Below are 55,078 nucleotides of genomic sequence, written 5' to 3' on the forward strand. Positions count from 1 at the left end.
GGTGCACCCCGGGCTGTGGGCCGGTGTCGGCCTGGTCCGCGGCGGTGCCGGCACCTCGCTCGTCGGCAGCCACGACGAGGTCGCCGACCTGATCGAGGAGTACAGCGAGGTCGGCATCGACACCTTCGTCCTGTCGGCGTACCCGCACCTGGAGGGTGCCTACTGGTTCGGTGAGGGTGTGCTCCCCGTGCTCGAGGAGCGGGGGCTGTGGGAGGCCCCCGCCGCCCCGTTGGCGCTGACGATCACGTGAGCAGGTCGACGAGCGCATCGCCGTGGGTCAACTGCGGATGATGCCCGGCGCCCGGCACCGAGACCAGCTCCACGTTCGGACGTGACGCCAGCTGCTCGAGCGCGCCCGGGGAGAGCGGGTCGTCGCTTCCCGTGATGATGCGGACCGGTCCGCGGAATCGCCCGAGCGCCTCCCGCAGCTCGGCTCGCCACTGCTCCGATCCCGCCAGCGCGAGCTGCTCGGCCACCCTCGCGGCGCTGCTCCGCCTCAGGTCGCTGACGCTGGACTCGAGAGCGCCCGCGCTCGCGCCTGTGCCGCCCAGCTGGCGCGAGAGCTTCACGGGCTCGGTACGTCGCAGGTAGGTGCGGACGAGCGGCCGCAGCCTGGCCGTGGCGCCCAGGGGGGCCTGGAGGAAGAACGGAGCGACCAGCGTGAGTGACCCCACCTTCGCCGGGAACCGGTCGGCAGCGACGACCGCCGCAGCCGCACCGATGGAGTGACCGATGAGATCGCTCGGCTCCTCGAGCACCGCCGACAGCCACTGCGGCCAGTCCTGGACGCCGCTGCCGTTGCTGAGACCGAGTCCGGGCAGGTCGACGACACGCGCGCCGACGCCCGACGCGACGTCGGCCCAGGTGTCCGCGTTCACCGGCAGGCCCGGAAGGATCACCCGGCGGGATCCCGGTACGCCGAGCTCGAACGTCCGCAGGCCGCCGGCGGAGACGAATCGACGGCCGCCACCCCGGGCGGCGCCGAAGCGATGAGCAGCGAGGTGGTCGGCCCATCGCTCGAGGGACACCAGCACGTCGGGCATCTCGATCCCGTGCCGGTCGGCGAGCTCGATGGCGGACCCGGTCGGGTAGCGGTCCGCGGACAGGAAGGTGAGGGTCTCGGGATCTGCCTTGGTGATCCACTGCGGGAGCCGCTTGATCACACCGACCGGCATCCGCATGCGCGGGACCTTCGCGCCGAGATGACGGCCGACGTGCGTGAGCAGGTCGGCCAGCGGCGGGGTGTCGTCGTCGAGGACCCAGTAGGCCCGGCCAGCTGCTGCCGGGTCGACCGCTGCTGCTGCCATGAAGGCCGCCAGGTAGTCGACGGTGACGACCGGGAGGAACGTCGAGCCGTTCCCGGGCAGTGCGGCAGCCGAGCCGTCCCAGATCTGCTCGATCGTGGTCGCCAGGCCGATGTGCTGGTCGGACTCTCCCGTCGTGCTGTCGCCGATCACGCTGGCGGGATTGACGATGGTCCAGGGGACTCCGCGCTCCCGGGCTCGGGCCTGGAGGATCGCGTCGGACTCCACCTTCGAGGCCTCGTAGGCGCCGAGCTCCTCGTAGACCGCTGTGCGGTGCTCGTCGGACCACGGGATCGCCGACGGGTCCTGCCCACCGACGCGGTAGCCGGACACGTGCACGACCCGTTGCAGCTCGGGGAGGTCGCCGGCGAGGTCGATGAGCTTCTCGACGATGCCGACGTTCGCGCTGCGTGCCTCCTGGGCGGTCATCCCGAACCGGAAGGACCCGGCACAGTTGTGGATCTCGGTCACGTCCGCGAAGGCACCCGGGCCGCCGGTGACGATCTCGTCGGCGTCGAAGTCGACGATCGTCGTACGGATGCGCCGGGTCAGGCCGTGCTCCCGGAGCCACTGCTCCACGCGCGCTCCGGACTCGGCGGTCCGGACCGCCGCGGTGACGTCCGCGCCGGCCGCGGCAAGGGTCAGGACGAGGTGCCGGCCGACCAGGCCCGAGGCCCCGAAGACCAGGGCGTGGCGCGAGCCTCCGCGCGCGGTCATCGCTTCCCTCCGGTGCTCTGGCAGCGCTGGTTGATGAGCTCCGCCACGACGTCGGCGGCGGACACCAGTGGTTGGGTGCTGCGCATGGCGCGCGAGACGATGACCGCCCCCTCGATCGTCGAGACGACGACCGTCGCCAGCGACCGGGCCTCGTCGGCGGCGACGCCGCTGGCCTCGAGGAACATCGCCGTCGGCGCGATCCACGACTCGAACGCGGTCGCGCACGCCTGCCGCAGCCGCTCGTTCTCCGCTCCCATCTCCAAGGTGACCACCGAGACCGGGCACCCCAGCCTGAAGTTGCTGTCGGCGACGATGGTCGTCAGGGCCTCGATCGCGCTGCGTGCGGCCTCGGCCGGGCCACCCGCCGAGGCTGCGGCCTCGGCGATCAGTGCCTCGAACCGCTGGGCCGCGAGCTCGACCGCCGCGACGCCGAGACCCTCCTTGCCCTCGGGGAAGTGGAAGTAGATCGACCCCCGTGGAGCAGCGGCATGCTCGATCACGGCGTTGAGCCCCGTGCCGCTGTAGCCGCTGGTCTGGATGAGCTCGAGCATGGACTCTGCGAGGCGCGTCTTCGTCAGGTCTCCCTTGGATGCCATGGGGCAAGAATAGACCGGTCTACATATTTTGCAACACGACGGAGCCCGAGCGCGGCGTGGCGGGTGCGCTCAGTCGCGCGACGGGGTGTCGGGATCGAGCAGCCACTCGTCGAAGAAGTCCGACAGCTCCTCGCCCGTCGTCTGCTCGATCCAGTCGACGTACTCGCGCCGGTCGGCGCTCCCGTTGGCCTCCCGGGCCGGCCACTCGCGCAGCACCTCGAAGAACTTCTTCTCGCCGATCCGCTCCCGCAGCTCCTGCCACATCAGCGCCGGCCCGTAGTAGATGTTGCCGTCGCCGAACCGGGTCGGGTCGAAGGCACCGGGCGGCCCGGACGCGGCGCGCAGCTCGGACTCGAAGGCCGCCCAGTCGTCGGTCTTGCGCACCATCGTGGTGCCCTCCTGCTCGGCCTCCCACATGCCCTGCAGGTACATCGCCATGCCCTCGTTCATCCACACGTCCGACCAGTCGGCGGGGGTGACCGTGTCGCCGTACCAGTGGTGCGCGGCCTCGTGCACGAGCACCGCTTCCGAGAGGCTGTACGGCGATTCGCCCAGCGTCACCATGGTCTGGGTCTCCATGCCGCTGTCGTTGTCGACGACGAGCACCCCGAAGCTGTCGAACGGGTAGGGCCCGAGCAGCTTCTCCAGCCAGTCGATCGCGTCGGGGGTCTTCGCGGTGTCACCGGGCAGCGGGTCGCCGTCGGCGTCCGCCCAGACCTGGATCGGTATGCCGCTCGCCGAGGTCAGGTCCGTGTGCTGGTAGCGGCCGAACGCCACCGTGACGAGGTACGACGACGCGGGCTCCGCGAGGTGCCAGGTGTTCACGCTCCGCCCACCCTCGGTGGTCGAGGAGGCGAGCACGCCGTTGGCCACGCCGGACATCGGTGCCGGGACGGTGAGGGTGAAGTCGTAGAGGGCCTTGTCGGAGGGCTGGTCGTTGACGGCGTACCAGGTGAACGCGCCGTACGGCTCCTGCAGCGTCCACGTCTCGTGCTCCGGCGTCGTGGTCCAGCCGACGCCCTGGGCGAAGTCCGCCCGCTGGCTCGGGGCGGGGGCCGAGGCCGGCGTGCCGGCGTACTCCAGCACCAGCTCGTACTGCTGGTCGGCCGTGATCGGGTGCGCGACGGTGAGGTCGTTGCCCTCGACGCTCGCCTCGGCCGGGGCGCCGTCGACCGTGGCGGACGAGATCGCCAGCTGCTCGTTGAAGTCGAGCGGGATCCGCGGCGCGTCGCCGGTCGCCCGGAAGGTGAGCGTCTCGCGTGCGGTGAGCCGGTCGCCGTCGGGTGCCCAGGTCAGGTCGAGGCCGTAGTGCAGAGCGTCGACCAGCGGGTTGCCGACCTCCGGGTAGACCGAGTCCGCCCGGGTGTCGCTGCGTGCGATCGCGAGGTCGCCGGCCGCCGCGGTGTTGCTGGGGGAGCTGGTCGGCGCGGCCGACGACCGCCCGGGACCGGCCCCACTGCCGGGGGCCTGGCCTGCGCAGGCGGCGAGCGCGAGGCAGCATGCGGCTGCGGCGACGACACCAGCGCTCCGGGTCATGGACGCATCATGCCGGTCGGTGAAATCTGACAGCGATTCACCTTTCCCGTCACCTCCGCCCCGGACCGTCGTTGGAGCAGTGATCGGGGTCACTGACGTGTGCCCCGGGACCGGGAGGTGAAGTGGTGGACGAAGCACAGGTCGCACGCCCCCAGGGGTGGCAGCGGGTCGGACTGGCCGCGCTCGTCGCGCTGTCCGTGGTCGGGGTCGCGCTCGCGGTGCCCGCTTCGGGTTCGGGTGACGGTACGACGACGCTCGCCTCAGCGGCCGAGCAGCAGAAGTCGGACCTCGGCATCCCGCACGACGACGCGCTGCTCCCGCCGCACAACCACAACGACCCGCGGACCAAGAACGAGGTCGCGCGCGGCCTCGCGGTCGGCGAGGACGTGGTCGACCCGACGACGGCGCGTGAGCGCAGGGCCGCGGCGTCGTACGTCGACACCGAGCGCGCCCTCCCCGACCCGAAGCTGGTCCCGACCGCTGCCTACCCGGCCCGCGCCGCCGTGCCGGCCGACCGGTACGCGATGGCCGGCGGCTGCTACACGCTCAGCGCGGGCGGCGCCTCGTTCGGGCCCTACTACTTCAAGGCCACCCGCCTCGGCGGCTACCTGCTGCACACCCCGACCGGCGAGCTCACCCGCGGCGGCAACGGCGCGGTCGTCGTCGCCGCGAAGCCCAGCCCGCAGGCCGACTGGACCGTCGCCGGCGGCAACGGCTCCTTCACCTTCCAGGTCGACGGCGCCGGCGCCCTCGTCGTCCAGGGCAGCACGCTCACCAGCGGTGCGTCCGGCACCACCTTCCGGGTCGCGCTCGCGGGCGGCTGCCCGGAGTACCCCGAGGCCGACATCAACGTCAGCGGCGAGCCGTTCGGCGGCGCGAAGCCGTACCAGGAAGTGCGCGGGTTCGTCGACGCCCACACCCACGGCATGGCCTTCGAGTTCCTCGGCGGCAAGGTGCACTGCGGCCGCCCGTGGCACGAGTACGGCGCGCCGTACGCCCTCGACGACTGCGCCGACCACAAGATCACCGGCGGCAAGGGCGCGCTGCTCGAGTCCGTGCTCTCCGGCAAGCCGTCCCACGACCCGGTCGGCTGGCCGACGTTCAAGGACTGGCCGGCGCCCGAGTCGCTGACCCACGAGGGCACCTACTACCGCTGGCTGGAGCGGGCCTGGCGCGGCGGCGAGCGGCTGTTCGTCAACCTGCTCGTCGAGAACAACAAGCTCTGCCAGCTGTACCCGCTGAAGAAGAACTCGTGTGACGACATGACCTCGATCCGGCTCCAGGCCAAGGACATGCACACGATGCAGGACTACATCGACGCCCAGTTCGGTGGTCCGGGCAAGGGCTTCTACCGGATCGTGAAGGACCCGTTCGAGGCCCGGCGCGTGATCAACGCCGGCAAGATGGCCGTCATCATGGGCATCGAGACGTCGATCCCGTTCGGCTGCACCTACAAGACCGTGCTCGGCCGCGACTTCCCGGCCTGCACGCCGCAGGAGATCGACGCCAACCTCGACGAGATGCAGGCGCTCGGCGTACGCCAGATGGAGCTGGTCAACAAGTTCGACAACGCCCTCGCCGGCGTCGCCGGCGACGCCGGCGCGATCGGGCCGCTGGTCAACGCCGCGAACTTCCTCGAGACCGGCACCTTCTGGGCGATGGAGCACTGCGAGCCGGCCGACGGAGAGTCCGCCGACAACGCGCAGATCACCATCCCCGACATCACCGCCGGCCAGCAGGACGCGCTCTTCGGGGCGCTCGGCAAGGTGCTCGGCCTGCTCCCGGCGCTGCCGCTCTACCCGCAGCCCGCGCACTGCAACAAGCGCGGCCTGACCGAGCTCGGCGTGCACACCATCGAGGGCCTCGCGAAGCGCAAGATGGTCTTCGACCCCGACCACCTCTCGGTCAAGGCGCGCGCCGCGTCGATGGACGTCATCGAGGACCTGCGGTACGCCGGCGTCATCTCGAGCCACTCGTGGTCGACCCCCGACACCTACCCGCGGATCTACCGGGCCGGTGGGTTCATCACGCCGTACGCCGGCGACTCGACCGGCTTCGTCGCGAAGTGGCGCCGCCACCTCGGCTGGGCCGACTCGCGCTACTACTTCGGCTTCGGCTTCGGTGCCGACATCAACGGCCTCGGCGCGCAGGGCAACCCGCGCGGGGCCGACGTACCCAACCCGGTGCGCTACCCGTTCACCGGCCTGGGCGGCGTGACGATCGACAAGCAGCGCGCCGGCCAGCGGGTCTGGGACATCAACAAGGACGGCGTCGCGCAGTACGGCCTCTACCCGGACTGGGTCGAGGACCTGCGCCAGGTCGCCGACGCGCAGCACCCCGGCGACGGCGCGAAGATCGTCGACGACATGGCCCGCGGCGCCGAGGCGTACCTGCAGATGTGGGAGCGCGCGTACGGCGTGCAGCCGGACTCGTGCCGCAACCCGAACCTGCGGATGTCGCTCGCGAAGGCGAAGAAGCTCGGCAAGCGGATGGTGCGCAAGCACCTGACGACCGACCAGGTGATCGCCGCCGTCGGCCAGCCGTACCTGCGCCTCGACAAGCAGTTCACCTTCTGCGCCAAGGCCAGGAAGGTGAAGAAGAACGGCACGAAGACCAAGAAGATGGTCAAGGTGACCGTCGTGGTGAAGCTCAAGGCCAACGGGACCGTGAAGAAGGTCACCTACCGCCGGTGAGGCAAGTCCCGTGTTGGTGGAGGGGTGAGCGCCGCGAAGTTACCTGCCGGTAGTATCCGCGGTGCTCACTGCGTCCGCGCACGTGGGTAAGGCATGCCTATCACGATCGGGACCGCCCGTCGGCACTAGGCTCGTCGGGCGCACTCCTGTGCGCGCCCCTTGACTCCCTGCCGGATGAGGAGCTGTTGGACACCATGCAGATCGTTGCGATCGTCGTCTCCCTGGCCGTCTCGGTCGTCGCGGTCGCGCTGACCGCGCGCGCCGTACGCGCGATGCTCGGCGTGATCAGGCGCGGCCAGCCCGCGCCCGGGCGCACGGGCAACCCGGTCGGCCGCACGCTGACGATGGTCAAGGAGACCTTCGGCCACACGCGCATGCTGCAGTGGACCTGGGTCGGCATCCTGCACTGGTTCGCGTTCGCCGCGTTCCTGTTCCTGTCGACCGCCGTCGCCGCCGCGTTCCCGCAGCTCTTCGCGCCGGACTGGACGATCCCGATCATCGGCAAGTGGGTCGTCTACGAGTGGGTGGCCGAGACCCTCGGCCTCCTCGGCTCGCTCGCGATCATCCCGCTGATCGTCTACCGGCTCACCCACAAGCCGACGCAGCTCGGCCGCAAGAGCCGCTTCTTCGGCTCCACCATGTGGCAGGCCTACTTCGTCGAGGCGATGGTCCTCCTCGAGAGCTCCGCGATCCTGTTCATCCGCGGCGCGGAGTACAACCTCGGCCAGGCGCACGGCGGCGAGCACGCCGAGCACGCGACCGGCGCGCACTTCCCGATCTCGCAGGCCTTCGGCAACCTCTACCCGACCGGCCACGACTCCATCGGCTCGCTCGAGAACATCATCTACTTCATCGCGATGGTGAAGATCGTCTCCGCGATGGTCTGGCTGATCGTGATCTCCTCGAACCTCACCATGGGTGTGGCCTGGCACCGCTTCACCGCCTGGTTCAACATCTGGTTCAAGCGCGAGGAGAGCGGTCGTACGGCGCTCGGCGCGGTCAAGCCGCTGACCTCCGGCGGCAAGCCGATCACGCTCGACGACGTCGACGACCTCGACGAGGACGCCGTCCTCGGTGTCGGCTCCATCTGGGACTTCTCCTGGAAGGACATCCTCGACTTCACGACCTGCACCGAGTGCGGTCGCTGCCAGTCGCAGTGCCCCGCCTGGAACACCGAGAAGCCGCTCTCGCCCAAGCTGATGATGATGGCGATGCGCGAGCACGCGTACGCCGCCGCCGGTGGCGTCGAGGGTGCCGCCGAGAAGGCGCTGGTCGGCTCCGCCGGCGAGGGGGAGTGGTTCTACAACCCCGAGGGCGGCGACTTCGTCATCGACGAGGACGCCCTGTGGGCCTGCACCAACTGCGGTGCCTGCGTCCAGCAGTGCCCCGTCGACATCGAGCACGTCGACCACTTCGTCGACATGCGCCGCTACCAGGTGCTCGTCGAGTCGAACTTCCCCTCCGAGCTCAACGGTCTCTTCAAGGGCCTGGAGAACAAGGGCAACCCGTGGAACATGTCGCCCACGGTGCGCCTGGACTGGGCCAAGGACCTGCCCTTCGAGGTCAAGGTCGTCGGCGACCAGATCGAGGACCTCGAGTCCGTCGACTGGCTGTTCTGGGTCGGCTGCGCCGGTGCCTACGAGGACCGCGCCAAGAAGACGACCCGCGCTGTCGCGGAGCTGCTCGACCTCGCCGGCGTCTCGTTCGGCGTACTCGGCAACGGCGAGACCTGCACCGGTGACTCCGCACGCCGCGCCGGCAACGAGTTCGTGTTCCAGGGCCTGGCCCAGCAGAACATCGAGACCCTCAACGACGCCAAGGCGAAGAAGGTCGTCTCGACCTGCCCGCACTGCATGAACACCCTCAAGAACGAGTACCGCCAGCTCGGTCTCGAGCTCGAGGTCATCCACCACACCCAGCTGCTCAACCGCCTCGTGCGCGAGGGCAAGCTGACGCCGGTCGCCGAGGGTGCCGGTGCGCACAACCGCAAGATCACCTACCACGACCCGTGCTTCCTCGGTCGCCACAACCAGGTCTACACGCCCCCGCGTGACCTGCTGCAGATCCTCCCCGGCGCCGAGCTCGCGGAGATGGAGCGCTCGGCCGAGCGGTCCTTCTGCTGTGGTGCCGGCGGTGCCCGCATGTGGATGGAGGAGACCATCGGTGAGCGGATCAACCTGAACCGCACCGCCGAGGCGGTCGGCACCGGTGCCGACCAGGTCGCCGTCGGCTGCCCGTTCTGCCGCGTGATGCTCTCCGACGGCCTGACCAAGATGCAGGCCGACGGCGAGGCCCGCGAGGAGGTCGAGGTCCTCGACGTCGCGCAGATGCTGCTCGCCTCGGTCAAGGGCGAGCAGGCCACCAAGCTGCTGCCCGGTGAGGGTGCTCCACTGCAGCCGGTCGCCAAGGCCGCGCCGGCTGCCGCCCCGGCTGCTCCTGCGGAGGCCGCTCCGGCTGCTGCTCCGGTCGAGGCCGAGGTCGAGGCGCCCGCCGCGGCGGCTCCCGCCGCTCCGGCGTCCTCCGGCGGCGGGTTGTTCGACGACCCGGGTTCGATGTTCGACACCCCGGCCCCGGCGGCTCCGGCGGCTCCGGCGGCTCCGGCTGCTCCTGCACCGGCGGAGGGCGGTTCGCTCTTCGACAACCCGGGCTCGCTCTTCGACGCGCCTGCTCCGGCTGCGGCTCCTGCCGCTCCGGTCGAGGAGAAGCCGGCCGCGCCTGCTGCCGGTGGGTCCCTGTTCGACCAGGGTGGCTCGCTGTTCGACACCCCGCCTCCCGCTCCGGCTGCTCCGGCCGCTCCGGCTGCCGAGGCGCCCAAGGCCGAGCCGGCCCCGACCGCGGACCTCGGTTCGGGTGGGTCGCTGTTCGACCTGGCTGCCCCGGTCGAGGCTCCCAAGGCGGAAGCCCCCAAGGTCGAGGAGCCGAAGGCGGAGGCGCCCGCCCCCGCCGCTCCGGCCCCGTCGATCGACCTGGGCGCCGGCGGCTCCCTGTTCGACATCGCCGCCCCGGCTGAGGTCCCCGCCCCGGCTGCCCCGGCGCCGGTCGCGGAGCCCGTTGCCGCCGAGCCGGTCGCTGTCGAGCCGGTCGCTGCCGTTCCCGCGCCCGCTGCGGCCCCGGCGTCGGACGTCGACATCAACGCCATGGGCTCGTTGTTCGACATCGCCGCCCCGGCCGCCCCCGTGGCTCCCGCCGCCCCGGCGCCCGCGCCGGTCGCAGCAGAGCCCGAGGCCGTCGCCGAGCCGGAGCCCGAGGTCCAGCCCGAGCCCGAGCCCGAGCCGGAGCCCGTGGTCGAGGCGACCCCCGCCCCGGCTGAGCCCGCGGCCCCCGCCGCCCCGGCGTCGTACTCCGGCGAGGCCAACCAGCCGCGCACGGACGTCGACATCAACGCTGCGGAGTCCCTCTTCGACCTCTGAGTCGGGGTACATCCTGACTTGTTCCCTCGCTTCCTGACCGTTGCAACCGTCAGGAAGCGAGGGAATCCCCGCCTCAGCGGGTATTCCTGCACCCCACCTCCTTTGGAGGGGTGTGACGGCGGTCACCGGGGCGTCACCATGGGGGCATGACCGAGCTGTCGTACGCCGCCGGCGAGACCACCACGCCCCTGCTCGACGAGACGATCGGCGCCAACCTCGAGCGCACCGTCGCCCAGTGGCCCGACCGCGAGGCGCTGGTCGAGGTCGCGAGCGGGCGCCGGTGGACCTGGCGCGAGTTCGACGAGGCGGTGAACGAGGCCGCCCGCGGGCTGATCGGGCTCGGGATCGCGAAGGGCGACCGGGTCGGGATGTGGGCGCCGAACTGCGCCGAGTGGACGATCACCCAGTTCGCGGCGGCGAAGGCCGGCGCGATCCTGGTCAACGTCAACCCGTCGTACCGCACCCACGAGTTCGCGTACGCCGTCAACCAGTCCGGCCTGCGCCTCCTGTTCGCCGCGACCGGCTTCAAGACCAGCGACTACAAGGGCATGGTCGACCAGGTCACGGCGAGCGGCGAGGTGCCCGGCCTCGAGCAGACGCTGTACGTCGACACCGACGACTGGCAGCGCCTGGTCGACGCCGGCGCGGACCTCCCCGCCGACGCGCTGACCGAGCGCCAGGCCGAGCTGATGCCCGACGACCCGATCAACATCCAGTACACGAGCGGCACCACCGGCTTCCCGAAGGGCGCCACCCTCAGCCACCGCAACATCCTCAACAACGGCTACTTCGTCACCGAGCTGATCGGGTTCAGCGAGCAGGACCGGCTCTGCATCCCGGTGCCCTTCTACCACTGCTTCGGCATGGTGATGGCCAACCTCGGCTGCGTCACCCACGGTGCGACCATGGTGATCCCGGCTCCCGGATTCGATCCGGCCATCACCCTGAAGGCCGTCCAGGACGAGCGCTGCACCGCGGTCTACGGCGTACCGACCATGTTCATCGCCATGCAGAACGCCCCCGACTTCGCGGCCTTCGACCTCGCCACGCTGCGCACCGGGATCATGGCCGGCTCGATCTGCCCGGTCGAGGTGATGAAGCGCTGCATCAACGACATGCACATGGCCGAGGTGTCGATCGCCTACGGCATGACCGAGACCAGCCCGGTGAGCTGCCAGACCCGTGCGGACGACGACCTCGAGCGTCGTACGTCGACCATCGGGCGGGCCGCACCCCACGTCGAGATCCGGATCGTCGACCCGGTCACGGGCGAGACGGTGCCGCGTGGCGAGCCGGGCGAGTTCTGCACCCGTGGCTACTCCGTGATGCTCGGCTACTGGAACGACGACGCCAAGACCGCCGAGGCGATCGACCCGGACGGCTGGATGCACACCGGCGACCTCGCCGTGATGCGCGAGGACGGCTACGCCAACATCGTCGGCCGGATCAAGGACATGGTCATCCGTGGCGGCGAGAACATCTACCCGCGCGAGATCGAGGAGTTCCTCTACAGCCACCCCGACGTCGAGGACGTCCAGGTCGTCGGCGTCCCCGACGAGAAGTACGGCGAGGAGCTGTGTGCCTGGGTCCGCCTCCGCTCCGGCGCCGACCCGCTCGACGCCGACGCGGTCCGTGCCTTCGCGACCGGCAAGCTCGCGCACTACAAGATCCCGCGGTACGTGCTGCTGGTCGACGAGTTCCCGATGACCGTCACCGGCAAGATCCGCAAGGTGGAGATGCGCGAGAAGTCGACCGAGATCCTCGGCCTGGGCTGATCGCCGACCCGGCAGAAACTGGCTCCGAATTCCCGCCGACCCGGCAGAAAGTGGCGCGCCCCGCGCCACTTTCTGCCGGGTCAGCGCGTTTTTGAGGCCAGTTTCTGCCGGGTCAGCGTGACGTCACAGTCGCTTGACAATGACATCATTGTGACGTCACCATGATGTCCATGGACATCACGCCGTACGTCGACAGCCTCCGTCGCGACCTCCTCGCCGCCGCCGACAGTGCGGGGGAGCAGGCACGCGAGGTCGCCGAGCGGCTCGGCTACGCGCTGGACCCCGCGGTCCGGCTCGCGGTGATGGAGGCGATCAGCCAGGCGGCCTCCGAGATCACGGCGGCGATGTCGAGCGGTGGTGTCGACGTCCGGCTCGACGGCCGCGACCTCGACTTCGTCGTGACGCCGGGCGAGCCCGAGTCCGCCCTGCCGCAGCAGGTCACCGGGCCGGTGCCGGCCGAGGTGCCGGTCGAGGACGAGGGCCAGGCGCGGGTCAGCCTGCGGCTGCCCGAGTCGCTCAAGGCTCGCGCCGACGAGGCATCTGCCCGCGCCGGCCAGTCGCTCAACACCTGGCTGGTCAACCTGATCCGCGGCGCCACCCGTGACCGCGCGCTCCACGTCGATGTCGACCTGTCCAGCGTGCCGTTCGGCAACGACTTCCCGTTCGGCTCCCCGTCCGGCGGCAAGCCGGGCGGCAACCGGCGCCTCACCGGCTGGCTCTGACCGAGCCGACCAGACCAAGGAGATCCCATGAACAGCCACGAACCCCTCCGCCAGGTCCTCGAGACCCCGGGCCCGGTCCGGCTCCACGTCGAGAACGGCCGCGGCCGGATCGTCGTGCGGGTCGCCGACCAGACCACGACCGACATCACCCTCACCGGCGCCCGCGCGGCCGAGGTCCGGGTGACCCAGGACGCCCGCCGGATCGGAGTCCACGCGCCGAAGCCGCGCAACGGCATCTTCGGCCGTGCTGACGAGCTCGACATCGAGGTCGTCGTCCCGCTCGACAGCGACCTGGTCGCGCGCAGCGGCAGCGCGAGCATCACCGCCAGCGGCCGGCTGATGACGGCGCGGGTCAAGAGCGGCTCCGGCACGGTCGTCCTCGACCAGGCCCGGACCGTCGTCGTCGACACCGGCTCGGGTGACATCAGCGTCGCGGAGGTCGACGGCGACATCCGGGTCCGTACCGGCTCCGGTGCGGTCGACCTCGGTCGCGTTGCCCGCACGTCCGTCTCGACCGGCTCCGGCGACGTCTGCCTCGGCCAGACGCTCGACACGGCTGTGGTCAAGACCGGCTCCGGCGATCTCGAGGTGGGTGAGAGCAGCGCCGACCTGGTCAGCAAGACCGGGTCCGGCGACGTCGTCGTGCGTACGGCGCGCCGCGGCCGGATCTTCGTCAAGGGCGCCGCGTCCCGGGTGCTCGTCGGGATCCCCGCAGGTACGCCGGTCTGGACGGACGTCACCACCGTGTCCGGCCGGGTCAGCTCCACCCTGCCGCCCGTCGGCCAGCCCGAGCCGGGTGTCGACCACGTCGAGCTGCGAGCCACCACCGTCTCCGGCGACATCTCCCTGGTTCCCGCCTGACGGGACCAAGTGGTTGACCCCGCTCGCACGGCGTCTATCCTTATCGAACAAGCGTTAGATAGGGATGAGGGATGAGCATGAGCGCCGCACAGCGGGTCCTGGTGGTCGGGGGCACCGGCCTGATCGGTTCGACGGTGGCGGCCGAGCTCGCCCGTCGTGGGTACGACGTCGCGGTCGCCGGCCGCAACCGGCCCGAGGAGGGCTCGCCGGCGGCGGCGTTCGCCTGGGTCGAGGGCGACTACACCCAGCCCGGCTGGGCCGACCGCCTCCGGGGCGTCGACGCCATCGTCTTCGCCGCCGCCCAGGACATCCGTCACGTCGGACCGCACGCCTCGGCCGAGACCTGGCAGGACGTGCAGACCGCCAGCCTGCCCGCCTTCTTCGCCGAGGCGCGCGAGGCCGGCGTACGACGGGCCGTGCTCGTCGGCAGCTACTACCACCAGGTGCTGCCGGACCTGGTCGCCACCAACGCCTACGTCCGCGCCCGCGCCGACGCCGAGGCGGGCGTCCTCGCCCTGGCCACGGAGGACTTCGTCGTGTGCGCGGTCAACCCGCCCAATGTCGTCGGCGTCGCGCCCGGCCGCGCGCTGCACGCCTTCGCCAAGATGGTCCGCTGGGCCCGCGGCGGGATGGCCGACCGGGTGCCGGACTGCGCGCCCCACGGCGGCACCAACTACATGTCGGTCCACGCCGTCGCCGCCGCGGTGGCGGGGGCCGTCGAGCACGGCGAGTCCGGCCGCGCGTACCTCATCGGCGACGAGAACCTCAGCTTCCAGGGCTACTTCCAGGCCCTGTTCGACGCCGCCGGAGCCGAGCGCACCGTCGCCGTCTGCGACGAGGACCACGCCTTCCTGCCCGACGACTTCCTGGTCGCCGGCAAGGGCGTGACCCTCGGCTACGAGCCCGACGCGACGGAGCAGGCGCTCCTCGGCTACCACCGTGGCGACATCGCGGACACCCTGCGCACCATGGTGGCTGCCGTCGACGCGCTGCCGCCGCGCCCCTAGTGCTTGCCGTAGAAGACGGCGAGGTACTGCTCGGCGAGCGCGGCCGGATCGGTCGCCTCGCCGGCGCGGTACCAGCGCACCGCGGTCCAGGTCGCGTCGCGCACCAGGCGGTACCGCACGCCCACCGGTACGTCGACCGCGAAGTCGCCGGCGTCGGCGCTCTCCGTCAGCGCCCGCACCCACCCGGCCTCGATCGCCGCGCTCTGCTCGGCCACGAAGTCGAAGCCCGGCTGGCCGACCAGGCGCAGGAACTCGTTCTGGTACGTCAGCACCCACGCCGGCCGCTCGGCGATCAGGCCGAGCGCGTGCCGGACCAGGTCGCCGACCCGCTGCCGAGGCGGCACGTCGGCGCTGACGATCGCTTCGGTCGCCGACGCCAGGTCCGCCAGGAACTCGCGCAGCACCGCCTCGAGCAGCGCGTCCTTGGAGGCGAAGTAGTGGTACAGGCTGCCCGACTGGATCTCGGCCTCGTCCGCGATGTGCCGCACCGTCGTGTCGGCGTACCCGCGCCGCGCGAAGAGGGTCGCGGCGCTGTCGAGGATCGCCTGCCGTCGTACGGCGGGGTCCTCCCGCACCCGCATCCGGCGGGCCGGAGCGGGCTCGGGCGTCACGCCGCGATCCTGCCAGAACCGAGCTGAACCGCACCGACCAGAACCGAACGGAGAGCACATGGACCAGCGCACCAGCATCGTCACCGGGGGAGCCGGCGGCATCGGCGGCGCCATCTCGCGGGCCCTCGCGGCGCGCGGCGACCACGTCGTCCTCAACGACATCGACCCGGACGCCGCCGCGGCCACCGCCACCGCCATCCGCGACAGCGGCGGCAGCTGCACCGTCGTCCCCGGCGACATCACCCGGGACGACGTCGCCACCACGGTTGTCGCCGCGGCCGCCGCGATCCGCGGTGCGATCGACGTCCTGGTCAACAACGTCGGCGACTTCCGCCCGGCCTCGCGCGACTTCGCGCACAGCACGCCCGAGCAGTGGCAGCGGCTCTACGAGGTCAACCTGCGCCACGTCTTCACGATGACGTACGCCGTGCTGCCGCACCTCGTGGCCGGATCCTCCATCGTCAACGTCTCGACGGTGGAGGCCTACCGCGGCATCCCGGCCAGCGCGCCGTACTCCGCCTTCAAGGCCGGCGTCTCCGCGTTCACCAAGAGCATGGCCGTCGAGCTCGGGCCGCGCGGGGTGCGGGTCAACGCGATCGCCCCCGACCTCACCGACACCGCCCAGACCTCGCGCGCGGCGATGCTGCGCGGGCGCGACGAGGCGCTGGTGCCGCTGTGGCTGCCGCTGGGCCGGTTCGCCGAGGCCGAGGACCACGCCGGCGTCGTGGACTTCCTGACCAGCGACGCGTCCCGCTTCGTCACCGGCCACACCGTCCCCGTCGACGGCGGCACCCTCGCCGCGTCCGGCTGGTTCCGTCGCCACGACGGCAAGGGCTGGACGAACATGCCCGACCAGCCCTGAGCCAGCCCTGAGCCGCGCCGGGCGTGACCGTCGCCACAGGTCGCTCGTTACCCGTGAGTACGCCACGGGAGGGACCACCATGAACGACCACGCCCTGCGCCGCCGCCTGGTGGCCGGACTGCTCAGCACCGGCCTCGCGGCCGCCTTCGTGCTGCCGCTCGCCGGAGACGCTGCCGGCGCCGACGCCACCTCGGCCCGCGCCGCCGCCTCGGCCCAGCAGGCCGCGGCGAACGCCCCGGTCGCCCCGGTCGCGCAGAAGCCGAAGAAGTGCAGGAAGAAGCACAGGAAGGCGGGGAAGTGCGGCAAGGGCAAGCAGGCCGCCGCCACGCCGGCCCCGACCGGTGCCGCCACCGGCAGCCCCGGCGCAGGTGCCGGCAGCACCGGCACCGCCCCCGCGGCCACCCCGTGGACCCCGCGCCCGGCGCTCTACGGCGCCAGCGTGACCACCACGGACATCCCGATCACCATGGACGACGGCGTGATCCTCCGCGGCGACCTGCAGCGCCCGGTCGGCGCCGACGGCAAGCCGGTCACCACGCCGTTGCCGGTCATCGTCACGATCACGGCCTACAACAAGACGGTCCTGTCCGCCGGTGCGGGCGCCACCCTCGCCGGCGCGGACCCGGGGTACCTGGTCGCGCGCGGCTACGCCCAGCTGACCGTCGACGCCCGCGGCACGGGCGGCTCCCAGGGCCAGTGGGCCGCGTTCAGCGCCCGCGAGGGCAAGGACGCCGGCGCGGTCGTCGAGTGGGCGGCCTCCCAGCCCTGGAGCAACGGCAAGGTCGGCATGACCGGCGCGTCGTACATGGGCATCTCCCAGCTCTTCGCCGCGGCCCAGAAGCCCAAGGGCCTCAAGGCGATCTTCCCGCAGGTCCCGGCCGCCGACGTCTACCGCGACGTCGTCGCCTCCGGTGGCCAGATCGACGTCGGGTTCATCCCGCTCTGGCTCGGCCTGGTCACCGCGACCGGAGTGATCCCGCCGGCGTACGGCCTCGAGGAGCCGCAGGCCGGGTTCAAGATGGCGCTCGACCACCTGATGGGCGGCCTCGACTTCACCCTGCCGCTCGCCACCCAGGCGCTGCTCGGCGGCGACCCGGCGTACGACGGCCCGTTCTACCGGGAGCGCTCGCCGATCGAGGTCCTCGACAACGTCACCGTCCCGACCTTCCTCGTGGGCGGCGAGTTCGACCTCTTCCAGCGCGGCACCCCGCTCGTCTTCGAGCGACTCCAGCAGCGCGGCATCCCGACCAAGTTCATCCTCGGGCCGTGGGACCACCTGCAGGGCTCGGCCGGCGCCGAGGTCGGCAGGGCCGGCTACGGCTCGCTCGCCGAGCTGCAGCTGCGCTGGTTCGACCAGTACATCAACGGCATGGACGGCCAGCTCGACCAGATCGCGCCGCTGACCTACTACGAGCAGGGCTCCGGCTCGTGGGTGCGCGCGTCGAAGTGGATCGACAGCGACCTGTCCGCGCGCAGCTACCAGCTCTCCGGCGACGCCGCGGTGGGTGGCAAGGCGGGCGTCCTGACCACGGGTACGGCGAGCGCCGGGTCCGCGATCGTCCCGCCGATCCCGGTCACGGGACTGTGCACCCGTTCGGCCAACCAGTGGACCGCCGGGTTGCCGAACGTGCTGCTCAAGGACCTGCCCTGCTTCAAGGACAACAGGCTCAACGACCTCGGCGGGGTCACCTTCGACACCGCGCCGCAGGCGGCTGACGTGCGCTTCCAGGGGCCGCTCAACGCGCGGCTCTACGTCTCGACCCCGACCGGCGACGGGATGCTGTCGGTGGCGGTCGAGGACGTCGCGCCCGACGGCACGGTCACCCGGATCAGCGGCGGCTGGCAGACGATCGCGCACCGCAAGCTGGACGAGAGCCGCTCGCGCTACCTCGACGGCCAGCTGCTCCAGCCGTACCACCCGTTCACCCGGGAGGCGAAGGCGAAACTGCCGGCCGGTGAGATCGCACCGGTGGACGTCGAGATCTTCCCGACCGGTGCGGTGGTCGCGAAGGGCCACCGGCTGCGGATCGCGGTCCAGGCGTTCGACGTACCGCACCTGCTCTCGCCGGTCACCGACCTGCTCGGACAGCTGGTGCCGGTCACCGTGCACACCGGCCCGCAGTACCCGTCGGTGCTGACGATGGCGGTGCGCTGAGCCGCTGCTCGACAGCCAGCTCTACAACCCGCCCGGGCGGCGGGCCAGGGTGCTCCCGAGCGCCGTGGCCGCCGCCCGGACCGCGTTCTGGTGGGCCTCGGGCCGGAACCGGCCGACCGGGCCGGTCACGCTGATCGCCGCCAGCGCGGTCGCGCCGTCGGTGTCGAGCACCGGCGCGGCCACGCACAGCAGGCCCGGGGTCGACTCCTCGCGCTCGAAGGCGAGTCCCGTCTCCAGGGCCCGATCCAGCTGCTGCTCGAGCAGGCCGGGAGCCACCACCGTGTGTGGCGTACGACGGGCGAGCGGCCCGGCCAGCACCGCCGCGCGCACCGACGGCTCGGCGTGCGCGAGCAGCACCTTGCCGATCGCGGTGCAGTGCATCGGCATCCGGCCGCCGGTACGCGAGGGGCTGCGGGCCTGGCGGTGGCCGCCGATCTTGGCGACGTAGACGACCTCGGTGCCGTCGCGGACGCCGAGGTGCACGGTCTCGTGGGTGCGTTCGTAGAGGTCCTGCAGGAAGGGCATCGCCATCTCGAGCAGGGTGCGCTCGGTGGCTGCGCGCATGCCGAGCTCGAAGAGCCCGCCGGCCAGCCGGTAGCCGTGGTCGGTCTTCTCCAGCAGCCGGTGGTGCACCAGGTCGCCGGCGACCCGGTGCACGGTTGCCTTGGGCAGTCCGGTGCGTCGGACCAGCTCGGCGAGGGGGAGCAGCCGGTCCTCGGGGCCGAAGGCGCGCAGCAGGGCGACCGCCTTGCCCAGAACGGTGTCCAGCTCCTCCACCTCCACCTCCACAGCGTATCGGTGAGTGGAACGCTTTCGTGGTGAGCGGCCACCCCGAGGCCCGAGAGTGGGCACCATGACCGAAGCCCTCGACATCGACGCTGCTGTCGGTGCTGCCGCCGAGCGCCTGCACACCGCGCTGGTCGACAACCAGCCCTGCGCCCCGATCCGCGACCTGATCGGCGACCGCGACATCAACCTCGCGTACGCCGTGCAGCAGCAGCTCAACGCCCACCGCCTCGCCGCGGGCGCCACCGTCGTCGGCCGCAAGATCGGCGCGACCTCCGAGGCCGTGCAGAAGCAGCTGGGCGTCGACACCCCCGACCTCGGCGTGCTCTTCGACGACATGGAGTACGACGCCTCCGCGCCCGTCGACATCAGCGGCCTGCTGCAGCCCAAGGTCGAGGGCGAGATCGCCTTCGTCCTCGGCGCCGACCTCGCGGAGGGCGACCTCGACCTCGACCAGGTCGCCGCGGCGGTCGACTATGCCGTCGCCGCGATCGAGGTCTGCGACAGCCGGATCGACAACTGGGACATCAGCTTCGCCGACACCGTCGCCGACAACGCGTCCGCCGGTGGCTACGTGCTCGGCACCGAGCGTCGTACCCTCGACGACTTCTCGCCGAAGGACGCTGCCATGGCGATGACCGTCACCGGCCAGGACGACTCGGTCGGCACCGGCGCCGCCTCGCTCGGCGACCCGCTCATCGCCCTGCAGTGGCTGGCCCGCCAGGCCCGCGACCTCGGCGACCCGCTGCGTGCCGGCCAGGTGGTGCTCTCCGGCGCCCTCGGTCCGATGCGTCCCGCCGCCCCCGGCGCCGACGTCGAGCTCAGCATCGACGGACTTGGCTCCGTCGCCATCAGCTTCAGCAAGAAGGAGTCCTGACATGACCAAGACCAAGGTGGCGATCATCGGGTCCGGCAACATCGGAACCGACCTGATGATCAAGATCCTCACAACCGCGCAGCACGTCGAGATGGGGGCCCTCGTCGGCATCGACCCCGACTCCGACGGCCTCGCCCGCGCCCGCGACCTCGGCGTCGCGACGACCCACGAGGGCGTCGAGGGCCTGCTGGCCCTGCCCGGGTTCGACGACATCGAGATCGTGTTCGACGCGACCTCGGCCAAGGCGCACCTCCACAACGACGCGCTGCTCCGCCCGCTCGGCAAGCGGCTGATCGACCTCACGCCGGCCGCCATCGGCCCGTTCGTGATCCCGGCGGTCAACATCGACGAGCACCTGGACGCGCCGAACCTCAACATGGTCACCTGCGGCGGCCAGGCCACCATCCCGATCGTGGCCGCGATCTCCCGCGTCGTCCCGGTCGAGTACGCCGAGATCGTCGCCTCGATCTCCTCGAAGTCCGCCGGCCCGGGCACCCGCGCCAACATCGACGAGTTCACCGAGACCACCTCCGGCGCGATCGCGCAGGTCGGTGGCGCCAAGCGCGGCAAGGCCGTCATCATCCTCAACCCGGCCGAGCCGCCGCTGATGATGCGCGACACCGTCTTCGCCCTCGTCCACGCGCCCGACCCGGCCGTGCACGACGAGATCCGCGCGAGCGTCGAGAAGATGGTCGCCGACGTGGCGGCGTACGTCCCCGGCTACAAGCTGGTCCAGAAGGTCCAGATCGCCGAGATCCCCGCCGACCAGCCGGTCGAGACCCTGCTCGAGCCCGGCTCCGAGCGGCCCACCCACCAGGTGTCGGTGTTCCTCCAGGTCACCGGTGCCGGCCACTACCTCCCGGCGTACGCCGGCAACCTCGACATCATGACCTCGGCCGGCCTCCAGGTCGCCGAGCGGATCGCTGCTGCCAAGGAGGCCGCACTGTGAGCACCCCCGCCGAGAAGACCAAGATCTTCGTCCAGGACGTCACCCTGCGCGACGGCATGCACGCGATCCGGCACCGGATCTCGCCGGCCGACGTGAAGCGGATCGTCGTCGCCCTCGACGAGGCCGGTGTCGACGCGCTCGAGGTCGCCCACGGCGACGGCCTCGCCGGCGGCTCGGTCAACTACGGCCCCGGCTCGCACACCGACTGGGAGTGGCTCGAGGCCGCCGCGTCGGTGCTCAAGAACGCCCGCCTGACCACCCTGCTGCTGCCGGGCGTCGGCACGGTCCACGAGCTCAAGCGCGCCTACGACCTCGGCGTCCGCTCGGTCCGGATCGCGACCCACTGCACCGAGGCCGACGTCTCCGCCCAGCACATCGCGGCCGCCCGCGAGCTCGGTATGGACGTCTCCGGCTTCCTCATGCTGTCCCACATGGCCGAGCCCGAGCAGCTCGCCCAGCAGGCCAAGCTGATGGAGTCGTACGGCGCCCACTGCGTCTACGTCACCGACTCCGGCGGCCGCCTCACGATGGACGACGTCGCCGCCCGGGTGCAGGCCTACCGCGGCGTGCTCAACGCGGAGACCGAGATCGGCATCCACGCCCACGAGAACCTCTCGCTGTCGGTCGCCAACTCCGTCGTCGCCGTCCAGAACGGCGTCTACCGGGTCGACGCCTCCCTCGCCGGCCACGGCGCGGGCGCGGGCAACTGCCCGATCGAGCCGTTCATCGCGGTTGCCGACCTGATGGGCTTCGAGCACGGCTGCGACGTGTTCAAGCTGCAGGACGCCGCCGACGACATCGTCCGCCCGCTCCAGGACCGCCCGGTCCGGGTCGACCGCGAGACGCTGACCCTCGGCTACGCCGGCGTGTACTCCTCGTTCCTGCGCCACGCCGAGCGTGCCGCCGAGCAGTACGACGTCGACGTCCGCGACATCCTCATGGAGTGCGGTCGCCGTCGTCTCGTCGGTGGCCAGGAGGACATGATCGTCGACATCGCGCTCACCATCGTGGCCGAGCGCGAGGCCGCCCTCGAGGGCGCCGCGGTCTGACATCGCGACGGCGTGGGTCAGCGCAGCGACCGCAACCAGGTCAGCGTGCTGGCCCACGCCTGCGATGCGGGGTCGATCACCGTGAAGTGATCCCCCTCGACCTCGAGCAGGCTCGCCTCGCCACCGGCGGCCCGGGCCGCGTCGACGTACGTCCGCGACTGGGTCACCGGCACGTCCTCGTCGTCGAGCGCGTGGATGCACCAGACCGGTACGTCGAGGGGGACCTGCTCGAGCGGGTCGACCTCTGCGTCGGCCGGTCCCGGCGGGTGGCCGAGGAACCTCTCGACGGCCCCGCCGCCCAGAGCGTCGTCGTGTGCCGCACGCAGGTCGAGGACCCCGGCCTGCGCCACCACGTGGGTGAGCCCGAGGCCCTGGGCGCCGGCCCACGCCGCCAGGTGACCGCCGGCCGAGTGCCCGATCGCGACGCGAGGCCCTTGGCGCGCAGGGCAGGCCCGGATCGCCTCGGCCACGTCGTCGAGCGTCGCCGCCGCCCCCGCACCTCGGCGGTACTCCACCGCCCACACCGCCCAGCCCTCCGCCGCGAGGCTCGGGACCAGTGGCCGGGCGTACTCGATCCCGTACTTCGGCTTCCAGAAGCCGCCGTGGACGACGATCGCGACGCCGCGCGGCTCGGCGGCCGGCAGGGTCAGCTCGGCGAACTGGGCGGGGTCGGCGCCGTACGCGTGGCGGATGGACACCGGGTCAGGATCGCATGGAGACGCCCTCGCGCCAGTAGCCCATGAAGGCGACCTGGCGCCGGTCCAGCCCGAGGTCGTTGACCAGCTTGCGCCGCAGGCCGGTCACCACCCGGGACTCGCCGGCGATCCACGCGTAGAGCCCGGCGTACGGCGCGTCCCCGGTCGGGACCGCGGTCGCCGCCGCCACCTCCTCGCCGGAGGAGGAGTGCACCGGCGTCTCCCACAGGTCGGGGTCGATCTCGTCGTCGGTCACGACGACCGCCTCGGTCGGCGCCGTGCCGGTCAGGTGGTCGAGGACCGCCGCGTGCAGCCGCTCGCCGCGCGGGGTTCCGTTGCGCGGCAGCCAGGTGATGCTGACGCCGGCGGGGCTCGTGACCTCCTGGACGTCGGCGTCGACCGGCACCTCGACGTACGCCGCCCCGGTGGCGTCGGCCGGCAGGTCCCGCAGCACGCCCCGAATCGCGGGTACGGCGGTCTCGTCGCCGACCAGCAGCAGCCGGGTCGCCGTACCGGGGGACCACTCGATGCCCCCGAACTCGTGGCCCTTGCGCGGCGCCAGCGTCACCAGTCGCTGGCCGGGCGCGGCCTGGAGCGCCCAGCGGTTGCCGGCACCGTCGAGCGCATCGTCGCTGTGGGCATCGCCCTCGTGGACGACGATGTCGACGACCAGCCGGGTGTCGACGCCCTCGCCGACCCGGTCGCGGATCGTGTAGGTCCGCAGCGACCCGCGCTCGTCCTCGGGGATCTCCATCCAGGTGGTCCACCAGGACTCGTCGGCGTTCGCGAAGGACGGCAGCGTGCCGGCCGCGTTGGGGAAGATCAGCTTGATCCGCTGGTCGTGCACCGGCCCGTCCGGGCCCAGCTCGGCCAGCGCGGCACCGCCGAGCTCGATCCGCACGAACGACGGCGAGACCCGCTCGGCCCGCACGACCTCCAGCTCGGTGAGGAGCAGGGGCAGCGTGGCGACGTACTCGTTCTGGTCAACGGTCATGAGGTCAGGCTAACCTAACCTGCAGGAATACCCGCTGAGGCGGGGATTCCTGCGCTTCCTGACTGTTGCAATCGTCAGGAAGCGCAAGAACTCGTCAGGAACCTCAGATCCTCGTCCGGTGGAAGTTCTGGAACGAGCGCGACGGCGTCGGGCCGCGCTGGCCCTGGTAGCGCGAACCGTACTTCTCCGAGCCGTAGGGGTGATCGCTCGGCGAGGAGAGCCGGAAGAAGCAGAACTGGCCGATCTTCATGCCCGGGTAGAGCTTGATCGGCAGGGTCGCGACGTTGGCGAGCTCGAGCGTCACGTGCCCGGAGAACCCCGGGTCCACGAAGCCGGCGGTGGCGTGGGTGAGCAGGCCGAGCCGGCCCAGCGACGACTTGCCCTCGACGCGCGCGGCGATGTCGTCGGGCAGCGTGACCACCTCGTACGTCGACCCGAGCACGAACTCGCCGGGGTGCAGGATGAACGGCTCGTCACCCTCCGGCTCCACCACGCGGGTGAGGTCGGACTGGTCGGCGGCCGGGTCGATCGACGGGTACTTGTGGTTGTCGAAGACCCGGAAGAACCGGTCCAGGCGAAAGTCCACCGACGACGGCTGCATCAGCCCCGGGTCGTAGGGTTCCAGGGCGATCCGTCCGGCGTCGATCTCGGCGGTGATGTCGCGGTCGCTGAGCAGCACGCCCCGCACCCTACCGGCCGTGCCCGGTGGTGAGTGGCGGCGATCACGAGCGCAGAATGCTCAGATGACCTTCCGGAAGTACGTCGCCCTCGGCGACTCGTTCACCGAAGGGGTCGGTGACCCCGACCCGGCGCGTCCCAACGGCCTGCGGGGATGGGCGGATCGCACCGCGGAGGCGCTCGCCGTCGCGGCCGCCCGCGAGGGCGTGGACCTCGGGTACGCCAACCTCGCCATCCGCGGCCGCAAGCTCCCCGCGATCATCGACGAGCAGGTTGACGCCGCGATCGCGCTCGGCCCGGACCTGGTCAGCATCCACGGCGGCGGCAACGACGTCCTGCGTCCCAAAGTCGACCTCGACGCCCTCGCCGCGTCGTACGACGAGGCGATCGGCCGACTCACCGCCAGCGGCGCCCACGTCATGATGTTCACGATCGCCGACACCGGCGAGAGCGGCGTGATGCGGGTGATCCGCGGCCGGACCGCGATCTTCAACGAGTGGGCCCGCGAGATCGCCGAGAAGCACGGGGCGACCCTGGTCGACATGTGGCGGATGCGCGGCTGGAAGGTCGCCGAGGTGATGGACGAGGACCGCCTCCACCTCAACGCCGTCGGACACCAGTCGATCGCCATCGCTGCCCTCGACGCCCTCGGCGTCGTCCACGACCTGCAGCCGATCCCGCCCGTCCCGGCGCCCCTCCTGAGTGCCCGCGAGCAGCGCGCCGCCAACCTCGCCTGGGCCCGCACCCACCTCGCCCCGTGGGTCCAGCGGCGGGTCACCGGCCGTTCGTCGGGCGACGGGGTGGAGCCGAAGCGCCGCACCTTCCAGCCCATCGGGTAGCATCCTCATCGCTCCGGTTCGCCGGGGTCTGCGGACGTAGCTCAGTTGGTAGAGCGTCAGCTTCCCAAGCTGAATGTCGCGAGTTCGAACCTCGTCGTCCGCTCCCGATCAGGACCTCAGCCGGTCGTACGACGCCCGCGGAGGAAGTACACCACCGGCAGCACGCCCGCCGAGTTCACGAAGGTCAGCGCGAGCGTCCACCTCCGCTTCGACCCGTTGACCTCGTTCTCCTCGCGGCCCTTCAGGTCGGCGAGCGCGGCCGCCTTGAGCGCGCCGTCGACGGCACTGCCGATCAGGATGACCTTGCGGGTACGCGGGCTGAGGTCCTTCCAGCGCTTCTTGGCCATGTCACTCCTCGGGTCGGGGTTGAATGGGTCCATGGTGCACTCGGAGCCACCGCCGTTCAGGTTCACCCCACGCCCCCGGCGCCGCACGGGCCCGGTCGTCGCGGCCGTGCTCATGGCGACCGGCAGCGCCTGGGCCGGCTACGGACTGGGCCTGACCATCATCGACGCCAACGACGACGCCCCGCCGGCGTACGTCGCGCAGGGCGCTGCCGCGGCCGGCACCCTCGGCGGGCTGCTGATCGCCGTGATCGGGTCCGTCGGCTGGCTGTTCATGATGGACCGGTTCCCCCGCGCCCTCAGCAGCTGGCACGCCGCCGGCCTCCTGCTGCTGTGCTCGGCGCCCGGTGTCGTCGTCGCGACCCGCGAGCTCGGCGCCGGCGGCTGGTACGACGTCGCGGCAGCGGGCCTGGCCGCCACCGGACTGCTCGCCCTCCTCGGCGGCTCGCTGCTGGCCACCCGGCGCAGGGTGCGCTGGCTCGAGGAGCTGCGCCTGATCGCGCAGGGCACGCCGACCGCCGGGATCGTCGTCGACTCGGGGATCGACCCGTACGACTTCGAGGACGCGTCCAACCTCATCACCACGACCACCTTCCGGTTCTTCGGGACCGACGGCACGCCGTACCTCCTGCACCAGCGGGTCACCATCCCCGCCGCCGCCCCGATCGTGGAGGGCCAGCGCACGACCGTCTGGTACGACCCCGCGAACCCGTTCGACGAGCGGCGGATCGTGGTCGCGATGGTGCACGCCCTGCGCTGGAACGTGCCGATCCCGCGCGCGGAGGCCGACGCGCCGGTCGTACCCTCCTGACGTGGACTTCACCGGTTTCCCCGTCGCTGCCCTCGACTTCTACGACGACCTCGAGGTCGACAACACCAAGTCCTTCTGGGATGCCCACAAGGCCGTCTACACCGACAGTGTGAAGGCGCCGATGGTCGCGCTGACCGACGCGCTGGGCCAGGAGTTCGGCGCCGCGAAGGTGTTCCGGCCCTACCGCGACGTGCGGTTCGCGAAGGACAAGACGCCGTACAAGACCCACCAGGGCGCGTTCGTGGGCGTCGGACCGGCGACCGGGTGGTACGTCGAGGTGGCGGCGCCCGGTGTCCGCGTCGGTGGCGGGATCTACGAGGCGTCGGGAGCGCACCTCGCCCGGCTGCGCGAGGCGATGGCCGAGGAGAAGACCGGCAAGGTGCTGCAGCGGATCCTGCGCGACCTCGAGCGCGGCGGCTTCGAGGTGGCGGGGGAGCGGCTCAAGACCGTGCCCCGGGGGTACGACAAGGAGCACCCGCGCATCGACCTGCTCAAGATGAAGACGGTGCTCGGCATGCGCTCCTACGGCTTCGAGCCGTTCGTGCACACCGCCGAGCTGCTCGACCGGGTGCGCGAGGACTGGCGCCGGCTGCGCCCGCTCGTCACCTGGGTCGCCGACGCGATCGCTGAGTAGCGCGGAGCGTCTTACTCAACTTGGCCCGGGGCATTGCTCAACCGGCTCCGGAACCCTTCTGCGCGGCGGTACGACGGACCTAGCGTCCTCGCGTGCCTTCCGTCGTTCGCTCCTTCGCGCTGTCCGTCCTCGCCCTCCTGCTGGTCCCCCTGAGCGCCGTGGTCACGGCCTCGCCGGCCTCGGCGGACACGCCGTTCACGGTGAACAGCGCGCTCGACGGCGTCGACGCCGCCCTGAACGGGACCTGTGCCACGGTTGGCGGCGTGTGCACCCTCCGGGCCGCCCTGCAGGAGGCCGCCTTCGCTGGTGGGACCATCGTGCGCATCACGATCGACCTCCCGGCCGACACCACGATCACCCTCGGCAGCTACGTGTCGATCCCGGCCAACGCGACCGTCGACGGGTGCATCGGTGACGCGACCCGGCCGTGCGTCACGCTGTCCGGCGACTTCGCCGGCGCACCGGTCCGCGTCGCCGGCCAGGGTGCGGCCCTGCGGAACGTGGCGGTCGTCAGCTCGGAGAGCGCATCGGTCGGGATCGCCCTGAGCGGGGCCGACGCCACGCTGTCGCAGGTCTGGGTTGGCATGACGACCCAGGGCGTCGCCCACCCGCTCTCGATCGGCGTGCGGGTGACCGGTGATCGCGCGACGATCGGACACGAGAACGCCGAGTTCCGCACCACGGTCGTGAACTCCGCCACCGGCATCGAGATCGCCGGCGCCGACAACGTCGCCGTGAACGCGACCAACCTCGGCCTCAACGCCGACGGCGCGCCCGGGCAGCAGGATGGTCACGACGTGGCCGGCGGCGCCATCGGCATCCTGGTCGCCGAGAACGGCGCGGACGTGCCCCAGAGCGTCAACATCGGCAACACCCTCACTGCCGGACAGCAGTTGACCCCTGCGTGCGACGGAGTCTGCAACGCGATCGGGCAGATGAGTCAGGCCGGCATCAAGGTGGCCCCGGGCGCCGTGGGCGCGAGCGTGTACGTCAACGGCAGCTACCTGGGCCTCGCCGTCAACGGCACGACCCTCGCTGCCGTGCCCGGAGCGGTCGGGATCGACGCCGGCCCCGGCATCGTGCAGGCCGGGACGAACGGACCCGGCTCGCGCAACGTGATCGCCGGTGGTGCGTACGGCGTCCGGCAGACGGGCCCCGCGGGCTCCGTCTCGATCCAGGAGGCACTGATCGGGACCGACGCCACGGGCACGGTCGCCCTCGCTCCGACCGTGGCCGGCGTCGAGGCCGACGGTGACTACGCGGGTGTGTCCTACAGCCGGGTCGTCGTCGCGCACGACGCGACCGGCGTCGTGCTCGACGGCGACCACGCCACTGTCACGGGCAACGTCCTCGGGCTGCTGGCCGGCGGTGCTCCGGCCCCGATGAAGGCCGCGATCGGGATGACGGGCAACGGCGGCAGCGTCGGGGCCGGGGCGCCCGGGCAGGGCAACGTCATCTGCTCGGCGAACGGCGCGGCGTCCGGTGCGGCGATCGTGGTCGCCGGCGGTGACAACAACACCGTCCGTGGCAACCGGGTCGGCATCGACGAGGCGGGTGCGCCGTGCACCGGTGCGCGGGCCAACCGGGCCGGCATCGTGGTCAAGCGGGTCGGGGCGGACGAGGCGACGGGCAACCAGGTCGGTGGACCGGTCGGGAGCGAGAACACCATCTCCCACAGCCTGGCGAACGCCATCACCATGGCGACGACCGGCAGCAACGACGCCGTGCACAACCTGGGCTCCGGCAACCAGGGCCTGATGCTCGACATCGGCGGGTTCGCCGCCGGCACGCCTGACGACGGCGACGGCGTCGGCAACCCGGACCAGGAGAACGCCGACGTGAGGACGCCGCAGATCCAGGGCGCGACCAGCACCGTGATCAACGGCGGCGGTGGTGGAGCCGGCGACTACGTCTACCTCTACCTGACCGACAGCCCGGCCGGCGGCGCCCCGCACGGGGTCGGCAGCCTCCTCGGCCAGACCCAGGTCTCCGGCAACGGCGACGGACTGTGGACCCTCACGCTCGCGGCCCCGCTCGCTGCGGGGACCCGGATCACGGCGATCGCCCAGAGCCGCCAGCCGAACACGGTCAGCGAGCTCTCCACCGTGGTGGCGGTCACCGCTCCTCCCGGTGGGCCGGGGCCCTCCGCCGGGCTCACCGTCGCGGGCAGTCCGCTGCTCAAGGGCCGGGCCAGGGTCGGCAAGAGGCTCAAGGTCGTCATCCCCGCCTCGACCCCGGCCGGTGCCGTGGTCACTGTGCAGTGGCTCATCGGCAAGCGCGTGATCGCCGGCGCGACCCGGCCGGCGCTCGAGCTGGGCGCACGCTACGTGGGCAAGAAGGTCAGCGCCCGGGTGACCTGGACGCTGCCGGGGTCCGCGCCCGTCGTACGGACCACCGCCCGGGCGAAGGTCAAGCGGTAGCCGCGGGCGATCAGACCCGGCGCAGGAACGCGGCCAGGTTGTCGGTCAGGCGCGCGACCTGCTGCTCGAGGGTCAGCGACTCCGGCATCCGGCCCTGGTCGCTGACCTTCTTGCCACGGACGTAGAGCGAGCACTGCAGGTCCGCACACATGTAGGTGCCGACGGAGTCGCCGTTCTGCCCGGCCTTGCCGGACTTCGGCGCCACCATCAGCACCACCCCACCCGACCCGTGCGGCGTCAGGCACAGCGCACACAGGTTCTTGCGCGGTACGCCGGCACTCCCGTCGGTCGCCCGGAGCACGATGCCGTACGGCGACCCGTCGACCTCCGCGACGACGTACCCCCGCACCCGCGACTGCGGGTCCCGCCAGCCGAGGAAGTCGAGGTGCTCCCAGGGCTGGTCGGGCAGGCCGCGGGGGACCGGCAGCCGCTTCGCCTCGCCCTTCGAGCAGTTCGCGAAGGAGGCACGGATCTGTTGCTCGGTCAGGGGCTCCACGTCGATCCACCCTACGAGCGGGCGCCACCCATTTGTCGGGTCAGGCGGAGGTGAAGCTCGCCATCGTGCGGTCCGGCTCCCAGAACGCCTTCATCGACTTCACCCGTCCGTCGTCGTCGACGACGTACACCATGATCAGGTCGGTCGTCGTGTGCGAGCCGTCCGCGAAGGACGTCTTGATCCGCCCGATGTTGGCGCAGGTGTTGCTGCCCGGGTTGGCGAACGAGTCGTTGATCTGGAACTCGAAGGTGTCGATCGGGGCGATCGCCTTCTCCCAGAACGCCGAGATGCCGGCGTGGCCGTGGTGGCCGTTGCCCTCCGGGTCGAACATCGACGGGCCGACCGGATCCTCGAGCACCGCGTCCTCGGCGTACACCGTCAGCCACTCGGCCAGGTCGCCCTTGGCCACGGCGGAGTAGGACCGCTGCGACGCGGCGCGGGCCGGGTGCGGGTCGTTGGGGGCGTTCCAGACGATCGCGTCGGAGGTGATCATGCGGCCATCGTAGGGCGTTTCTAGAACGTGTTCTACCCCACTGACTGGCCTGATTCCCGTCGCCGTCCGTTCACGGAGCGCTCACCGGGGCCTGTCACCGTGCGAGCATGGCGAAGAAGCAGAAGGCCTGGATCCACGTGGGCATGCCCGGCGCGGGCGACGTCGTCGAGCCCGCCCTCGCCCACCACCACGCGGCGCTCGTCGAGCTCGGCGTCGCCTCGCTCGCCCAGTCGACCGCGGAGAGCTTCCGTGCCGCCGTCGAGATGACCCGCACCCACAAGGACTGGGGCCTCAAGCGCGCCGACGTCGAGGGCCAGTGGACCCGCCTGGTCCGCCGCGCCCGCAAGACCCGCGCCGACCTCGTCTTCAGCCAGCCCCTCCTCGCCGCCGCCACCGACGAGCAGGTCGCCCTCCTCGTCGACGCCCTCGCCGGCTACCAGGTCCACGTCGTGCTCACCACCGGCCTCGACGACGAGACTGCCGCCGTCGCCCGGTGGCAGGCCGCCTGCCGCAAGCCCGAGCGCCTCCACGTCCTCGAGACCGACGGCCTCGAGCCTGCCCAGGTCTGGAAGGCCTTCGGCAAGCTCGTCGGGTTCGGCACGGCGTCCCTCGGCCTCGCCGGCATCCCCACCGCCTCCGCCACGCTCCAGACGCTGCCCGAGGCGTTGCGCGAGGTCGAGCGGCTGGCGCGGCGCAACGCGTCGCTGGAGGTGCGGCTCGAGGAGCTGGACCGGAAGCGGCGCAAGCTCAAGCGGAGGTTGAACAGCGCGGCCTGAACTGCGCTGCGGAACGGTTCAACTACGGAATTCGCTGCCCGGAAGGGCGATTCGCGACAATTTCGGTAGTTGAAACCCAACCGGGAGGCGTCAGTGCGGCGCCCAGGCGTCGTCGTCGGCCGTGCGGCTGGTGACGGCGTCGGGGAGGTGGCCGTCGGCGAGCTGCTGGATCGACACGTCCTCGAAGACCTCGCGCAGGGCGCGGCGGGCGGCGATCCAGACGTGCTGGAGGACCTCGGCGGCGTCGTTGTAGTTGACCGCCTCGGGACGCAGGCCGTAGACGGAGACGAGGGGGCCGTCGACCGCGCGGATGACGTCGGCGACCGAGACGGTGGTGGCCTCGCGGGCCATCCGCCAGCCGCCGGACTGGCCGCGCTGGGACATCACGATGCCGGCGCGGCGCAGGTCGGCGAGGATCGCCTGGAGGAAGCCGTGGGGGATGTCCTGGAGGCGTCCGAGCTCCTCCGCGCTCACGGCCCGCCCGTCGGACCTGCTCGCCATGGCGATCAGGGCCCGCAGTGCGTAGTCGGACTTGGCGGAGACGCGCATGGGGCCAGTCTGTCAGATAGCTCGATCGATTCAGTCGACCTAGGGGTCGACGGGTGTGAGCGATCCCGCTACCCCCGTGCTTGCCCGCAGCTAGCACCCCCCGTATCATAAAGTTACTGGTGAGTAGCAGTGCTCATGACGAGCACCGCGAAGCCACTCCATGAATCCCTGGAAACTGGAAACGGTGGGAACTGTGAGCCACTACAAGAGCAACCTGCGCGACATCGAGTTCAACCTCTTCGAGCTCTTCAACGTGCAGGAGTACCTCGGCACCGGCCTCTACGAGGAGATGGACGCCGACACCGCGCGCGAGATCCTCTCCGAGGTCGAGCGCATCGCGCGTGAGGACCTGGCGGCGTCGTTCGTCGACTCCGACCGGAACCCGCCGGTGTTCGACCCCAAGACGAACACCGCGCCCGTCCCCGCGTCGTTCAAGAAGTCGTACGACACCTGGATGGAGTCCGGCTTCTGGGCGCTGGGCCTGCCGGAGGAGATCGGCGGCACCACCGCGCCGCCGTCGCTGGTGTGGACCACCGGCGAGATGGTGCTCGGCGCGCAGGCGCCGATCTGGATGTACTGCACCGGCCCGTCGATGGGCTCGGTCGTCTTCAAGAACGCCAACGGCGTCGCCCGCGACATCCGCATCGCCGAGATCATGGTCGAGCGCCTGTGGGGTGCCACCATGGTGCTGACCGAGCCCGACGCGGGCTCCGACGTGGGTGCCGGCAAGACCTTCGCCACGCCCAACGAGGACGGCTCCTGGAACATCTCCGGCGTCAAGCGCTTCATCACCAGCGCCGAGTCGGACCTGCAGGAGAACATCATGCACCTCGTCCTCGCTCGCCCGAAGGGCGTCGAGGGCGTGGGTGGCCCGGGCACCAAGGGCCTGAGCCTGTTCCTCGTGCCGAAGTACCACTTCGACCACCAGAGCGGTGAGCTGACCGGCGAGCGCAACGGCGTCTACGTCACCAACGTCGAGCACAAGATGGGCATCAAGGTGTCCAACACCTGCGAGCTCACCTTCGGCGACCCGCAGGTCGGCGGCGGCGAGCCCGCGCAGGGCTGGCTGCTCGGCGAGGTGCACGACGGCATCCGCCAGATGTTCGACGTCATCGAGAACGCCCGCATGATGGTCGGCACCAAGGCCATCGCGACCCTGTCGACCGGCTACCTCAACGCGCTCGACTACGCCAAGGAGCGCGTCCAGGGCTCCGACCTCACCCAGTCCGCCGACAAGGCCGCGCCGCGGGTGACGATCACGCACCACCCCGACGTCCGCCGCTCGCTGATGACCCAGAAGTCGTTCGCCGAGGCGATGCGCTCGCTGGTCGTGTTCACCGCCACGTGGCAGGACAAGGTCCAGATCGCCAAGGCCGCAGGTGAGCGCAACGAGCTCGCCGAGGCCGTCAACGACCTGCTGCTCCCGATCGTCAAGGGCTACGGCTCGGAGCGCTCGTGGGTCCTGCTCGGCACCGAGTCGCTGCAGACCTTCGGTGGTTCGGGCTTCCTGCAGGAGTACCCGATCGAGCAGTACGTCCGCGACGCCAAGATCGACACCCTCTACGAGGGCACGACCGCGATCCAGGGCCAGGACTTCTTCTTCCGCAAGATCGTCAAGGACCAGGGCAAGGCGCTGGGCCACATCGCCGGAGAGATCAAGGCGTTCATCGAGTCGGAGGCCGGCAACGGTCGTCTCAAGAACGAGCGCGAGCTGCTCGCGAACGCGCTCGCCGACGCCGAGGCCATGGTCGGCCTGATGATCAACGACCTCATGTCCGCCCAGGACGAGATCAAGAACATCTACAAGGTCGGCCTCAACACCACGCGCCTGCTGATGGCGCTCGGTGACGTGGTCTGCGCCTGGCTGCTGCTCCGCGGCGCCGAGGTCGCGCTCGCCAAGCTCGACGGCGGCGCCGGCAGCGACCAGGCCTACTACGAGGGCAAGGTCGCTGCGGCCCAGTGGTTCGCGCAGCTCAACCTGCCGCGCCTCTCGGCCGAGCTCAAGATCGCCCAGGCCACCGGCCTGGACGTGATGGACCTCGACGAGGCCGCGTTCTGATCGCACGCTGAGTCACCACGACGGCCGCTCCGGGAAACCGGGGCGGCCGTCGTCGTACGTCGGCCCACGACCGACCGGGGCGGTCGCTTAAGGTCTGCGGGTGCCCCGTACCGCTCCCCGCCTCGCCTGCTGCCTCGCCGTCCTCGCTGCGCTGGTGCTCGCGCTGTGCGGTACGCCGGCCCGCGCCGACGACCGGCAGTACCCCGAGCCGTTCTTCAACGGCAACGTCGGCGACCCGAGCGTGGTCATGGTCGGCAAGCGGATGGTCGTGGTCGCGACCGGGCCGCAGATCAACCGGGCGTACAAGGACCCCGGCCACCCGTGGCGCTACCAGCAGCCGGTGCTCACCCACCGCCCGAAGTGGGCGATCGCGGAGGGCGGCATCTGGGCCGCGGACATCGCCAAGGTCGGCCGGAAGTGGCTGCTCTACTACGCCGTCCCGGTCGCCGGGCTCGGCGACTTCGGTCGCTGCATCGGCGTCGCCGTCGCGAGGAAGGCGCTCGACGCGTTCAAGCCGGTCGGGGGAAGGCCGCTGGTGTGCCCGTCGCGGGCACTGGTGCCGACCGCGCAGGATCCCGTCCTCACGCCGGACCTGCCGACCCGCGGCATCATCGACCCGTCGCTGTACCGCGAGGGCAAGCAGAACTACCTGCTCTACAAGACCGACGGCAAGCCGTCCTCGATCCGGCTGCTGCCGCTGAGCAGGAGCGGCCGGCGGGTGCGCACCGGGCAGGACCCCGCGAACCCGAGCGTCGAGCTGGTCCGCTCCACCGGCGTCATCGAGAACCCCGTCCTGGTGCGGCACGCGGGCCTCTACTACCTCTTCGCGTCCGAGGGCGACTTCGCCCGCTGCTCCTATGCGGAGACCTGGCGCCAGTCCGCGTCGCTGACCGACTGGTCGCTCGCCGTACCCGCCGTCCTGCTCGACAGCACCATCACCCAGGGCCTGTGCGGGCCGGCCGGCGGCGACATCGTCAAGCACCGCGGCCGCACCACGCTCTACTTCCACGGCTGGGTGCGGCTGCACTCGTCGAAGCCGAAGGGCGTGAACTACTGGGCGTGGAACGGCGGCGAGCAGTACGGCCGGCGGGCGATGTACGGCGCGCGGCTGACCTTCCCGGGCGGCGTGCCGACCGTGAAGAAGTACCTTTCGCGCACCGGCGTCCCGCAGCGCGTTCCCACGCCCTACTGAGCTGGATGGCGCGAGCGCGTCGTCGCTTCGCTCCGCCGCACTGCCGCGCGCGCTGTCGGCTTCCGTAGGTGTCGGGTCGATCCGGCGGCCGGCCGGCGGCACGGCGGAAAGCGCCGCCCTCGTCGGCTCCGGTCGCTCCTTCGTCGCTCCCTGCGCCTTCTCGGCCGGCGTTCCCGCCGCTGGCCGCTGGCGGCGCCTGCCGGCGCGAGACCCCACGGCGTCGCGGCGTGGATCGCGCGGCGCGTGTCGGTAGGGTCGGCGACATGAGCGACCGCGAGCTGCTGGCCGGCTACGTCGAGAACTGGTGGAGCGCGGTGGGCGACTTCGTCGCCCTGCTCGAGGAGCTCGGCCCCGACGACTGGAGCACGCCCACCGACCTCGCCGGCTGGGACGTGAAGGCCGTCGCCTCGCACACCGCGCACCTCGAGTCGATCCTCGCCGGCGGACCCGACGAGAGCGCCGACATCGGCGAGCCGGCCCATGTCACCGGCCCGATGGGCCAGTTCACCGAGATCGGCGTGGTCACCCGCCGCGACCGGGAGCCCGCCTCGATCATCGAGGAGATCCGTACGACGACTGCGAGCCGCCGCGCTGCCCTCGACGCCACGCCGCCCGAGGACCCGGCTGCCCCGGCCGACGGAATCTTCGGCCTGATCGGCTGGAACACCCGTACCCTGCTGCGCAACCGGCCGCTCGACGTGTGGATGCACGAGCAGGACATCCGCCGCGCGGTCGGCCGACCCGGCGGCCTCGCCAGCCCGGGCGCCCAGCACACCGCCGACTACCTCGTGGAGGCGTTCGGCTTCATCGTCGGCAAGCGGGTCGCCCCGCCCGCCGGTACGACGGCCGTGCTCGTCGTCGAGGGCAGCGCACCGATCGCCGTGCAGGTGGGCGAGGACGGTCGCGCGCAGCGGCTGGCCGCTGTACCGGACGAGCCGACCGTCACGGTCGCCATGGACCGGGAGAGCTTCATCGTGCTGGCCGGCGGTCGTCGTACCGCTGCGCCGGGGGCCGTGACCGTCTCGGGTGATCAGGAGCTGGGAGAGCGGATCGTCGCCAGCCTCGCCACGATGCCGTAAGGGGATCTCCATGTCTGACTGGAACGTCGCCGACCTGCCCGACCAGACCGGCCGCACCATCGTCGTCACCGGCCCCACCCTCGGCGGGCTCGGCCACCACACGGCCTTGGAGCTGGCGCGCCGCGGCGGCCGGGTGATCCTCGCCGGGCGCAACCCGGCCAAGGTCGAGGAGACCGTCGGTGCGATCCGGGCCGAGGTGCCGAAGGCACAGCTCGAGGCGCTGCACCTCGACCTGGCCAGCCTCGGCTCGGTCCGCTCGGCCGCGGCCGCCGTCGCGCAGGTCGGCCCGATCGACGTACTGGTCAACAACGCCGGCGTGATGGGCACCAAGTACTCCCGCACCGCCGACGGCCTCGAGCTGCAGATGGCGACCAACCACTTCGGCCCGTTCCTGCTGACCGGCCTGCTGCTGCCGCAGCTCGTGCAGAGCGAGGACGGCCGCGTGGTGACCGTGTCCTCGCTGTTCCACACCTTCGCCGGCAAGGCGTCGCTCGGGCCGCCGCGCGAGCAGACCGGGCGGTACAGCACCTGGCGGGTCTACGCGCAGACGAAGCTCGCCAACCTCTACTTCACCGCCGAGCTCGACCGCCGCCTGCGCGCCGCCGACCTCCCGGTCCGGGCCCTCGCCGCCCATCCCGGTTTCGCCGGCACCCACCTGGCCGCCAACGGCCAGTACGGCCGCTCCTCCGGCGGCATCGCCTCGATCCTCGACGCCGGCGTGAAGGCCGTCTCCCAGACCGCCGAGGCCGGCGCCTGGCCCTCGCTCATGGCCGCCACCGCCGACCTGCCCGGCAACACCTTCGTCGGCCCTGGTGGCTTCCGCCAGCTCTCCGGGCGGCCCCGCACCGTCGGCCGCAGCCGGCTGGCGCGCAACCAGGAGAACGCGCGGCGGCTGTGGGAGATCAGCGAGCAGACCGTGGACCTGAGGTACCCGTGACGGACGACGGGATGAACCGCTACTTCCCGGACCGCCACCCCGACGTCCTGGCGACGTTGATCCGTGAGGCGAGGTTCAAGCCGGTGCGGTTCGTCACCGGCTACGACATGCGCGAGGTCGACGACCTCCTCGACCGGCTGGTCGACGCGCTGTCCGCAGGCCGGCCGGTCCGGCCCCTCATCGCGGCCGTCACCTTCGGCACCACCCGGATGCGTGAGGGCTACAGCCCGACCGACGTCGATGCGCTCCTGGCCGAGGTGGCCCGCCGCGCGGAGGCCTGAGGGTCGCCTCTGCTCGTCGGATCAGGCGGCCAGCGGCAGCGAACCCGGCATCACCGTCGGCGCGCAGTCGCAGCTGTCGCTGCAGGCGAGGAAGGTGTGCACGGCGTGGCCGCACGCGGGGCACGGCAGGTCGTGGCTGAGGTGCTGGTGCTGGGTGTCCGTGGTGTTCCACATGGCCGTGTCTCCTTCGTGGTCTCGCCTGCTTCTACTAGGACGACGAAGCGGGTCGCCCTGATACGACATGGTGGGCGCGGAAACCTTGCAGAAAGTTCGGCAGTCCCGTTGAGCGGTCAGCCGGTGAGGCTGCCGAGCTCGAGCGGTGCGGCGAGGAGCAGGGTCGCGGCACCGGCGAGATTGGTGGCGACGGTCAGCCAGAGCACGGTGACGAACGGCTGCTTGCGGGTCTTGTGGCGGAACAGGCGGCGGCCTGCAAGCGCGCCCGGCCAGCCGCCGAGGAGGGCGACGAGGTGCAGCGTCGACTCGCGGGTACGCCACTCGCCGTGCTGGGCGGCGCGCTTGTCGGCGCGGTAGAGGACGAGCGCGACCAGGCTGAGGACGACGTACGCCGCAGCGAGGGCGAGCAGGACGTCCGTGCGTTCGATGACCACGGGGCGAAGCGTGTCAGGCGGCGGCGAAGGTGCCGGAGCCGGGCATCCCGGTCGGCGCGCAGTCACAGGTGTCGCTGCAGGCGAGGTAGGTGTGCATGGCGTGCCCACAGGCGAGGCACGGCAGGTCGTGGCTGAGGTGCTCGGTGCGGTCCATGGCTGGCCCCCTCTCGGCGTGGTCGGTACCTGATCAGGATGACCTGACCGGCGTACCGGACTCATCGGCCGTTCGGTCCCGAACCGAAGTGGTCCCGATGGGCCAGGAGGTGGCCCGACCGGGCCAGCGGAGGTCAGCGACCGCGCGGCCCGTAGACCGCCTCGGCCTTCTTGAACGCGGCTTCGCGGGCGGTCTTCGTGTTGCGGGCGGCGAGGAGGTAGGCCTGCTCGATCCGCTCCCGGGCGAAGGTACGACGCGGGGAGGCGCTCCAGGTGTCGTTGAAGAGCCGCTTGGCGGCGGCGAGCGCGTCGGGGGACTTCTGCGACAGCTCGTCGGCCAGGCGCAGGGCGCCGGCGAGCGGGTCGTTGTCGAGGCGGGTGACCAGGCCGAGCTCCTGGGCGCGGGAGCCGTCGAAGACCTCGGCGGTCATGGTGAGCAGCTTGGCCTGGTCGATGCCGACCAGCTCCTTGAGGGCCTGGATGCCGGACATGTCGGGGATCAGGCCCCACTTGCCCTCGAGCACGGACCAGCGTGAGTCGGGGGTGGCGATCCGGAAGTCGGCGGCGAGCGCGATCTGCAGGCCGCCGCCGAGGCAGTGGCCGTGGACCGCGGCGATCACGGGGACGGGGATCCGGCGGAAGGCCCACGGGGCCTCCTGGAAGGTGTTGGTGCCACGCAGCGGGCGCGGCACGAACGCCTTCGCGACGCCGGCCGGGTTGCGCAGCACGGACGCGAAGTCGAGGCCGGCGCAGAACGCGTCGCCCTCGCCGCTGATCACGACGGCGCGCAGCGTCTTGTCGCGGCGCAGCGCGTGCGCGGTGGACACGAGGTCGTCGAGGATGTCCAGGGTCAGTGCGTTGAGCTTGTCGGGACGGTCCAGCCGGACGTGGGCGATGCCGTCGGTGGTCGTGCAGCTGACGTGGGTGCTCATGACCCCGATGCTACCCGTAGGTAACATCGGGGTCCACGAGGTGTGACCGGGCCGTCAGGCCGCCTTGACCATCTCCTTCTTGGCGGCGGCGCTCTCCAGCAGGCGCTGCATGACGCGACGCTTGCGCTTGTCGGCGGTCGTCATGGCGTAGAGCAGCTTGAGCTGGGAGGGCAGGTTCTTCGCGTTGGTGGTCGCGAGCCAGCCGTTGGGGAACGACAGGCGGATCACCTTGTGCCAGGCGCTCGCGACCTGGGGGATGAAGGGGCGGGTCAGGTAGGTCAGCTCGTACTTCTCGAAGACGGCCTGCACCTTGGGGGCGACCTCGGCGTACCGGTTGCTCGGCAGGTCGGGGAAGAGGTGGTGCTCGATCTGGTGCGACAGGTTGCCGCTCATGATGTGCATCGCCTTCGAACCGGAGAAGTTCGCGGAGCCGAGCATCTGGCGCAGGTACCACTCGCCGCGCGTCTCGTTCTCGGGGATCGCGTTCAGCTCGAAGGTCTCCACGCCCTCGGGGAAGTGGCCGCACATGATGACCGAGTGCGACCAGACGTTGCGCACCAGGTTGGCGGTGAAGTTGGCGGCCAGCGCCGGCAGGAAGGAGCCGGTCGGCAGGGCGAGGAGCGGGTTGACGACGTAGTCCTTGGTGGCCTGCTTGCGGATCTTGGTCAGCGTGCCCTTGAGGTTGTTCTTGAACGCCTCGCTGCGCTTCTCCTTGGGGATGCGCAGGTTGCGGCCGAGCTCGAGGTCGTAGGCCGCGATGCCGTACTCGAAGAAGCAGGCGTTGATGAAGTTCCAGACCGGCTGCGCGAGGAAGAACGGGTACCAGCGCTGCTCCTCGTCGACGCGCATGATGCCGTAGCCGAGGTCGTTGTCCTTGCCGACGATGTTCGTGTGGGCGTGGTGCACCTGGTTGTGCGAGTGCTTCCAGGCGTCCGACGGGGTCGCGTTGTCCCACTCCCAGGTGGTCGAGTGGATCTTCGGGTCACGCATCCAGTCCCACTGGCCGTGCATGACGTTGTGGCCGATCTCCATGTTCTCGAGGATCTTGGCGACCGACAGGCCGACCGTTCCGGCCACCCAGGCCGGCGGGAAGATGCTGGCCAGCAGCACCGCGCGGCTGCCGAGCTCCAGCTTGCGCTGCACGTCGACGATCTTGCGGATGTAGGCCGAGTCGCGCTCGCCGCGGCTGTCGATGACCTCCTGGCGGATGGCGTCGAGCTCCGCGCCGAGCGCCTCGATCTGCTCGGGGGTGAGGTGGGCGATGGGGCTGCTGGGCTTCTTGGTGATCGTGGTCATCGTCAGCCTTTCGGGAGTCTGTGGGGGCTCAGTGGTCGAGGGTGCAGTCGCCGGCGGCGGCGCTGATGCAGGTCTGGATCGGTACGCCGCCCGGGTTGGTCTCGCCCGGGACGGCGACGGTGAGCTCGCCGGTGCGCAGGTCGCGCACGGCACCGGACTTCATGGGCAGCACGCAGCCCATGCAGATGCCCATCCGGCAGCCGCTCGGCATGAGGACGCCGGCCGACTCGGCCGCGTCGAGGATCGGGACGGAGCCGTCGGTGTCGACGGTGGTGGCGGCCGCACCGGCGAAGGTGAGGGTGCCGCCCTCGGCGTCGACGTCGACGACGCTCGCGCGGAACCGCTCGGTGTGGAGCGTGAGCCGGCGCTCGCCGTAGAACGCCTCGAGGGTGTCGAGGAGACCGGCCGGGCCGCAGGCGTACGCCGTGCGCTCGGCCAGGTCCGCGACCTCGGCCTCGAGGTCGGTGGTGGTCAGCAGGCCGTCGGTGTCGGTGTGCCGCTCGATCAGCCGCAGCCGGCCGGCCTCGGCGTGGGCGCGCAGCTCGGCGCCGAAGATGACCTCGTCGCGCTTCATCGCCGAGTGCACGAGGACGATGTCGTACGCCGCGCGGGCCTCGGCCTCGTTGCGCGAGTAGAGGTTGCGCAGCATCCCGATCACCGGCGTGATGCCGGAGCCGGCCGTGACGAGCAGCAGCTTCTGCTTGCGGCCGGCGACCGGCGGCGTCAGGACGAAGTCGCCCTCGGCCTGCGCGAGCTGGATCATCTGGCCGGCGCGGGCGTCACGGACGAGGTACTGCGACACGGCGCCGTCGGGGATCGCCTTGACGGTGATCGAGATCTGACCGTCCCGGCGCGGGCCGTGGGTCAGCGAGTAGGTGCGCCACAGGCGGATGCCGTCGACGTCGACGCCGACCCGGACGTACTGGCCGGGGATGTGCCCGGCCCAGTCCTTCCCGGGCTTGATCACGAGCGTCGCGGCGTCGGCCGTCTCCTTCTGCACGGAGACGATCCGGCCCTGGAGGCCGGCGGCGGCGCCGGTGCGCAGCGGCGCGAAGTGGTCGAGCAGGTCGTCGACGCTCAGCGGGGTCACCGCGGCGTCGAGGAGCGAGCGGAAGCCGGTACGGAGGCGTCCGGTCGGGGCGGCGGTCGCGGGGGTGGCGGTCGTCGTACTCACATCTCAAGAGTCCCAGCCTGAACCGCTAAACTCATGACCGCAGCCGGTGAATCTACTCGCTGGTTTTGTACCTGAGAGACAAAGAAGGTGCCGATGCCTCGTCGCGAGTTGCGCAGGACGCGGTCCGACGAGAGCGCGCTGCTCCCGCCGGAGACCGTCGTCGCACTGCGCGGCGAGCTCGCACGGGTCGCCGACGACGTCGTCGACCAGATCATCCGGGAAGTCCCGCCGTACGAGGACGCGTTCAGCGGGCCGATGGGCGAGACCATCCGCGGCGCGGTCCAGGTCGCTCTCGGCGGCTTCCTGTCCCTCATCAGCGACTCGCGGGGGCCGGACGCGATGCCGCCGCGCTCCTCGGCGGTCGACGGGGCCTACCAGCTGGGGCGCGGTGAGGTCCGGAGCGGGCGTACGGCGGACGCGCTGCTCTCGGCGTACCGGATCGGGGCCCGGGTCTCCTGGCGGCACCTGTCGACCAAGGCGGTCGAGCAGGGCATCGACCCGGCGACCATGGCGTCCTTCGCCGAGCTGGTGTTCGCCTACATCGACGAGCTGTCGGCGGCGAGCGTGGCGGGGCACCGCGACGAGTCGGCCAGCGAGGGCCGGATCCGGCAGCGGATGGTCGAGCGGCTCGCCCGGCACCTGCTGACCGGCGCCCCCGAGGCCACCGTGCTCGCCTCCGCCGAGCGGGCCGAGTGGACGCCCCCGGCCACGCTGACCGCCGTCCTCGTCGCGGAGTCGCAGGCCGGCACGCTGCTGCAGGTGCTGCGCCGCGGGACCCTGCTCACCACGGACCTGCCCGATCTCGACGGCGCTGCGCTGCTGATGGTCCCCGACGCGCACGACCGCCGCCGGGCGACGCTGCTGCGCGCGGTGCGCGACCGCGACGCACTGGTCGGACCGGCCCGGCCATGGGTCGCCGTCCGCGAGTCCTACGACCGCGCCGTCCGGGCCCGGGCCCTCGGCCTCACCGGCGACACCGAGCGGCACCTCCCGCGACTCGTGCTGACCGCGGACCCCCAAGCACTGGCCGACCTGCGGGCCAGCGTCCTCGCCCCGCTCGACGAGCTGCGCCCGGCCGCCGCCGCCAAGCTGCGCGAGACCCTGCGCGCCTGGCTGCTGCACCAGGGACGCCGCGACGACGTCGCTGCTGCGCTGTTCGTGCACCCGCAGACGATCCGGTACCGGATGACGCAGGTCCGGGACCTGTTCGGCGACCGGTTGGAGGATCCCGATACGGTCTTGGCCCTGACCATTGCTCTCGGGGTCGAGGAGGTGAGCAGATGAGGCGTGCCGCCTCCCTGCTGGTCGTGGCCGCTGTCCTGCTTGCCGGGTGCTCGGACCCGCCGAAGTCGAAGATCGACCGCTCGGGCACGGTGCCGAGCGGGTCGTCGTACGTCGCCCTCGGGGACTCCTACTCGGCCGGGCCGCGACTCGGTCCGAGCACGGGTCCGGTCGGCTGCGAGCAGACGAAGGGCAACTACCCGCACCAGCTGGCCGAGCGGCTCGGGCTCGACCTGACCGACGTCACCTGCGGTGGCGCGACCAGTGCCGACCTGACCGAGTCGCAGACGCCGCCGAACGGTGAGCCGGTGCCGCCCCAGCTCGACGCACTGAGCTCGTCGACCGACCTGGTCACGATCGGCATCGGCGGCAACGACGGCAAGATCTTCTCCGAGCTCGTGACGACCTGCGTCGGCAAGGCCGTCAAGGACCGCGACGGCGCCCCGTGCACGGCGGAGGGCGCGTCCTTCCGCTCGAAGGTGGAGCGCCAGATCGGCAAGCTGCCCACCCGGATGGTCGAGTCGATCGAGGCGGTCCAGGAGCGCGCGCCGAAGGCCACGATCGTCGTGGTCGGCTACCCGGCCCTCTTCCCGGAGACCGGCACCTGCCCGCTGCTGCCGCTGGCGCGCGGCGACTACCCGTTCGCGCGCGAGCTGGTCGGCCGGATCAACGACGGCCTCGCCGCGGCCGCGGACCAGGCGGGCGTCGAGTACGTCGACGTCTGGGCCGCCACCGATGGCCACGACATCTGCGCCACCGATCCCTGGATCGCCGGGATCATCCCCGGGCAGGCGGGACTGGAGTACCACCCGTACGCCCGGGAGCAGGCGGTCGTCACCGACCTGCTGGTCGCCGCACTGCACTGATCCGCAGCTCTGTAGCAGGGAACGTGTTGCTACAGAGGAGACTTCTGTATCATTGGCCCATGGTCTGGGTCGTTGCGGCAGTCCTGTTCGCCGTCGCCGGGGTGATGGCCTTCCCGTCACGTCGGCGGGTCCAGCGCCTGGGCACTGCCTTCGCCTACGAGTACGGCGCGTGGGTCGACCCCGATCTGGTGGCCGCCGTCGACCGCGCCGTCCTGCGCGAGCGCCGGCTGACGGCGGTGTGGCTCGCCCTCGCCACGAGCGGCCTACTGGTGTTCTCGCCCGTCGTCGAGGTGAACACCGCCCTCCTCGTGTCGGCGGTGCTGGCGATGACGGTGGTCGCCGTTGTCCGGCTGGCGCACGCCGGCAGGGAGCTCCGCGGCCCGTCCGGGCGGCCGAGCGTCGCCCGCGCCCGGGTCGCGGGCCTGCTCGACTTCGTCAGCCCGATCGCCGTCGCAGGGTGGATCGGGTCGGCGCTCGCAGCCTTCGCGGTGGCCGGCTATGCGGTCCACGTCCTGCGTGCGGAGGGAGCGGACGCAGACGCGCGCGCGATCGGGGTGCTGGTCGGCGCGGTGACGCTCGGTGTCGTGCTCGCCCTCGGGCCCGTCTACGCCGCGCTGGTCTGCCGACGTCCGGAGCCGGCGATGGACGCCGCCCATCTCTATGTCCAGGACGCGTGGCGATCGCGGCACCTCACGTCGGCACTGCCCCTGCTCATGCCGTCGTTCCTCATGCTCGTCAGCGCCGTGTCGCGGCTCGCCACCGAGGCCGGGGCGTGGCGCGACGGTTTCTGGTTCCACGGCGGCATGGTCTTCGTCTTCGCGGCAGTGTCGACGCCGCGCGACCGGTTCCGGCGACGGCTGTGGCCGACCCTCGAACCCGGGCGGGTGCTGTACCGCGGCGAGCCCGTCCCGGGGAGCGTCGCCCGATGATCACCCTCGACCCCGCGGGGCCGCTGCCGCCGTACGAGCAGATCCGCTCCCAGCTCGCGGCGCAGATCGAGGGCGGTGACCTCGATCCGGGCAACCGCCTCCCGACGGTGCGCCGCCTTGCCGAGGATCTCGGCGTCGCCGTCAACACGGTCGCCCGGGCCTACCGGGAGCTCGAGGCCGCCGGTCTGATCGAGACCCGAGGACGGGCGGGCAGCTTCGTCGCGGGGTCGGGCGTCGAGCGGGCGGCCCGCGAGGCCGCGCTGCAGTACGTCGAGCGGGTGCGGGCGCTCGGCATCGAGGACGGCAGGTCGCTCCAGCTGGTCCGGGGGCTGCTCGGAGTGCAGCCCCCGACCAGGCGGGCGTGAGCGGGGTTCAGGCCTGGAGGGCCCGGATCGCCTCGTGGATCGAGAGCGTGCGCTCGGCGGACTCGACGTGGAGGTTCTCCACCATCTTGCCGTTGTAGGTGACGACACCGGCGCCCTTGCCGTCCTCCCAGGCCTGGATCAGGCCCCGGGCGTCCTCGACGGCCTGCTCGCTCGGGGCGAACCCGGCGTTGGCGCCCTCGACCTGGCCGGGGTGGATCAGGGTCTTGCCGTCGAAGCCCATCTGGCGGCCCTGCTCGACCTCGGCGAGGAAGCCGTCGACGTTCTTCACGTCGTTGTAGACGCCGTCGATGATGACGATGCCGGCGGCACGGGCGGCCAGCAGGGCCAGGCCGAGGCCGGTGATCACGGGCTGGCGGCCGGGCACGTGCTCGGCGTACAGCTCCTTGACGAGGTCGTTGGTGCCCATCACGAATCCGGTGAGGCGCTCGGACGCGGTGGCGATCGAGAGCGCGTTGAGCATGCCGATCGGGGTCTCGACCATCGCCCAGAGCGTGGTCCTCTCCGGCGCGCCGGCCGCGGCGAGGGCGTCCACGAGCTCGTAGACCTCCTCGGCGGAGTTCACCTTGGGGACCAGGATGACGTCCGGGCCGGCCTGCGCGGCGTCGCGGATGTCGTCGTCGTGCCACTCGGTGCCGATGCCGTTGACCCGGATGATGAGGTGGCGGCTGCCGTACTCACCGGACTGCACGGCGGCAGCGGCCGCCGCGCGGGCGGCCACCTTGGCGTCGGGAGCCACGGCGTCCTCGAGGTCGAAGATGATCGCGTCGGCGGGCAGCGTCTTCGCCTTCTCCAGCGCCCGCTCGTTGGAGCTGGGCATGTAGAGGACGGAGCGCAGCGGCTTGAAGTCGGTCATCTTTCTCAGGCCTCCGGGGTCTCGATGGCGTCGTACGTCGCCTTCAGGTCGGGGTCGATCTCGGCCAGCTTCTCGGCGAGCTCGACGAGGACCAGGCACTGCTTGAGGGAGGCGTCGTCCTCCATCTTGCCGTCGATCATGACCGCGCCGGTGCCGTCACCCATGGCGGCGACCACGCGACGGGCGTGGGCGATGTCCTCGACGCTCGGCGAGAACACCCGGTTGGCGATCTTGATCTGCACGGGGTGCAGCGACCAGGTGCCGACGCAGCCGAGGAGGAATGCGTTGCGGAACTGGTCCTCGCACGCGACGGTGTCCTTGATGTCGCCGAACGGCCCGTAGTAGGGGTAGATGCCGTGGGTCGCGCAGGCGTCGACCATCTTGGCGATCGTGTAGTGCCACAGGTCCTGCTGGAAGATCGCGCGCTTCGCGTCGAGGTCGGGCAGCCCGTCCGCGCCCCGCGGCGCGTCCTCGCGCACGAGGTAGCCGGGGTGTCCGCCGCCGACGCGGGTGGTCTTCATCTTGCGGTCGGCCGCGAGGTCGGCCGGGCCGAGCGAGAGGCCCTGCATGCGCGGGGAGGCGCCGCAGATCTCCTCGACGTTGGCCACGCCGCGCGCGGTCTCGAGGATCGCGTGGATCAGGATCGGCTTGGTGATGCCGGCCTTGGCCTCGAGCTGGGCCAGGATCCGGTCGACGTAGTGGATGTCCTCGGCGCCCTGCACCTTCGGGACCATGATCACGTCGAGCTTCTCGCCGATCGCCGGCACCAGCGTGGTGAGGTCGTCGAGCACCCAGGGGCTGTCGAGCGCGTTGATCCGCGTCCACAGCTGGGTCGGGCCGAAGTCGGTGTCCTGGGCGATCTTGACCAGGCCCTCGCGCGCGGCGACCTTGTTGTCGGCCTTGACGGCGTCCTCGAGGTTGCCCAGGAGCACGTCGACCGTGCCGACCATCGCGGGGATCTTCGCGGCCATCTTTTCGTTGCTGGGATCGAAGAAGTGGATCGCGCGGCTCGGCCGGGCGGGGATCTCGCGCAGCGGCTGCGGCGCACCCACGGCCAGCGGTCGGAAGAAGTCCTTGGCACTCTTGTGGCTCACGTCTGCTGAACCTACCCGTGAGTCACCCTGTCCGGGTATGACGGATGTCTCGCGAGACGCAGGTGCTTTTCCGGGCGCCCGCGCGGCCCGTCCCCAACGATCCACCGTTCGGGCTGATCGGGCCTGCGGGCGGTCTTTCAACGGCGAACAGTGGATCGTTCGTGCCGCTGGCGGCGGCCGTCGTCAACTCCGCCGCCACCAACGGCGGCGGTGCTCGGGCGCGGGAGCAGCGGGAACGGCCCGCCGGCGGGCGGCGCGGCGCTCGTGCCAGCCGGCGATCGTCTCCTCGACGTCGCGCGGCATGGTGATCAGCGGCGGGCCGTCGACCGGGGTGTAGCGGGCGCGCAGGACCCGGGCGTTGAAGTCCTCGACGAAGGAGCGCGCCTCGCGCTCCGACCCGAGCCGGTCGAGTGCGGCGTCGAGCTCAGCGTCGTCCTTGCGGAGCTGGAGGGAGGGCGGGAGCACGATGACGTGCTCGCGCTCGACGAGGCGCTTGACCCACCAGTCGGGGTCGTGGGTGGTGCCGAGGTCGGGGATCGGCTTGCCGGCGCCGGGCAGGTCGTCGAAGTCGCCGCGCTCCATCGCCTGGCGCACCTGGAGGTCCACCCAGGTCTGCTGCTGCTCGATCCGGGCGCGGGCGGCAGTCCTCTCCACGCGGGGATCGGGGGCCGGGTGCTCCTCCTCCATGCCTCCACTATGCCGCGCCCCTTGCAGCCCTGCCCGGTGCGGAGGATCGTGGAGGGATGCACGCGAAGGTAGGAGATCGCCTGGTCGTGGAGGCACACACCGATTCAGCGCACCGCCGCGAGGCGGAGGTCCTCGAGGTGCGCGGGCAGGACGGCGGACCGCCGTACCTCGTCCGCTGGGAGGACGGCCACGAGTCGCTGGCCTTCCCCGGGGCCGACGCCCACGTGGTGCCGGCTCAGGGCTGACGCAGGAAGTCCGCGACCAGGGGCGCCAGCGTGTCCGCGCTGGTGACCAGGCCGAGGTGCCCGTCGGGGTAGACGTGCAGCCGCGCGTTCGGCAGCAGCGCGCGCATGATCCGGGCATTGACCAGCGGGATGATCGGGTCGTCGTCGCCGGCGAGGATCAGCGTGGGCTGCCGGATGAACGGCAGGCCCGGCAGACTGGACCACCCGGCGCCGGCGAGCAGCTGGAGCAGGTACCCGCGGCGGGAGCCGACCCGGGAGTGGGCATGCATGAGGCGTCGTACGTCGTCGGGCCGGTCGCGCATCTGGCCGCCGTACAGCTCGGCGGCGACCTGGACGGCGTAGTCGGCGTCGCGGTAGCGCTGGGGCGTCACCATCTTGCGCAGCACGCTCGGGGGAGCGGGGACCATGATCGAGCCGGTGGCGGTGCTGACCAGGACCAGGCGCCGGCAGCGGCGGGGCTGCTGGAAGGCGATCTGCTGGGCGAGCCCGCCGCCCCACGAGATTCCGAGGACGTCGTACTCGTCGTACCCGAGCTGCGTCATCATCGCCCCGACGCCGAGCGTGAGCAGGGGGAAGTTGTAGGGCAGCTTGGGGTTGGGGGAGCCGCCGACGCCGGGTACGTCGAAGCGGACCACCCCGATGCGGGGATCGAGTGCGTCGACGAACGGCTGGAGCAGGTCGAGGCTGGCCCCGATCCCGTTGCACAGCAGCAGGGGCGGCCCGGGCTCGGTACCGGGGCGGACCGAGGCCCGGATCTCGTGGCCGAGGACGGTGAGCTGGCGCAGCTCCAACGCAGGTGACCTCACTTGTCGAAGACGTAGGTGCCGGGGGCCTCGGCCAGCGGCTGCAGCCGGGTCGAGCCCATCTCCTCGGGCGCGGGCTTGAGGGCGCCGCAGCGCTCGTCGAGCCACTGCGCGACGTCGTTCCACCACGAGCCCTGGTGGGTCTCGGCGCCGGTCAGCCAGGCCTTCGCGTCGGGGCCGTGCTCGTCGTTGGTGTGGAAGGTCGCCCTCGGGTTGCCCGGCGGGTTCACCAGGGCGGCGATGTGGCCGCTGGTCGACAGGATGAACCGGGTCTTCCCGCCGAACAGCTGAGTGGTCCGGTAGCAGTTCTCCCACGGCGTGATGTGGTCGGCGATGCCGGCGACGACGTAGCTGTCGACGGTGATCTTGCCGAGGTCGATCGGCTGCCCCAGCACGGTCAGGGCGCCGGCGCGCGTGAGCTGGTTCTCGACCGCCATGTCGACGAAGTCGGCGTGCAGGCCCGCGGACATCCGTGTGGTGTCGGCGTTCCAGAACAGGATGTCGAAGGCCGGGGGCTTCCTGCCGAGCAGGTAGTTGTTGACCCAGTAGTTCCAGATCAGGTCGCTGGGCCGCAGCCACGCGAACACCTCGGCCAGCGAGCGGCCGTCGAGGAAGCCCTTCTGGGCCGAGCGGGCCTTGGCCAGCGCGGCCATCCGCGGGTCGCTGAGTGCCCCGACCGTGCCGGCGTCCTGGTTGTCGATCACGGTCACGGCGAGCACGACGCCGGCGAGGCGGTCCTGGCGGCCGATGCCGGCGAGGTACGCCGCGGTGATGCTCGCGAGGATGCCGCCCGAGCAGATGCCGGCGAGCACCGTCTGCGCACTGCCGGTGATCTCCTCGACCGCGTCGAGGGCCTCGAGGATCGAGCCGACGTACGTGTCGAAGTTCCATGCGGAGTGGCGGGCGTCCGGGTTGCGCCACGAGATGACGAACATCTGGCGGAGGTTCTGCGTGCTGAACTCGACCAGGCTGCGGCCCGGCGACAGGTCGATCGCGTAGAACTTGTTGATCGTCGGCGGCACGATCATCACCGGCACCTCGTGCACCTCGTCGCACTGCGGCACGTACTGGATCAGCTCCAGCACCTCGTTGCGGAACACCACCGAGCCCGGCGTCGCGGCGATGTTCTCGCCGAGGGTGAAGCCGGAGGTGTCGACCATCTCGGGCACCCGCGGCGAGGAGGCGAGGTCCTTGACCAGCTGGGTGCCGCCGCGGACCAGGCTCAGCCCGGCGGTGTCGATGACGGCCTTGGCGGAGGCCGGGTTGACCAGTGGCACGTTGCTCGGCGACATCGCCTCGACGACGTTCTCGACCAGGAACCGGACCCGCTTGCGGTCGCGCGGGTCGAGGTCGGCGTCCGCGACGAGCTGGTCGACCGTGCGGCCGCCGGCGAGGTAGACCTGCACCAGGCGCCGCAGCAGCGGGTTCTCGGTCCAGGCCGTGTCGGTGAAGCGGCGGTCGCCGCGCTTGGGGGTGACGTCCGACGTACCGACGACGACCTTGGCGGTCTCGCCGGCCAGGGCGCCGAGGCGACGGGCGGTCGTCCGCGGGCGGCGGGCGAGGGACACGGCCCACCGGGCGGTGGACATGTCGGGCAGGAAGCGGCGGACCGGGCCGAGGGCAGCGTCGACGAGGAGTACGTCGAGGGGAGCGGCGGTGTCGGCCAGGCGGGTGGTGGTCGAGGAGCTCATGCCTCAACTGTCGTCCTCGGGGGCGGGGCGGCGCTTCGGCCGTGGGCACCGAGAATCCGGGCGATCGTGTGTGCGCATGCACAACGCGAGCCCTAGTCTCGGTCCTGTGAGTGGACCGGACGTGAACGCCGAGGTGCGCAAGCTCAGTGCGCGGCTGCTGCCGGAGTCGGACCAGCTCGGTGCGGCGATGGCCCAGCGGATCCGGGACGAGATCCCGGTGTACGACGGCGGCGAGATCGTGACCCACGAGGAGCTCGTTGCGTCGTGCACGGTCAACGCCCGCTACATCCTCGGCAACCTGGCGGGCGACGTCGCGGCCACCGAGACGCCCACCGAGACCGGCACGACCCGGGCCGAGCAGGGCGTCCCGTACGCGATGGTGCTGCAGGCCTTCCGGGTCGGCTCGCGGTTCATCTGGGAAGTGCTCGTCGAGCGGGCCGACCCCGAGGACCGCGACCGCCTGCTGCTCGCCGCCGCCGACATCTGGGCGGTCAGCGACCAGCTCGCGGCCGACGTCACCGACGCCTACCGCCGCGCCCTGGCCGACCGCGCCCGCCGCGACGGGCAGATGCGCGCCGTGCTCGTCGGCTCGCTCCTCGACGGGGATGCCGGCGCCACGGCGTACGTCGGCGAGACGGCCGGCATGCTCGACCTCGGCCGGGCCACCGAGTACGTCGTGGTGTCGGCTGAGTCGCCGACGCCCGGCGCCGAGGGCCTGCCCGACGTGGAGCGGGCGCTGCGGCGCGCCAACGTGCGCTCGGCCTGGCGGCTCGACCACGACCACCAGGAGGGTGTCGTCGCGCTCCGGTTCGGCTTCGGCGCCGAGCACCTGGTCGAGCTCCTCGCCGGCCTCGCCCGGGCCCGGGTCGGGGTCAGCACCGTCGTCGGCCGGCTCGACGACATCCAGGAGGCGCGGCGCCAGGCCCGGGTGGCCTGTGCCGCAGTCTCGCCCGGCGCTGCGGTGGTCGGCCGGTTCGGCGCCGACCCGCTCGCCGTACTGCTGGCGGGGAGCCCGGACCAGGCCCGGGTGCTCGTCGACGCCGTGCTCGCACCGGTCATGGCGCTGCCCGAGGACGACCGGGCGGTGGTCTTCGCGACGGCCCGTGCCTGGCTCGCCGCCGGCGGCTCCACCTCGACCGCCGCCCGCGAGCTGCACGTGCACCGCAACACCGTGCGCTACCGGATCCGGCGCCTCGAGGAGGTCACCGGCCGCGACCTGGCCCGGCCCGTCGACGCCGCCGAGCTCTATGTCGCGCTGGAGTGCGTGCGGATCCTCGGGCTCGGGTGAGCAGGGTGCAGGAATCGCCTCTTCAGAGGTGATTCCCTCGCTTGTTGACCGTTGCAACGGTCAGTAAGCGCATATTTCGCCGCTGAAGCGGTGATTCCTGCAGAGCTACAGCGGGACGTCGGCGCGGCGCGGGTCGCACCAGGGGGTGCCGGCGGGGGTGCGGGAGAACTGCTCGTCGTACAGCCGCTTGTAGAGGCCGCCGGCCAGCAGCAGGTCGTCGTGGGTGCCCTGCTCGACCAGGTGTCCGTCCTCGAGGCCGAAGATGACGTCGGCGGAGCGGATCGTGGAGAGCCGGTGGGCGATGGCGATCGTGGTGCGTGAGCGGGTGGCGCGCTCGAGCGCCTCCTGGACGAGCCGCTCGGTCTCGTTGTCCAGGGCGGAGGTGGCCTCGTCGAGGATCAGGATCCGCGGGTCCTTGAGCAGCACCCGGGCGATCGCGAGGCGCTGCTTCTCACCACCGGAGAGCCGGTAGCCGCGCTCGCCGGTGATCGTCTCGTAGCCCTCCGGGAAGCCCATGATCCGGTCGTGGATGTTGGCGTCGCGGGCCGCCTGCACGATCTCCTCCGAGCTCGCGTCGGGTCGGGCGTAGGCGATGTTGTCGCGGATCGTGCCGTGGAACAGGTACGGCTCCTGGGTGACCATCCCGACCGCGTCGGCGAGCGAGGAGAGGGTGAGGTCGCGGACGTCGTGCCCGTCGATGAGGACGGCGCCCTCGGTGACGTCGTAGAACCGGGGGACGAGGTACGTCGCCGTGGTCTTGCCGCTGCCCGACGGGCCCACGATCGCGGCGAGCTGACCGGGCTCGACCACCAGGGACACGTCGTCGAGCGCCCAGGTCGATCCGGTCGGCCGCTCCTCGTCGTCCTCGATCCGCACCCCCGTCTCGCCGAACCGGTCGCGGTTGACGGTGCCGGACAGCGAGCGCGGCTCGGGGTAGCGGAACCGGACGCCGCGCAGCTCGACCCGCCCCTGCAGCTGGTCGGGGTCGAGGGCGATCGCGCCGGGACGCTCGGTGATCGCGGGCTCGAGGTCGAGGTACTCGAAGATCCGGCGGAACAACGCCATCGAGGTCTGCACGTCGAGCGTCACGCGCATCAGCTGGAGCAGCGGCATCTGCAGCCGGCTCTGCAGTGTCGTGAACGCGACCAGGGTGCCGGCGGTGATCGTGTCGGCGCCGACGGGGACGTGGCCGGTGATGATCCAGCCGGCGACCAGGTAGATCAGCGCGGGCGTGATCGCGAAGAAGGTCTGCACCATCGCGAAGAAGGTGCGGCCGGTCATCGCCTGGTCGACCTGCAACCGGGTCTGCCGGCGGTTGGCCTCGCGGTAGCGCTCGACCTCCGACTCGGCCCGGTTGAAGACCTTCGCGAGCAGGATCCCGCTCACCGACAGGGCTTCCTCGGTGATGGCGGTCATCTCCGAGAGCGATTCCTGGGTACGACGCGCGAGGCGCTGCCGCGCGCGCCCGACCCGGAACTGCAGGCCGACGAACAGCGGCATCAGGAACAGCGTGAGCAGGGTCAGCTGCCACGACAGCACGATCATCGACACGAACGCCGCGCTCACGGTGACCGAGTTCTGCACGATCGTGGTCGCGGTGTCGGTGAGGACGGTGCGTACGCCGGCGACGTCGTTGGCCAGCCGGGACTGGATCGCGCCCGTCTTGGTGGCGGTGAAGAACGCCAGCTCCATCTTCTGCAGGTGCTCGAAGAGGTCGCCGCGCAGGTCGGCCATCGCGGAGTTCCCGACCGTCGAGGTCAGCCACATCTGCACGATGCCGATCAGCGCCGCGACCACCGGGATCGCGCACATGCCGGCGATCAGCCAGGCCAGCAGGTGCAGGTCCGGTCCGCCGCCGTCGAGGGGGAACAGGGCGTTGTCGAACACCGCCCGGGTCAGGAAGGGCACCATCGTCTGCAGCGCCGCCGCGGCGAGCACCGCGACCAGGACGAGCCCGATCTTGCCGCGGTAGGGCCGCAGCAGGTGGGCGATCCGGGGCAGCACCGGCTCGCGCTTGCGCAGGTCGGCGGTGGTCAGGTGGGTCACGACAGGACTCGGTCGCATCAGGCGCCCTGCTCCCAGCCGGCACCCCAGCGGCCGCGGTGGGCCACCTCCTGCCACGGTGTACGACGTCGCCGGGTCGCCGAGCCCTGGGCGCCGGTCGCGCGCGGGGCCGGGTGGCCGATGGTGATCGCGCCGATCGGGTGCGGGGCCTCCACGTCGTCGGTGTCGACCAGGCCGAGGGCCTGCTTCACCGCGTCGACCCGGCCGGGGACCAGCCCGAAGAAGCAGGCGCCGAGGCCGGCGTCGGTCACCGACTGGAGCAGCAGCAGGGAGGCCATCGCGGTGTCGAGGTGCCAGTAGGGCATCGCCCACCGGTCGGCGTCGTGGTCACCCAGACCGGCCCGGCGCTTGTCCGCTTCGGCGTACCGGTCGAGGTAGGCGTCGCGGCGGCTGCACGGCACGACCACCACGGGCGCGCTCATCATCCCGGCCAGCCAGCGGTCGGGCGCGGACGTGTCGGCCTGCGCCTCCCAGAACCCGCGCACGCTCTGCGGGGTGTCGAGCACGACGAACGCCCAGCCCTGCGAGAAGCCGGCGCTCGGTGCGCGGGTGGCGTGGTCGAGCGCCCGCTCGATCACGGCGGGGTCGACCGGAGTGGAGGTGTAGGCGCGCGTCATCCGGCGTCGGCGTACCACCTCGGCGAACTCCACGGGGCCAGCCTAGGGGTGCGTCTGAGGCGGTCTGAGGCGCGCGGCCCGGAACCTGAGGTAGGGCGGGACCCGAACATAGGGAACGTGTCCGATGTGGGGGACTACCTCAGAGGACGAGTCTCTACGTCATGAGCAGCAACTACTACCTCAACGCAGAGAACGAGTACCGCCGCCAGCAGGCGGCCCGCGGCATGGCCGCCAGCCGGGCGGGGCGCAGCCGCACCTCCTGGCTGCGGCGGATCGCCGCCACCGACCCCAGCGTCGAGCGTCACACGCGCTGACCGGTCACCACTCCTTGTCCACCCTGTCGGTGGCGGGCGCCATGATGGTGCCCGTGGCCGCACACAGCAGCCTGACCATGGTCGGGCGTGACACCGAGCTCGCCGAGGCGATCGCCGTGCTCGACGACGCCGTCAGCGCCGCCGAGGCCGGGACGTCCCGGCGAGCGGTGCTGCTGTCCGGCGACGCCGGCGTCGGCAAGACCCGGCTGCTGCGTGCACTGCGCGACCATGCCCTCGACAGCGGCTGGCAGGTGCTGGCCGGGCACTGTCTCGACTTCGGCGACAGCGCCCTGCCCTACCTCCCCTTCAGCGAGGTGCTGGGCCGGCTCGACGCCAGCCACCCCGAGCTGGTCGAGGCGGTCGCGGCGATCCACCCGGCGCTGACCCGGCTCCAGCCCGGGCGGCGCACGCGCGTGGTCGGCGACGAGTCGTCCGACGAGCACAGCCGCGGCGCCGACCGCGGCGACACCTTCGTGGCCGTGCACGCGCTGCTCGAGGCGGCGGCCACCGAGGCGCCGGTGCTGCTGGTGGTCGAGGACCTGCACTGGGCCGACCAGTCGACCCGCGACATGCTCGGGTTCCTGTTCACCCGTGCCTTCGCGCGGCCGGT

55 protein-coding genes and 1 tRNA gene (2 of these 56 only partly in view) are annotated in these 55,078 nt (G+C 71.6%); 31 read left to right on the plus strand and 25 right to left on the minus strand.

Annotation, left to right across the window (positions count from 1 at the left end; translation table 11 throughout):
- A protein-coding gene (locus tag ACZYRU_RS02905; protein ID WP_488955576.1) for an LLM class flavin-dependent oxidoreductase crosses the window boundary here: on the plus strand, positions 1-250 show its 3' end. The gene continues 872 nt to the left of window position 1, outside the view; the window shows 250 of its 1,122 coding nt (coding positions 873-1,122); the start codon falls outside the window, past its left edge; its stop codon occupies positions 248-250.
- Here ACZYRU_RS02905 and ACZYRU_RS02910 read toward each other — a convergent pair.
- The 3 genes from ACZYRU_RS02910 to ACZYRU_RS02920 all read right to left on the minus strand — a co-directional run bounded on the left by ACZYRU_RS02910 (position 243) and on the right by ACZYRU_RS02920 (position 4,153).
- Positions 243-2,021 (minus strand): alpha/beta fold hydrolase, encoded by a 1,779-nt coding sequence (locus tag ACZYRU_RS02910; RefSeq protein WP_488955577.1) that lies wholly within the window; start codon positions 2,019-2,021, stop codon positions 243-245. The two genes, ACZYRU_RS02905 and ACZYRU_RS02910, sit on opposite strands and share 8 nt — an antisense overlap.
- Positions 2,018-2,617 (minus strand): TetR/AcrR family transcriptional regulator, encoded by a 600-nt coding sequence (locus ACZYRU_RS02915; protein WP_488955578.1) that lies wholly within the window; start codon positions 2,615-2,617, stop codon positions 2,018-2,020. Before ACZYRU_RS02915 ends, ACZYRU_RS02910 begins: the two co-directional genes overlap by 4 nt.
- Before the next feature lie 69 nt (positions 2,618-2,686).
- Positions 2,687-4,153, minus strand: coding sequence for a M1 family metallopeptidase (locus tag ACZYRU_RS02920; protein ID WP_488955579.1), 1,467 nt, complete (start codon positions 4,151-4,153; stop codon positions 2,687-2,689).
- Between the two features lie 125 nt (positions 4,154-4,278).
- Between ACZYRU_RS02920 and ACZYRU_RS02925 the strand changes: the two genes are divergently transcribed.
- The 6 genes from ACZYRU_RS02925 (at position 4,279) to ACZYRU_RS02950 (ending at position 14,621) form a co-directional block, all read left to right on the plus strand.
- A complete protein-coding gene (locus tag ACZYRU_RS02925) occupies positions 4,279-6,846 on the plus strand; it encodes a hypothetical protein (RefSeq protein WP_488955580.1) in 2,568 nt (855 codons plus the stop codon).
- A gap of 194 nt (positions 6,847-7,040) precedes the next feature.
- Positions 7,041-10,256: a (Fe-S)-binding protein gene (locus ACZYRU_RS02930; RefSeq protein WP_488956238.1), complete on the plus strand. Its 3,216-nt coding sequence runs from the start codon at positions 7,041-7,043 to the stop codon at positions 10,254-10,256.
- A 146-nt stretch (positions 10,257-10,402) separates the two neighbouring features.
- Entirely contained in the window at positions 10,403-12,031 is a 1,629-nt protein-coding gene (locus ACZYRU_RS02935; protein WP_488955581.1) for an AMP-binding protein, read from the plus strand.
- Between the two features lie 170 nt (positions 12,032-12,201).
- Positions 12,202-12,753, plus strand: coding sequence for a toxin-antitoxin system HicB family antitoxin (locus ACZYRU_RS02940; RefSeq protein WP_488955582.1), 552 nt, complete (start codon positions 12,202-12,204; stop codon positions 12,751-12,753).
- A 27-nt stretch (positions 12,754-12,780) separates the two neighbouring features.
- Positions 12,781-13,614, plus strand: coding sequence for a DUF4097 family beta strand repeat-containing protein (locus ACZYRU_RS02945; protein WP_488955583.1), 834 nt, complete (start codon positions 12,781-12,783; stop codon positions 13,612-13,614).
- Between the two features lie 77 nt (positions 13,615-13,691).
- Entirely contained in the window at positions 13,692-14,621 is a 930-nt protein-coding gene (locus ACZYRU_RS02950; protein WP_488955584.1) for an NAD-dependent epimerase/dehydratase family protein, read from the plus strand.
- Here ACZYRU_RS02950 and ACZYRU_RS02955 read toward each other — a convergent pair.
- Positions 14,618-15,232: a TetR/AcrR family transcriptional regulator gene (locus ACZYRU_RS02955; RefSeq protein WP_488955585.1), complete on the minus strand. Its 615-nt coding sequence runs from the start codon at positions 15,230-15,232 to the stop codon at positions 14,618-14,620. The two genes, ACZYRU_RS02950 and ACZYRU_RS02955, sit on opposite strands and share 4 nt — an antisense overlap.
- Before the next feature lie 58 nt (positions 15,233-15,290).
- Here ACZYRU_RS02955 and ACZYRU_RS02960 point away from each other — a divergent pair, with 58 nt between their 5' ends.
- Entirely contained in the window at positions 15,291-16,094 is an 804-nt protein-coding gene (locus tag ACZYRU_RS02960; RefSeq protein WP_488955586.1) for an SDR family NAD(P)-dependent oxidoreductase, read from the plus strand.
- A gap of 79 nt (positions 16,095-16,173) precedes the next feature.
- A complete protein-coding gene (locus ACZYRU_RS02965; protein WP_488955587.1) occupies positions 16,174-18,249 on the plus strand; it encodes a CocE/NonD family hydrolase in 2,076 nt (691 codons plus the stop codon).
- 21 nt (positions 18,250-18,270) lie between these two features.
- On the opposite strand, the gene ACZYRU_RS02970 is transcribed toward ACZYRU_RS02965, so the two are convergent.
- Positions 18,271-19,032 (minus strand): IclR family transcriptional regulator, encoded by a 762-nt coding sequence (locus tag ACZYRU_RS02970; protein WP_488955588.1) that lies wholly within the window; start codon positions 19,030-19,032, stop codon positions 18,271-18,273.
- Between the two features lie 70 nt (positions 19,033-19,102).
- On the opposite strand from ACZYRU_RS02970, the gene ACZYRU_RS02975 reads away from it, so the two are divergent.
- Genes ACZYRU_RS02975 through dmpG form a run of 3 tightly spaced genes read left to right on the plus strand, consistent with a single transcriptional unit; the run spans position 19,103 to position 21,910 of the window.
- Complete coding sequence (locus ACZYRU_RS02975; RefSeq protein ID WP_488955589.1) at positions 19,103-19,912, plus strand: 2-keto-4-pentenoate hydratase; 810 nt, start codon at positions 19,103-19,105, stop codon at positions 19,910-19,912.
- Position 19,913: 1 nt separating this feature from the next.
- On the plus strand, positions 19,914-20,861 hold the full coding sequence (locus tag ACZYRU_RS02980) for an acetaldehyde dehydrogenase (acetylating) (protein WP_488955590.1): 948 nt from the start codon (positions 19,914-19,916) through the stop codon (positions 20,859-20,861).
- Complete coding sequence (gene dmpG, locus ACZYRU_RS02985) at positions 20,858-21,910, plus strand: 4-hydroxy-2-oxovalerate aldolase (RefSeq protein ID WP_488955591.1); 1,053 nt, start codon at positions 20,858-20,860, stop codon at positions 21,908-21,910. The genes ACZYRU_RS02980 and dmpG overlap by 4 nt, the downstream gene beginning before the upstream one ends.
- Before the next feature lie 17 nt (positions 21,911-21,927).
- Here dmpG and ACZYRU_RS02990 read toward each other — a convergent pair whose 3' ends face one another.
- From ACZYRU_RS02990 to dcd, 3 genes are all read right to left on the minus strand, one after another.
- Entirely contained in the window at positions 21,928-22,608 is a 681-nt protein-coding gene (locus tag ACZYRU_RS02990) for an alpha/beta hydrolase family protein (RefSeq protein ID WP_488955592.1), read from the minus strand.
- Between the two features lie 4 nt (positions 22,609-22,612).
- Positions 22,613-23,599, minus strand: coding sequence for a siderophore-interacting protein (locus ACZYRU_RS02995; RefSeq protein WP_488955593.1), 987 nt, complete (start codon positions 23,597-23,599; stop codon positions 22,613-22,615).
- Positions 23,600-23,702: 103 nt separating this feature from the next.
- Positions 23,703-24,278 (minus strand): dCTP deaminase, encoded by a 576-nt coding sequence (dcd, locus tag ACZYRU_RS03000; protein WP_488955594.1) that lies wholly within the window; start codon positions 24,276-24,278, stop codon positions 23,703-23,705.
- Positions 24,279-24,342: 64 nt separating this feature from the next.
- Here dcd and ACZYRU_RS03005 point away from each other — a divergent pair, with 64 nt between their 5' ends.
- Both ACZYRU_RS03005 and ACZYRU_RS03010 read left to right on the plus strand, forming a co-directional pair.
- Positions 24,343-25,116: an SGNH/GDSL hydrolase family protein gene (locus tag ACZYRU_RS03005; protein WP_488955595.1), complete on the plus strand. Its 774-nt coding sequence runs from the start codon at positions 24,343-24,345 to the stop codon at positions 25,114-25,116.
- Between the two features lie 30 nt (positions 25,117-25,146).
- Positions 25,147-25,219: transfer RNA gene (locus tag ACZYRU_RS03010), tRNA-Gly, on the plus strand.
- A 13-nt stretch (positions 25,220-25,232) separates the two neighbouring features.
- On the opposite strand, the gene ACZYRU_RS03015 is transcribed toward ACZYRU_RS03010, so the two are convergent.
- Entirely contained in the window at positions 25,233-25,463 is a 231-nt protein-coding gene (locus tag ACZYRU_RS03015; RefSeq protein ID WP_488955596.1) for a hypothetical protein, read from the minus strand.
- Between the two features lie 31 nt (positions 25,464-25,494).
- Here ACZYRU_RS03015 and ACZYRU_RS03020 point away from each other — a divergent pair, with 31 nt between their 5' ends.
- The 3 genes from ACZYRU_RS03020 (at position 25,495) to ACZYRU_RS03030 (ending at position 29,325) form a co-directional block, all read left to right on the plus strand.
- On the plus strand, positions 25,495-26,271 hold the full coding sequence (locus tag ACZYRU_RS03020) for a hypothetical protein (protein ID WP_488955597.1): 777 nt from the start codon (positions 25,495-25,497) through the stop codon (positions 26,269-26,271).
- A gap of 1 nt (position 26,272) precedes the next feature.
- A complete protein-coding gene (locus ACZYRU_RS03025) occupies positions 26,273-26,905 on the plus strand; it encodes a DUF2461 domain-containing protein (RefSeq protein ID WP_488955598.1) in 633 nt (210 codons plus the stop codon).
- A 92-nt stretch (positions 26,906-26,997) separates the two neighbouring features.
- Positions 26,998-29,325 (plus strand): hypothetical protein, encoded by a 2,328-nt coding sequence (locus ACZYRU_RS03030; RefSeq protein WP_488955599.1) that lies wholly within the window; start codon positions 26,998-27,000, stop codon positions 29,323-29,325.
- Between the two features lie 10 nt (positions 29,326-29,335).
- On the opposite strand, the gene ACZYRU_RS03035 is transcribed toward ACZYRU_RS03030, so the two are convergent.
- Positions 29,336-29,821 (minus strand): FBP domain-containing protein, encoded by a 486-nt coding sequence (locus ACZYRU_RS03035; RefSeq protein ID WP_488955600.1) that lies wholly within the window; start codon positions 29,819-29,821, stop codon positions 29,336-29,338.
- Between the two features lie 40 nt (positions 29,822-29,861).
- Complete coding sequence (locus ACZYRU_RS03040; protein ID WP_488955601.1) at positions 29,862-30,314, minus strand: nuclear transport factor 2 family protein; 453 nt, start codon at positions 30,312-30,314, stop codon at positions 29,862-29,864.
- A gap of 107 nt (positions 30,315-30,421) precedes the next feature.
- On the opposite strand from ACZYRU_RS03040, the gene ACZYRU_RS03045 reads away from it, so the two are divergent.
- Positions 30,422-31,090, plus strand: a complete 669-nt coding sequence (locus tag ACZYRU_RS03045; protein WP_488955602.1) for a hypothetical protein — start codon at positions 30,422-30,424, stop codon at positions 31,088-31,090.
- Between the two features lie 90 nt (positions 31,091-31,180).
- Here ACZYRU_RS03045 and ACZYRU_RS03050 read toward each other — a convergent pair whose 3' ends face one another.
- Positions 31,181-31,639: an RrF2 family transcriptional regulator gene (locus ACZYRU_RS03050; RefSeq protein WP_488955603.1), complete on the minus strand. Its 459-nt coding sequence runs from the start codon at positions 31,637-31,639 to the stop codon at positions 31,181-31,183.
- Positions 31,640-31,832: 193 nt separating this feature from the next.
- On the opposite strand from ACZYRU_RS03050, the gene ACZYRU_RS03055 reads away from it, so the two are divergent.
- The 5 genes from ACZYRU_RS03055 (at position 31,833) to ACZYRU_RS03075 (ending at position 37,187) form a co-directional block, all read left to right on the plus strand.
- Entirely contained in the window at positions 31,833-33,698 is a 1,866-nt protein-coding gene (locus tag ACZYRU_RS03055) for an acyl-CoA dehydrogenase (protein WP_488956239.1), read from the plus strand.
- 100 nt (positions 33,699-33,798) lie between these two features.
- Positions 33,799-34,890: a family 43 glycosylhydrolase gene (locus ACZYRU_RS03060; RefSeq protein ID WP_488955604.1), complete on the plus strand. Its 1,092-nt coding sequence runs from the start codon at positions 33,799-33,801 to the stop codon at positions 34,888-34,890.
- 263 nt (positions 34,891-35,153) lie between these two features.
- Complete coding sequence (locus ACZYRU_RS03065; RefSeq protein WP_488955605.1) at positions 35,154-35,969, plus strand: maleylpyruvate isomerase family mycothiol-dependent enzyme; 816 nt, start codon at positions 35,154-35,156, stop codon at positions 35,967-35,969.
- Between the two features lie 10 nt (positions 35,970-35,979).
- On the plus strand, positions 35,980-36,906 hold the full coding sequence (locus ACZYRU_RS03070) for an oxidoreductase (protein ID WP_488955606.1): 927 nt from the start codon (positions 35,980-35,982) through the stop codon (positions 36,904-36,906).
- Positions 36,903-37,187, plus strand: coding sequence for a DivIVA domain-containing protein (locus tag ACZYRU_RS03075; protein WP_488955607.1), 285 nt, complete (start codon positions 36,903-36,905; stop codon positions 37,185-37,187). The genes ACZYRU_RS03070 and ACZYRU_RS03075 overlap by 4 nt, the downstream gene beginning before the upstream one ends.
- 21 nt (positions 37,188-37,208) lie before the next feature.
- Here ACZYRU_RS03075 and ACZYRU_RS03080 read toward each other — a convergent pair whose 3' ends face one another.
- From ACZYRU_RS03080 to ACZYRU_RS03105, 6 genes are all read right to left on the minus strand, one after another.
- Positions 37,209-37,361: a hypothetical protein gene (locus tag ACZYRU_RS03080; protein ID WP_179728034.1), complete on the minus strand. Its 153-nt coding sequence runs from the start codon at positions 37,359-37,361 to the stop codon at positions 37,209-37,211.
- 116 nt (positions 37,362-37,477) lie between these two features.
- Complete coding sequence (locus tag ACZYRU_RS03085; RefSeq protein ID WP_488955608.1) at positions 37,478-37,795, minus strand: DUF1294 domain-containing protein; 318 nt, start codon at positions 37,793-37,795, stop codon at positions 37,478-37,480.
- A gap of 13 nt (positions 37,796-37,808) precedes the next feature.
- Entirely contained in the window at positions 37,809-37,949 is a 141-nt protein-coding gene (locus ACZYRU_RS03090; protein ID WP_488955609.1) for a hypothetical protein, read from the minus strand.
- Between the two features lie 133 nt (positions 37,950-38,082).
- Complete coding sequence (locus ACZYRU_RS03095; protein WP_488955610.1) at positions 38,083-38,880, minus strand: crotonase/enoyl-CoA hydratase family protein; 798 nt, start codon at positions 38,878-38,880, stop codon at positions 38,083-38,085.
- A 54-nt stretch (positions 38,881-38,934) separates the two neighbouring features.
- Positions 38,935-40,176, minus strand: coding sequence for a fatty acid desaturase family protein (locus tag ACZYRU_RS03100; protein WP_488955611.1), 1,242 nt, complete (start codon positions 40,174-40,176; stop codon positions 38,935-38,937).
- Positions 40,177-40,204: 28 nt separating this feature from the next.
- Positions 40,205-41,350, minus strand: coding sequence for a ferredoxin reductase (locus ACZYRU_RS03105; RefSeq protein ID WP_488955612.1), 1,146 nt, complete (start codon positions 41,348-41,350; stop codon positions 40,205-40,207).
- 93 nt (positions 41,351-41,443) lie between these two features.
- Here ACZYRU_RS03105 and ACZYRU_RS03110 point away from each other — a divergent pair, with 93 nt between their 5' ends.
- Genes ACZYRU_RS03110 through ACZYRU_RS03125 form a run of 4 tightly spaced genes read left to right on the plus strand, consistent with a single transcriptional unit; the run spans position 41,444 to position 44,791 of the window.
- Complete coding sequence (locus ACZYRU_RS03110) at positions 41,444-42,634, plus strand: PucR family transcriptional regulator (protein ID WP_488955613.1); 1,191 nt, start codon at positions 41,444-41,446, stop codon at positions 42,632-42,634.
- Positions 42,631-43,497 carry an SGNH/GDSL hydrolase family protein gene (locus ACZYRU_RS03115; RefSeq protein ID WP_488955614.1) on the plus strand — a complete coding sequence of 289 codons (867 nt, stop codon included), beginning with the start codon at positions 42,631-42,633 and terminating at the stop codon, positions 43,495-43,497. The genes ACZYRU_RS03110 and ACZYRU_RS03115 overlap by 4 nt, the downstream gene beginning before the upstream one ends.
- A gap of 59 nt (positions 43,498-43,556) precedes the next feature.
- Entirely contained in the window at positions 43,557-44,426 is an 870-nt protein-coding gene (locus tag ACZYRU_RS03120) for a hypothetical protein (RefSeq protein WP_488955615.1), read from the plus strand.
- Entirely contained in the window at positions 44,423-44,791 is a 369-nt protein-coding gene (locus ACZYRU_RS03125; RefSeq protein WP_488955616.1) for a GntR family transcriptional regulator, read from the plus strand. Before ACZYRU_RS03120 ends, ACZYRU_RS03125 begins: the two co-directional genes overlap by 4 nt.
- A 7-nt stretch (positions 44,792-44,798) precedes the next feature.
- Here ACZYRU_RS03125 and ACZYRU_RS03130 read toward each other — a convergent pair whose 3' ends face one another.
- From ACZYRU_RS03130 to ACZYRU_RS03140, 3 genes are all read right to left on the minus strand, one after another.
- Entirely contained in the window at positions 44,799-45,665 is an 867-nt protein-coding gene (locus ACZYRU_RS03130; RefSeq protein WP_488955617.1) for an HpcH/HpaI aldolase/citrate lyase family protein, read from the minus strand.
- A gap of 5 nt (positions 45,666-45,670) precedes the next feature.
- Positions 45,671-46,759, minus strand: a complete 1,089-nt coding sequence (locus tag ACZYRU_RS03135; protein ID WP_488955618.1) for an HpcH/HpaI aldolase/citrate lyase family protein — start codon at positions 46,757-46,759, stop codon at positions 45,671-45,673.
- Between the two features lie 183 nt (positions 46,760-46,942).
- On the minus strand, positions 46,943-47,446 hold the full coding sequence (locus ACZYRU_RS03140) for a DnaJ family domain-containing protein (protein ID WP_488955619.1): 504 nt from the start codon (positions 47,444-47,446) through the stop codon (positions 46,943-46,945).
- Between the two features lie 56 nt (positions 47,447-47,502).
- Here ACZYRU_RS03140 and ACZYRU_RS03145 point away from each other — a divergent pair, with 56 nt between their 5' ends.
- Positions 47,503-47,691 (plus strand): DUF1918 domain-containing protein, encoded by a 189-nt coding sequence (locus ACZYRU_RS03145; protein ID WP_488955620.1) that lies wholly within the window; start codon positions 47,503-47,505, stop codon positions 47,689-47,691.
- Here ACZYRU_RS03145 and phaZ read toward each other — a convergent pair.
- Complete coding sequence (gene phaZ, locus ACZYRU_RS03150; protein WP_488955621.1) at positions 47,682-48,482, minus strand: poly(3-hydroxyalkanoate) depolymerase; 801 nt, start codon at positions 48,480-48,482, stop codon at positions 47,682-47,684. The genes ACZYRU_RS03145 and phaZ overlap by 10 nt on opposite strands.
- 11 nt (positions 48,483-48,493) lie before the next feature.
- The gene (locus ACZYRU_RS03155) at positions 48,494-50,185 is read right to left on the minus strand and encodes a PHA/PHB synthase family protein (protein ID WP_488955622.1); all 1,692 of its coding nucleotides are present in this window, start codon (positions 50,183-50,185) and stop codon (positions 48,494-48,496) included.
- Between the two features lie 106 nt (positions 50,186-50,291).
- Between ACZYRU_RS03155 and ACZYRU_RS03160 the strand changes: the two genes are divergently transcribed.
- Positions 50,292-51,473, plus strand: a complete 1,182-nt coding sequence (locus ACZYRU_RS03160; RefSeq protein WP_488955623.1) for a PucR family transcriptional regulator — start codon at positions 50,292-50,294, stop codon at positions 51,471-51,473.
- A 105-nt stretch (positions 51,474-51,578) separates the two neighbouring features.
- Here the strand turns inward: ACZYRU_RS03160 and ACZYRU_RS03165 are convergent, their stop codons facing one another.
- Both ACZYRU_RS03165 and ACZYRU_RS03170 read right to left on the minus strand, forming a co-directional pair.
- Complete coding sequence (locus ACZYRU_RS03165; protein ID WP_488955624.1) at positions 51,579-53,519, minus strand: ABC transporter ATP-binding protein; 1,941 nt, start codon at positions 53,517-53,519, stop codon at positions 51,579-51,581.
- A gap of 17 nt (positions 53,520-53,536) precedes the next feature.
- Entirely contained in the window at positions 53,537-54,187 is a 651-nt protein-coding gene (locus ACZYRU_RS03170) for a nitroreductase family protein (RefSeq protein WP_488955625.1), read from the minus strand.
- Between the two features lie 128 nt (positions 54,188-54,315).
- Between ACZYRU_RS03170 and ACZYRU_RS03175 the strand changes: the two genes are divergently transcribed.
- Together ACZYRU_RS03175 and ACZYRU_RS03180 are read left to right on the plus strand one after the other, a co-directional pair.
- A complete protein-coding gene (locus tag ACZYRU_RS03175) occupies positions 54,316-54,468 on the plus strand; it encodes a hypothetical protein (protein ID WP_488955626.1) in 153 nt (50 codons plus the stop codon).
- Positions 54,469-54,521: 53 nt separating this feature from the next.
- Positions 54,522-55,078 carry the 5' portion of a helix-turn-helix transcriptional regulator gene (locus ACZYRU_RS03180; RefSeq protein WP_488955627.1) on the plus strand. The gene runs 2,422 nt beyond the window's last position, so 557 of the gene's 2,979 nt are visible here — the first part of the coding sequence; the start codon lies at positions 54,522-54,524; its stop codon lies off the right edge, out of view.

Source organism: Nocardioides sp. F233 (genome assembly GCF_057813895.1).

What these genes read in the sequence shown, in the direction of transcription:
- ACZYRU_RS02910 (WP_488955577.1), bottom strand. Translation starts at nt 2,021, where the DNA reads ATGACCGCGCGCGGAGGCTCGCGCCACGCCCTGGTCTTCGGGGCCTCG.
- ACZYRU_RS02915 (WP_488955578.1), bottom strand. Translation starts at nt 2,617, where the DNA reads ATGGCATCCAAGGGAGACCTGACGAAGACGCGCCTCGCAGAGTCCATG.
- ACZYRU_RS02920 (WP_488955579.1), bottom strand. Translation starts at nt 4,153, where the DNA reads ATGACCCGGAGCGCTGGTGTCGTCGCCGCAGCCGCATGCTGCCTCGCG.
- ACZYRU_RS02930 (WP_488956238.1), top strand. Translation starts at nt 7,041, where the DNA reads ATGCAGATCGTTGCGATCGTCGTCTCCCTGGCCGTCTCGGTCGTCGCG.
- ACZYRU_RS02935 (WP_488955581.1), top strand. Translation starts at nt 10,403, where the DNA reads ATGACCGAGCTGTCGTACGCCGCCGGCGAGACCACCACGCCCCTGCTC.
- ACZYRU_RS02940 (WP_488955582.1), top strand. Translation starts at nt 12,202, where the DNA reads ATGGACATCACGCCGTACGTCGACAGCCTCCGTCGCGACCTCCTCGCC.
- ACZYRU_RS02945 (WP_488955583.1), top strand. Translation starts at nt 12,781, where the DNA reads ATGAACAGCCACGAACCCCTCCGCCAGGTCCTCGAGACCCCGGGCCCG.
- ACZYRU_RS02950 (WP_488955584.1), top strand. Translation starts at nt 13,692, where the DNA reads ATGAGCGCCGCACAGCGGGTCCTGGTGGTCGGGGGCACCGGCCTGATC.
- ACZYRU_RS02960 (WP_488955586.1), top strand. Translation starts at nt 15,291, where the DNA reads ATGGACCAGCGCACCAGCATCGTCACCGGGGGAGCCGGCGGCATCGGC.
- ACZYRU_RS02965 (WP_488955587.1), top strand. Translation starts at nt 16,174, where the DNA reads ATGAACGACCACGCCCTGCGCCGCCGCCTGGTGGCCGGACTGCTCAGC.
- ACZYRU_RS02975 (WP_488955589.1), top strand. Translation starts at nt 19,103, where the DNA reads ATGACCGAAGCCCTCGACATCGACGCTGCTGTCGGTGCTGCCGCCGAG.
- ACZYRU_RS02980 (WP_488955590.1), top strand. Translation starts at nt 19,914, where the DNA reads ATGACCAAGACCAAGGTGGCGATCATCGGGTCCGGCAACATCGGAACC.
- ACZYRU_RS02995 (WP_488955593.1), bottom strand. Translation starts at nt 23,599, where the DNA reads ATGACCGTTGACCAGAACGAGTACGTCGCCACGCTGCCCCTGCTCCTC.
- ACZYRU_RS03005 (WP_488955595.1), top strand. Translation starts at nt 24,343, where the DNA reads ATGACCTTCCGGAAGTACGTCGCCCTCGGCGACTCGTTCACCGAAGGG.
- ACZYRU_RS03015 (WP_488955596.1), bottom strand. Translation starts at nt 25,463, where the DNA reads ATGGCCAAGAAGCGCTGGAAGGACCTCAGCCCGCGTACCCGCAAGGTC.
- ACZYRU_RS03020 (WP_488955597.1), top strand. Translation starts at nt 25,495, where the DNA reads ATGGTGCACTCGGAGCCACCGCCGTTCAGGTTCACCCCACGCCCCCGG.
- ACZYRU_RS03040 (WP_488955601.1), bottom strand. Translation starts at nt 30,314, where the DNA reads ATGATCACCTCCGACGCGATCGTCTGGAACGCCCCCAACGACCCGCAC.
- ACZYRU_RS03045 (WP_488955602.1), top strand. Translation starts at nt 30,422, where the DNA reads ATGGCGAAGAAGCAGAAGGCCTGGATCCACGTGGGCATGCCCGGCGCG.
- ACZYRU_RS03050 (WP_488955603.1), bottom strand. Translation starts at nt 31,639, where the DNA reads ATGCGCGTCTCCGCCAAGTCCGACTACGCACTGCGGGCCCTGATCGCC.
- ACZYRU_RS03065 (WP_488955605.1), top strand. Translation starts at nt 35,154, where the DNA reads ATGAGCGACCGCGAGCTGCTGGCCGGCTACGTCGAGAACTGGTGGAGC.
- ACZYRU_RS03070 (WP_488955606.1), top strand. Translation starts at nt 35,980, where the DNA reads ATGTCTGACTGGAACGTCGCCGACCTGCCCGACCAGACCGGCCGCACC.
- ACZYRU_RS03080 (WP_179728034.1), bottom strand. Translation starts at nt 37,361, where the DNA reads ATGTGGAACACCACGGACACCCAGCACCAGCACCTCAGCCACGACCTG.
- ACZYRU_RS03090 (WP_488955609.1), bottom strand. Translation starts at nt 37,949, where the DNA reads ATGGACCGCACCGAGCACCTCAGCCACGACCTGCCGTGCCTCGCCTGT.
- ACZYRU_RS03095 (WP_488955610.1), bottom strand. Translation starts at nt 38,880, where the DNA reads ATGAGCACCCACGTCAGCTGCACGACCACCGACGGCATCGCCCACGTC.
- ACZYRU_RS03100 (WP_488955611.1), bottom strand. Translation starts at nt 40,176, where the DNA reads ATGACCACGATCACCAAGAAGCCCAGCAGCCCCATCGCCCACCTCACC.
- ACZYRU_RS03110 (WP_488955613.1), top strand. Translation starts at nt 41,444, where the DNA reads ATGCCTCGTCGCGAGTTGCGCAGGACGCGGTCCGACGAGAGCGCGCTG.
- ACZYRU_RS03115 (WP_488955614.1), top strand. Translation starts at nt 42,631, where the DNA reads ATGAGGCGTGCCGCCTCCCTGCTGGTCGTGGCCGCTGTCCTGCTTGCC.
- ACZYRU_RS03120 (WP_488955615.1), top strand. Translation starts at nt 43,557, where the DNA reads ATGGTCTGGGTCGTTGCGGCAGTCCTGTTCGCCGTCGCCGGGGTGATG.
- ACZYRU_RS03125 (WP_488955616.1), top strand. Translation starts at nt 44,423, where the DNA reads ATGATCACCCTCGACCCCGCGGGGCCGCTGCCGCCGTACGAGCAGATC.
- ACZYRU_RS03130 (WP_488955617.1), bottom strand. Translation starts at nt 45,665, where the DNA reads ATGACCGACTTCAAGCCGCTGCGCTCCGTCCTCTACATGCCCAGCTCC.
- ACZYRU_RS03140 (WP_488955619.1), bottom strand. Translation starts at nt 47,446, where the DNA reads ATGGAGGAGGAGCACCCGGCCCCCGATCCCCGCGTGGAGAGGACTGCC.
- ACZYRU_RS03145 (WP_488955620.1), top strand. Translation starts at nt 47,503, where the DNA reads ATGCACGCGAAGGTAGGAGATCGCCTGGTCGTGGAGGCACACACCGAT.
- ACZYRU_RS03155 (WP_488955622.1), bottom strand. Translation starts at nt 50,185, where the DNA reads ATGAGCTCCTCGACCACCACCCGCCTGGCCGACACCGCCGCTCCCCTC.
- ACZYRU_RS03175 (WP_488955626.1), top strand. Translation starts at nt 54,316, where the DNA reads ATGAGCAGCAACTACTACCTCAACGCAGAGAACGAGTACCGCCGCCAG.